Annotated in this window: 46 protein-coding genes and 1 pseudogene (2 of these 47 only partly in view); 30 read left to right on the plus strand and 17 right to left on the minus strand. The window is 32.8% G+C overall.

The genetic code is table 11. The features are described from left to right. Positions 1-924 carry the 5' portion of an acetoin utilization protein AcuC gene (locus JG554_RS05535; protein WP_064208830.1) on the minus strand. Its footprint begins 231 nt before the window's first position, so the window shows 924 of its 1155 coding nt (coding positions 1-924); it begins with the start codon at positions 922-924; the stop codon falls past the left edge of the window. A 17-nt stretch (positions 925-941) separates the two neighbouring features. Continuing rightward, positions 942-1574: an N-acetyltransferase gene (locus tag JG554_RS05540; RefSeq protein ID WP_070039729.1), complete on the minus strand. Its 633-nt coding sequence runs from the start codon at positions 1572-1574 to the stop codon at positions 942-944. Positions 1575-1755: 181 nt separating this feature from the next. Here JG554_RS05540 and acsA point away from each other — a divergent pair, with 181 nt between their 5' ends. Both acsA and JG554_RS05550 read left to right on the plus strand, forming a co-directional pair. Then, entirely contained in the window at positions 1756-3465 is a 1710-nt protein-coding gene (gene acsA / locus JG554_RS05545) for an acetate--CoA ligase (RefSeq protein WP_046206834.1), read from the plus strand. Between the two features lie 303 nt (positions 3466-3768). Beyond that, positions 3769-5436, plus strand: a complete 1668-nt coding sequence (locus tag JG554_RS05550; protein ID WP_046206835.1) for a formate--tetrahydrofolate ligase — start codon at positions 3769-3771, stop codon at positions 5434-5436. A gap of 259 nt (positions 5437-5695) precedes the next feature. Here JG554_RS05550 and JG554_RS13345 read toward each other — a convergent pair. Then, positions 5696-7237 (minus strand): annotated as a pseudogene (locus JG554_RS13345) (IS3 family transposase). A 105-nt stretch (positions 7238-7342) separates the two neighbouring features. Beyond that, positions 7343-8254, minus strand: coding sequence for a biosynthetic peptidoglycan transglycosylase (locus tag JG554_RS05565; protein ID WP_064208831.1), 912 nt, complete (start codon positions 8252-8254; stop codon positions 7343-7345). Positions 8255-8651: 397 nt separating this feature from the next. Here JG554_RS05565 and tyrS point away from each other — a divergent pair, with 397 nt between their 5' ends. Further along, positions 8652-9914 carry a tyrosine--tRNA ligase gene (gene tyrS / locus JG554_RS05570; protein ID WP_064208832.1) on the plus strand — a complete coding sequence of 421 codons (1263 nt, stop codon included), beginning with the start codon at positions 8652-8654 and terminating at the stop codon, positions 9912-9914. Positions 9915-10192: 278 nt separating this feature from the next. Here the strand turns inward: tyrS and JG554_RS05575 are convergent, their stop codons facing one another. Beyond that, positions 10193-11479, minus strand: a complete 1287-nt coding sequence (locus JG554_RS05575) for a S1C family serine protease (protein WP_070039309.1) — start codon at positions 11477-11479, stop codon at positions 10193-10195. A gap of 166 nt (positions 11480-11645) precedes the next feature. Between JG554_RS05575 and JG554_RS05580 the strand changes: the two genes are divergently transcribed. The 3 genes from JG554_RS05580 (at position 11646) to JG554_RS05590 (ending at position 15288) form a co-directional block, all read left to right on the plus strand. Next, positions 11646-12266, plus strand: a complete 621-nt coding sequence (locus JG554_RS05580) for a lysophospholipid acyltransferase family protein (protein ID WP_046206839.1) — start codon at positions 11646-11648, stop codon at positions 12264-12266. A 164-nt stretch (positions 12267-12430) separates the two neighbouring features. Then, positions 12431-13927 carry an N-acetylglucosamine-specific PTS transporter subunit IIBC gene (nagE, locus tag JG554_RS05585; RefSeq protein WP_070039311.1) on the plus strand — a complete coding sequence of 499 codons (1497 nt, stop codon included), beginning with the start codon at positions 12431-12433 and terminating at the stop codon, positions 13925-13927. 239 nt (positions 13928-14166) lie between these two features. Further along, positions 14167-15288, plus strand: a complete 1122-nt coding sequence (locus JG554_RS05590; protein WP_070039313.1) for an HAD family hydrolase — start codon at positions 14167-14169, stop codon at positions 15286-15288. 536 nt (positions 15289-15824) lie between these two features. On the opposite strand, the gene serA is transcribed toward JG554_RS05590, so the two are convergent. The 3 genes from serA to JG554_RS05605 all read right to left on the minus strand — a co-directional run bounded on the left by serA (position 15825) and on the right by JG554_RS05605 (position 19199). Beyond that, the gene (gene serA / locus JG554_RS05595; RefSeq protein ID WP_046206842.1) at positions 15825-17441 is read right to left on the minus strand and encodes a phosphoglycerate dehydrogenase; all 1617 of its coding nucleotides are present in this window, start codon (positions 17439-17441) and stop codon (positions 15825-15827) included. Next, positions 17434-18594 carry a pyridoxal-phosphate-dependent aminotransferase family protein gene (locus JG554_RS05600; protein WP_064208837.1) on the minus strand — a complete coding sequence of 387 codons (1161 nt, stop codon included), beginning with the start codon at positions 18592-18594 and terminating at the stop codon, positions 17434-17436. Before JG554_RS05600 ends, serA begins: the two co-directional genes overlap by 8 nt. 164 nt (positions 18595-18758) lie before the next feature. Continuing rightward, on the minus strand, positions 18759-19199 hold the full coding sequence (locus JG554_RS05605) for an SACOL1771 family peroxiredoxin (protein WP_046206844.1): 441 nt from the start codon (positions 19197-19199) through the stop codon (positions 18759-18761). A 78-nt stretch (positions 19200-19277) separates the two neighbouring features. Between JG554_RS05605 and JG554_RS05610 the strand changes: the two genes are divergently transcribed. Beyond that, positions 19278-20021, plus strand: coding sequence for a glycerophosphodiester phosphodiesterase (locus JG554_RS05610; RefSeq protein ID WP_046206845.1), 744 nt, complete (start codon positions 19278-19280; stop codon positions 20019-20021). A gap of 203 nt (positions 20022-20224) precedes the next feature. Here JG554_RS05610 and JG554_RS05615 read toward each other — a convergent pair whose 3' ends face one another. The 3 genes from JG554_RS05615 to JG554_RS05625 form a co-directional block, all read right to left on the minus strand. Then, positions 20225-20731: a GNAT family N-acetyltransferase gene (locus JG554_RS05615; RefSeq protein WP_046206846.1), complete on the minus strand. Its 507-nt coding sequence runs from the start codon at positions 20729-20731 to the stop codon at positions 20225-20227. 248 nt (positions 20732-20979) lie between these two features. Continuing rightward, positions 20980-21582 (minus strand): 30S ribosomal protein S4, encoded by a 603-nt coding sequence (gene rpsD / locus JG554_RS05620; protein ID WP_019468598.1) that lies wholly within the window; start codon positions 21580-21582, stop codon positions 20980-20982. Positions 21583-21836: 254 nt separating this feature from the next. Further along, positions 21837-22301 carry a GAF domain-containing protein gene (locus tag JG554_RS05625; protein WP_070039318.1) on the minus strand — a complete coding sequence of 155 codons (465 nt, stop codon included), beginning with the start codon at positions 22299-22301 and terminating at the stop codon, positions 21837-21839. Between the two features lie 224 nt (positions 22302-22525). Here JG554_RS05625 and ezrA point away from each other — a divergent pair, with 224 nt between their 5' ends. The 9 genes from ezrA to JG554_RS05670 all read left to right on the plus strand — a co-directional run bounded on the left by ezrA (position 22526) and on the right by JG554_RS05670 (position 32471). Beyond that, the gene (gene ezrA / locus JG554_RS05630) at positions 22526-24217 is read left to right on the plus strand and encodes a septation ring formation regulator EzrA (RefSeq protein WP_070039320.1); all 1692 of its coding nucleotides are present in this window, start codon (positions 22526-22528) and stop codon (positions 24215-24217) included. Positions 24218-24514: 297 nt separating this feature from the next. Further along, on the plus strand, positions 24515-25651 hold the full coding sequence (locus tag JG554_RS05635; RefSeq protein WP_107360055.1) for a cysteine desulfurase family protein: 1137 nt from the start codon (positions 24515-24517) through the stop codon (positions 25649-25651). Beyond that, positions 25648-26871 (plus strand): tRNA uracil 4-sulfurtransferase ThiI, encoded by a 1224-nt coding sequence (thiI, locus tag JG554_RS05640; protein WP_070039324.1) that lies wholly within the window; start codon positions 25648-25650, stop codon positions 26869-26871. Before JG554_RS05635 ends, thiI begins: the two co-directional genes overlap by 4 nt. An 80-nt stretch (positions 26872-26951) precedes the next feature. Next, a complete protein-coding gene (locus JG554_RS05645; RefSeq protein WP_046206852.1) occupies positions 26952-27728 on the plus strand; it encodes a sulfite exporter TauE/SafE family protein in 777 nt (258 codons plus the stop codon). Positions 27729-27952: 224 nt separating this feature from the next. Beyond that, positions 27953-28945: a signal peptide peptidase SppA gene (gene sppA, locus JG554_RS05650; protein ID WP_046206853.1), complete on the plus strand. Its 993-nt coding sequence runs from the start codon at positions 27953-27955 to the stop codon at positions 28943-28945. A 9-nt stretch (positions 28946-28954) separates the two neighbouring features. Further along, the gene (locus JG554_RS05655) at positions 28955-29494 is read left to right on the plus strand and encodes an RDD family protein (protein ID WP_046206854.1); all 540 of its coding nucleotides are present in this window, start codon (positions 28955-28957) and stop codon (positions 29492-29494) included. A gap of 89 nt (positions 29495-29583) precedes the next feature. Next, positions 29584-30078, plus strand: coding sequence for a thiol peroxidase (gene tpx, locus JG554_RS05660; RefSeq protein ID WP_046206855.1), 495 nt, complete (start codon positions 29584-29586; stop codon positions 30076-30078). Between the two features lie 158 nt (positions 30079-30236). After that, positions 30237-31184 carry a class I SAM-dependent methyltransferase gene (locus JG554_RS05665; RefSeq protein WP_046206856.1) on the plus strand — a complete coding sequence of 316 codons (948 nt, stop codon included), beginning with the start codon at positions 30237-30239 and terminating at the stop codon, positions 31182-31184. Between the two features lie 87 nt (positions 31185-31271). Then, a complete protein-coding gene (locus JG554_RS05670) occupies positions 31272-32471 on the plus strand; it encodes an acetate kinase (protein WP_046206857.1) in 1200 nt (399 codons plus the stop codon). Between the two features lie 244 nt (positions 32472-32715). Here the strand turns inward: JG554_RS05670 and JG554_RS05675 are convergent, their stop codons facing one another. Beyond that, a complete protein-coding gene (locus JG554_RS05675) occupies positions 32716-33885 on the minus strand; it encodes an esterase-like activity of phytase family protein (protein WP_046206858.1) in 1170 nt (389 codons plus the stop codon). A gap of 208 nt (positions 33886-34093) precedes the next feature. Next, positions 34094-34597, minus strand: a complete 504-nt coding sequence (locus tag JG554_RS05680) for a universal stress protein (RefSeq protein WP_046206859.1) — start codon at positions 34595-34597, stop codon at positions 34094-34096. Positions 34598-34747: 150 nt separating this feature from the next. Here JG554_RS05680 and ald point away from each other — a divergent pair, with 150 nt between their 5' ends. Further along, complete coding sequence (ald, locus tag JG554_RS05685; protein ID WP_046206860.1) at positions 34748-35863, plus strand: alanine dehydrogenase; 1116 nt, start codon at positions 34748-34750, stop codon at positions 35861-35863. 219 nt (positions 35864-36082) lie between these two features. Here ald and JG554_RS05690 read toward each other — a convergent pair whose 3' ends face one another. Both JG554_RS05690 and JG554_RS05695 read right to left on the minus strand, forming a co-directional pair. Further along, positions 36083-36712 carry a copper homeostasis protein CutC gene (locus tag JG554_RS05690; RefSeq protein WP_070039326.1) on the minus strand — a complete coding sequence of 210 codons (630 nt, stop codon included), beginning with the start codon at positions 36710-36712 and terminating at the stop codon, positions 36083-36085. Next, positions 36709-37761 (minus strand): M24 family metallopeptidase, encoded by a 1053-nt coding sequence (locus tag JG554_RS05695; RefSeq protein WP_203265386.1) that lies wholly within the window; start codon positions 37759-37761, stop codon positions 36709-36711. The genes JG554_RS05690 and JG554_RS05695 overlap by 4 nt, the downstream gene beginning before the upstream one ends. Positions 37762-37965: 204 nt before the next feature. Between JG554_RS05695 and JG554_RS05700 the strand changes: the two genes are divergently transcribed. Further along, positions 37966-38655, plus strand: coding sequence for a metal-dependent hydrolase (locus JG554_RS05700; protein ID WP_046206863.1), 690 nt, complete (start codon positions 37966-37968; stop codon positions 38653-38655). Positions 38656-38800: 145 nt separating this feature from the next. Here the strand turns inward: JG554_RS05700 and JG554_RS05705 are convergent, their stop codons facing one another. Beyond that, entirely contained in the window at positions 38801-39214 is a 414-nt protein-coding gene (locus JG554_RS05705) for a universal stress protein (RefSeq protein WP_046206864.1), read from the minus strand. A gap of 223 nt (positions 39215-39437) precedes the next feature. Between JG554_RS05705 and JG554_RS05710 the strand changes: the two genes are divergently transcribed. The 8 genes from JG554_RS05710 to pyk all read left to right on the plus strand — a co-directional run bounded on the left by JG554_RS05710 (position 39438) and on the right by pyk (position 51418). Beyond that, positions 39438-40730, plus strand: a complete 1293-nt coding sequence (locus JG554_RS05710; protein ID WP_046206865.1) for a DRTGG domain-containing protein — start codon at positions 39438-39440, stop codon at positions 40728-40730. 35 nt (positions 40731-40765) lie between these two features. Then, positions 40766-41701 (plus strand): DHH family phosphoesterase, encoded by a 936-nt coding sequence (locus JG554_RS05715; protein ID WP_046206866.1) that lies wholly within the window; start codon positions 40766-40768, stop codon positions 41699-41701. A gap of 20 nt (positions 41702-41721) precedes the next feature. Continuing rightward, entirely contained in the window at positions 41722-44925 is a 3204-nt protein-coding gene (locus tag JG554_RS05720; RefSeq protein WP_070039328.1) for a DNA polymerase III subunit alpha, read from the plus strand. Positions 44926-45163: 238 nt separating this feature from the next. Continuing rightward, complete coding sequence (locus JG554_RS05725; RefSeq protein ID WP_064208848.1) at positions 45164-46396, plus strand: NADP-dependent malic enzyme; 1233 nt, start codon at positions 45164-45166, stop codon at positions 46394-46396. A 75-nt stretch (positions 46397-46471) separates the two neighbouring features. Then, the gene (accD, locus tag JG554_RS05730) at positions 46472-47338 is read left to right on the plus strand and encodes an acetyl-CoA carboxylase, carboxyltransferase subunit beta (RefSeq protein ID WP_046206869.1); all 867 of its coding nucleotides are present in this window, start codon (positions 46472-46474) and stop codon (positions 47336-47338) included. Next, positions 47331-48275: an acetyl-CoA carboxylase carboxyltransferase subunit alpha gene (locus JG554_RS05735; protein WP_070039330.1), complete on the plus strand. Its 945-nt coding sequence runs from the start codon at positions 47331-47333 to the stop codon at positions 48273-48275. Before accD ends, JG554_RS05735 begins: the two co-directional genes overlap by 8 nt. Before the next feature lie 393 nt (positions 48276-48668). Continuing rightward, complete coding sequence (gene pfkA / locus JG554_RS05740; protein WP_046206871.1) at positions 48669-49637, plus strand: 6-phosphofructokinase; 969 nt, start codon at positions 48669-48671, stop codon at positions 49635-49637. A 20-nt stretch (positions 49638-49657) separates the two neighbouring features. Continuing rightward, positions 49658-51418 (plus strand): pyruvate kinase, encoded by a 1761-nt coding sequence (pyk, locus tag JG554_RS05745; protein WP_046206872.1) that lies wholly within the window; start codon positions 49658-49660, stop codon positions 51416-51418. A gap of 428 nt (positions 51419-51846) precedes the next feature. Here pyk and JG554_RS05750 read toward each other — a convergent pair whose 3' ends face one another. After that, entirely contained in the window at positions 51847-53211 is a 1365-nt protein-coding gene (locus tag JG554_RS05750; RefSeq protein ID WP_070039334.1) for an amino acid permease, read from the minus strand. 352 nt (positions 53212-53563) lie between these two features. Here JG554_RS05750 and JG554_RS05755 point away from each other — a divergent pair, with 352 nt between their 5' ends. The 4 genes from JG554_RS05755 to pnpS form a co-directional block, all read left to right on the plus strand. Continuing rightward, positions 53564-54682 carry a citrate synthase gene (locus JG554_RS05755; protein WP_064208851.1) on the plus strand — a complete coding sequence of 373 codons (1119 nt, stop codon included), beginning with the start codon at positions 53564-53566 and terminating at the stop codon, positions 54680-54682. A 49-nt stretch (positions 54683-54731) separates the two neighbouring features. Next, positions 54732-56000 carry an NADP-dependent isocitrate dehydrogenase gene (gene icd, locus JG554_RS05760; RefSeq protein ID WP_064208852.1) on the plus strand — a complete coding sequence of 423 codons (1269 nt, stop codon included), beginning with the start codon at positions 54732-54734 and terminating at the stop codon, positions 55998-56000. 419 nt (positions 56001-56419) lie between these two features. Beyond that, positions 56420-57130: a response regulator transcription factor gene (locus JG554_RS05765; RefSeq protein WP_046206876.1), complete on the plus strand. Its 711-nt coding sequence runs from the start codon at positions 56420-56422 to the stop codon at positions 57128-57130. Beyond that, positions 57130-57671, plus strand: partial view of a two-component system histidine kinase PnpS gene (pnpS, locus tag JG554_RS05770; RefSeq protein ID WP_046206877.1) — the start only. 1147 nt of this gene lie beyond the right edge of the window; only the first 542 of its 1689 coding nucleotides appear in the window; the start codon lies at positions 57130-57132; the stop codon falls past the right edge of the window. The genes JG554_RS05765 and pnpS overlap by 1 nt, the downstream gene beginning before the upstream one ends.

Below are 57671 nucleotides of genomic sequence, written 5' to 3' on the forward strand. Positions count from 1 at the left end.
CCAAATATTGTAACCACCGCCACCAAACATAATTACTTTTCCATCAGTATATTTATCTGCTAATGCTTTAATTTTATAGGGGATTTCATATAGTGCATTTAATGTACAACTCATATGTGTGAGTGGGTCTAAATAATGAATATCTACACCGTGCACACTCACAATGATATCAGGTTTGAAAGAGGCAACCACAGGTTCTAATGTTTCATTTAAGACTTCTAGATAAGAATCATCTTCTGTGTAGGGTTCAAGTGGTATATTGACGGTATAACCGAAGCCTTGTTCATTGCCGCGTTCTGTATAGTTTCCCGAACCAGGGAATAAAAATTTGCCTGTTTCATGTATAGAATAAATTAATGCATCGTTGTTAGTGTAAAAACTCCATTGTGTTCCATCCCCATGATGTGCATCTGTATCTATACACATTACTCGTAAATCATAATGCTTGATGAGATAAGCAATCGTAATTGCCACATCATTGTATATGCAGAAACCATTGGCACGACCTGGCAAACTATGATGTAATCCACCACCTAAATGGCAACCATTGGTGAATGTACCGTCCATAATTTTATCAGCTAAATTAAGGGCACCACCCACAATGCGTGCACTGTGTTTATGCATCATTCTAAACTGTAGTGTATCGCTTCCATCTAAGCCATATTTCTTGGCTTCATTGTCATTTAAAATGCCATGTGATGCACGTCTAATAGATTGTATATAATCATAGCTATGAATCAAATTTAATTCGTCATCTGTAGCGATTCGCGGTTTAACAATGTGTTCAGGTTTTAAATAACCTAAATCACTTAATAGTTCAGTTGTCAGTTTCAATCTCATTTGATTGAAAGGATGTTGATTACTAAAACGGTATTGTAAGATTTCGTTTGAATAAACAAAACCAGTTTTTTGGGTATTGCTCATATTGATTTAACTCCCCTTTAAAAGAAAAAGCGATTCTTGTATCTTAAATCATCGAATGCTTGTAATTGATCAATGGAAATGCGTGCACCTATTCTTGCCATTAAACAATTTGCTGGATGACTAGTGATTTCAGGATCATCTGTAGCAAAAATTTCTAAGCCCCCATAACCCATTAATTTTTGCATTAATTTTTTATAAGCAAAAACATCTAGACCAGAATTTTTTAAATCCCAATGCCAATAATACTCAGTAGTTAAAACGATATAATCTTCATATTCATCAGCCGTCAAACTTAAACGAATGAGTTTACTGCCTAAATGTAAATGTCGATAAGGTAAACTGATTTCTATCGCACCCAGTTCAATTAAATACTCAAGGTTACCATCAGACCAACGTTCTAATGGATCAGGATAGTGATAAGTGACATAACCTACAATATGGTCATGCTTTCTAATCACAAAAATTCTACCTTCTTTTAATTCACTAATTTCTTTTATAGCTATAAATTGATCGTTAGGTTGTCGAAAAGCAGAAAGTCCATCATCAAAAGTCATAAGTTCAAGATTTTCTCTAGAGACAGGGCCTTCTATTATAAATGTACCTTCGTCCAAATGAAATGTTTGAAATTGATACGTTTTTATATGTTCCATTTTTTCACTCCAAACGACTGTAGATGAATGTCATATTCACCCTTTAATACTTTTAGTATAAGTGATTTCGGAGGAAATTAACACGAAAATGTATCCGTTTACACCAATTATTTTGAAAATTGTGAATTTGTTAGTTATAATATGCATTAAGCATTCGATTTCATTAAGAGGGGGATTTAGAATGAAAGTAGAAGTATATAAAGGGGAAGAAGGAAATTTTAACCTTCAAAACTATGAGAAACAATACAACAACTTTGATTGGAAAGAGGTCGAAAAAGCATTTTCATGGTATGACACAGGTAAAGTGAATATGGCGCATGAATGTATCGATCGCCATGTGGATGAAGGTAAAGGAGAAAAAGTTGCACTTCATTATAAAGATGATCAGCGACAAGAAAGTTATACTTTCAGTGAAATGAAATCAAAATCAAATAAAGCTGCAAATGTTTTAAAAGATAAAGCCAACGTTGAAAAAGGTGATCGTGTATTTATTTTTATGCCAAGAACACCTGAACTTTATTTTGCGTTATTTGGTATTTTGAAAATAGGTGCAATTGTAGGCCCATTATTTGAAGCATTTATGGAAAAAGCTGTTGGGGATAGACTAGAAAATAGTGAGGCAAAAGTAATAGTTACTACTAACAGTTTATTGCCAAGAATACCTGTAGATAAGTTACCAAATTTAGAAACAATCATTGTAGTTGATAATGATGTAGATGGTGCATATGTAGATTTCAATAGTGAATTTGAACAAGCGAGTGATCAATTTGAAACGGAATGGTTAGATTTAGATGATGGTTTGATTTTACATTATACATCAGGCTCAACTGGTCAACCTAAGGGCGTATTACATGCGCAAAAAGCGATGTTAGTACATTATATTTCAGGTAAATATGTACTTGATTTTAAAGATGATGATGTGTATTGGTGTACAGCAGATCCAGGATGGGTCACTGGAACATCTTATGGTATATTTAGCCCTTGGTTAAACGGTGTTACGAATTGTATTGCGGGAGGTAGATTTTCTCCTGAAGCATGGTATGGTATGATAGAAGAATTTAAAGTGACTATATGGTATACGGCTCCAACAGCATTAAGAATGTTAATGAGTGCTGGTGATGATATTGTTGAAAAATATGACTTGTCATCATTAAAGAGTATTTTATCTGTCGGAGAACCATTAAACCCTGAAGTCATTAAATGGGCAAAAGATGTATTTGGACTGCGTGTGCTAGATACTTGGTGGATGACTGAAACAGGTGGCCATATGATTGTAAACTATCCTTCGATGGATGTGAAATTAGGTTCAATGGGTAAACCATTACCAGGTATTGAGGCATCAATTGTAGATGATCAAGGTAATGAATTACCTCCTAATCGCATGGGTAATTTGGCAATTAAAAAAGGTTGGCCATCCATGATGATTTCTATTTGGAATAATCCTGAAAAATATGAATCGTATTTCATTGGTGACTGGTATGTATCTGGAGACTCAGCTTATAAAGACGAAGATGGATATTTCTGGTTCCAAGGTCGTGTAGATGATGTAATCATGACTGCTGGTGAACGCGTAGGTCCATTTGAAGTAGAATCGAAATTAGTGGAGCACGAAGCAGTTGCAGAAGCAGGCGTCATTGGTAAACCAGATCCTGTACGCGGTGAAATTATTAAAGCATTTGTTGCGCTACGCCCTGAATTTGAGGAAAGTGATGAGTTAAAAGAAGAAATTCGTAAGTTTGTTAAAGAAGGTTTAGCTGCACATGCTGCACCACGTGAAATAGAATTTAAAGAAAAATTACCGAAAACACGTTCAGGTAAAATTATGCGTCGCGTACTAAAAGCATGGGAGCTTGACTTGCCAGAAGGCGACTTAAGTACGATGGAAGATTAATTAAATACAAAGTGTTAAAGTTTTATTTCACATGCAAAAATTGCTAAAAACACTCCTTTATTGATAGGTTTTAACTTTGCTTAAAATTTTGAAATAAAGGAGTTTTTAGTGTAATAAAACAATATGAGTATAAATGTATATCATAATTTTACAAAAGTAGCTTATTATTTTGAAAGCGTTATCTCTATTAATCGACAACACAACATTATTTGGTTATTATGAATATGTAAGGAATTTTGACTCACTGATTGAAATTTGATTTTTAATAGTGATTAAAATTTATAAAAGAAGGGGCGAATGAATTTGGCACATTTATCAGACTTAGATATTGCTAATCAATCAACATTACAACCTATAGGGGACATAGCTGAAAAAGTAGGTATTCCAGCAGATGCTTTAGAACCATATGGACACTATAAGGCTAAGATAGATATTAACCAAGTTAAACAAAAAGATAACAAAGGGAAAGTCGTATTAGTAACAGCTATGAGCCCAACACCAGCTGGTGAGGGGAAATCAACAGTTACTGTTGGTTTGTCTGATGCATTTAACCAATTAAAGAAAAATGTAATGGTTGCATTACGTGAACCAGCTTTAGGACCAACGTTTGGTATTAAAGGTGGAGCGACAGGTGGCGGATACGCTCAAGTGTTACCGATGGAAGATATTAACTTGCATTTTAATGGTGATTTCCATGCGATTACTACAGCGAACAATGCTTTATCAGCATTTATTGATAACCATATTCATCAAGGCAATGACTTAGGCATTGACCAAAGAAGAATTGAGTGGAAACGCGTTTTAGACATGAATGATCGTGCGCTAAGAAATGTAATCGTAGGATTAGGTGGGCCAACGCAAGGTGTACCACGTGAAGATGGTTTCAATATTACAGTGGCTTCAGAAATTATGGCAATTTTATGTTTAGCTAATGATATTCAAGATTTAAAATCTAAAATCAGCAAAATTACAGTAGGTTATACAAGAGATCGTAAACCTGTCACTGTTGCGGATTTAAAAGTTGAAGGTGCATTAGCAATGATACTTAAAGACGCAATCAAACCAAATTTAGTCCAAACGATTGAAGGTACACCTGCATTAGTACACGGTGGCCCATTTGCAAATATTGCACATGGTTGTAACTCAATTCTTGCTACTCAAACAGCAAGAGAATTAGCTGATATTGTCGTAACAGAAGCAGGCTTTGGCTCAGATTTAGGTGCTGAGAAATTTATTAATATCAAGGCACGTGAAGCAGGATTTGAACCATCAGCAGTCGTAGTAGTAGCTACGATTCGCGCGATTAAAATGCATGGCGGCGTTGCAAAAGACAACCTTAAAGAAGAAAACGTTGATGCATTAAAAGCAGGAATTGTAAACTTAGAACGCCATGTAAATAACGTGAAAAAATATGGGTTAGAACCAGTGATTGCATTAAATGCATTTATTCACGATACAGATGCAGAAACTAAATTTGTTCAAGAATGGGCAAAAGAAAATGGTGTACGACTAGCTTTAACAGAAGTTTGGGAAAAAGGTGGTAAAGGTGGTATCGATTTAGCTAACGAAGTGTTAGAAGTGATCGAACAACCACAAGATTTCAAACATTTATATGAACTAGAGCAACCATTAGAAGATAAAATTGAAACAATCGTAAAAGAAATTTACGGCGGTAGCAAAGTAACATTTAGTAGTAAAGCTCAAAAACAATTAAAACAATTTAAAGAAAATGGTTGGGATCATTATCCTGTATGTATGGCCAAAACACAATATTCATTTTCAGATGATGCAACGTTATTAGGTGCACCTGAAGGTTTTGAAATTACAATCCGTGAATTAGAAGCGAAAACAGGTGCAGGGTTTATTGTCGCACTGACTGGTGCAATAATGACAATGCCTGGTTTACCTAAACAACCTGCCGCATTAAAAATGGATGTTACAGATGATGGACATGCAGTTGGTTTATTCTAAATATTTGTTTAAAAAGTTTAGAAAAAGGCCTAACGATTTCTGACTTTAAAATAGGGGTCAATTTATAACGAAACTGACCTCAATCAGTGAGACTAAATAAAAACACTTTCGTTGGATTCGTTTTAAATGAATCATTCGAAAGTGTTTTTCTATGTGCAATGTTGTTTATCTTAGAGATATAAAAACTAACTCATTTACGTGAACTGCACCCTGTCAAGTAGACAGTGAAAAAAACAAAATGTTTATGGCTACCTTATATTTACGATATAAGGGTAGCCATTTTTAATGTTATTCTTTCTTGATTAAAAAATTCTATATATGAATTAATTGCTTTTATTGCTGTAGCCTTGTCTTTAAAAATCACTTTTTTTCTTCCTCTAAACAATTCACTTTTAATAGTTCCCCATACACCTTCCATAGGTCCATTATCTATGCAACATCCTGGTCGTGACATACTTTGTTTTATACCAAGTTGCTCTAACGTAACTTTAAATAATCTGCTTGTATATTGATATCCTCTGTCGCTATGCAAGAGTATACCTTCGGTATTCGGCACAAGTTTGACTGCTTTTTTGAGCGTATCTAATACAAATTTATTGTTATTTGAGGTACTTAATTTATGACTGATAATCTGTTTGCTGCCTAAGTCATAAATAGCACTTAAGTAAAGTTTTTTACCATTGCTGAGTTTGAATTCTGTAACGTCAGTTAACCATTTTTTATTTGGGATTTGTTCTTCAAATTTTCTATTTAATATATTATGTGCTGTAATTTCAGGTGTTGTTTTAATATATCGTTTTCTTTTAGGGCGGATAGTAGATTTTAGATTAAGTTGATTCATCAATCTATAGACACGTTTATGATTTACTTTTTGATGTAGTTTAAGTCTTAAATATATGTATATACGACGATATCCATATATGCCTTTGTATTTATTGTAGATATCAACGATATCTTTGATTAATTTTTGATTTTCAATTTCTTTATTTGATGGTTTGCGATGTAACCATTTATAGTAACTTGAACGTGATATCTTTAATACTGAACATAACCAAGCTATCGGATAAAGGTTTTTAAATGCTTTTACCGTTTGGTATGATGCTTTTTGTCTGATGCCTGTTTCATCAACTTCCTTTCTATTTCTTCTTCCTTTTTAAAACGTCATTTTCCATTTGAAGAAATTTATTTTTCTCTTTAAGTATCTTAATTTCAGCTTTTAATGCCTCTTCAGGTGTTAATACAGACTGGGGTTTCCCTTTTCCACGTCCATCTTTAAGCCCATCATACCCATGCAAGTTGTACTTTTTACCCAGTTATATACTTGGCTATAATTGATGTTAAAATGATTTGCTGTTGTCTTATACGATTGGCCATGATTCATATAATAATCAACGATTTCTACACGATCTTCAAATGTTAATGATTTATATTTCAATTGATACACCTCGGGTTTTGGAGAATATGTTTTTAATATTTTACCCGATAAATACTTTGAAATCCATTTGTTTACAGTTGAAGTAGTGGGGATATTATATTTAACTACTAAATCAGTTAAAGATAGGCCATCATTTATATATTCGTTCACAACTTTAAGCTTAAATTCATTTGAGTAGGTATTATTTCTTTGAATTGGTAAAAGCACCTTTATTCCATGCTTCTTAAATTTATAATAGTTAATCAATAATGTTCTAGGAGAACAATTTAAATTTAATTTTTGAATTACATTTTTCATACTATATCCTTCTTCATATAAGCTGAAAGCTTTTTGATAAGTTTCAGGTGATAATTTTCTATGAGTCATAAAAAGCTCCCTTCAAAGTTTACATTTTTAAGTGTCTACTTTGAAGGGAGCATATCATACGTATGGATTAGTCTTTACTTTGGTAAAATATATTAATGAATTATTTTATTTAGTCATTAAATGAGATTTAATATCATAATTTTCTGCACGTCTATAATCATAAAGGGTAATTTCATCTTCTACTAACATACGTTTTAATACATAATGCTGTCTATTTAAACTGACTTGGATTTGATCACTAGGTTTAAGTGAGCCATCTTCATTATAGGGTGTGTAATAGTAGGGACTTTGTAATAACCCAACTAAATAAGCAGATTCAGCAATATTCAAATCCTCAGCAGGTTTGCCAAAAATACTATAAGCAGCTGAACCTATCCCAGAAATATTTGTGCCATTATAATCACGACCAAAAGGAACAATATTTAAATATGTATATAAAATTTCATCTTTAGTCAGTATTTTTTCAGCACGCATTGAGAGTACTAGTTCATTTGCTTTTCGGTTATATGTTTTTTTATTGGTTAAAACTTGATTTTTAACAAGTTGTTGTGTAATTGTACTACCGCCCGTAGCATCCATCGAATTAAATATATCTTGACCAATCGCCCTTAAAACGGCTTTAGGTAAAATACCATTATGTTGAAAGAACAAGCTGTCTTCTGAAGCGGTTAATGCTTTGATCACATTACTATTAACATGTTTTGGACCAACGATAAGTGTATTAATAGAATTGTTATATTCTGATAAAATGTTATCACTTTTATAATCAATATCTTCATTACCAGACACATTTAATAATTTATGTTTTAATTCATTATCTGACATATGCGTTGCTTCTTTTGTTAAATTTTGAAAATAAAGTACAGATATTGCGAGTAAGATAACCAAAGAACAGCTAAATATGAAAAACAAACCTACGAAAAAGTGTTTGATTTTTTTATAAATAAATTCAAACTGTTCCAGTCTAGTAAGTTGTTTATTTTTATGATTGTCTATATCAAACGTCTGTTTTTCCATAGTGGTCCTCCTTAGCTAAACAGTATTATAACATAATACAGAGTGTTGACTTTTAAAATAGAATTAAATATAATTAATATCAATTCGATATCGTTTTTGGATAGAGGAGAAGTAATATATTGTATCATCTTCAGAGAGTTAGTGATTGCTGCGAACTAACGTTGGTCTTTATATGAATACACCTTTATAGCGTAATTATCCAAACGTTTTAGTTAATGAACGTATCATTAATAAAGTTGTTTGACTTAAAGTATGGTGGTACCGTGCATATGCGCCCTTACATAATTATGTAAGGGCGCTTTTTTGCATTTTCTGAGATTATTTTCTTGAATCATAGAAGTGATGCAAATAAAGCCTATTCAAAACTTTATCAATATTTAATTAGGAGGTTGATATCATGACAAATGCATTAATTGAAGAATTAAAATGGAGAGGCTTAATTTATCAACAAACGGATGAAACAGGTATTGAAAATTTATTAAATAAAGAACAAGTTACGTTATACTGTGGTGCCGATCCAACTGCAGATAGTTTACACATTGGTCATTTATTGCCGTTCTTAACTTTACGTCGTTTTCAAGAGCATGGTCATCGACCACTTGTGTTAATTGGTGGCGGTACTGGAATGATAGGTGACCCATCTGGTAAATCAGAAGAAAGAAAGTTACAAACTGAGGAACAAGTTGAAACCAATGTACAAGGTATTAGTAAACAAATGCATAAAATTTTTGAATTTGACACAAATAAAGGTGCAAAACTAGTTAATAATAAAGATTGGCTTGGACAAATATCATTAATTGAATTTTTACGTGATTATGGTAAACATGTCGGTGTAAATTACATGCTAGGCAAAGATTCTATTCAAACGCGTTTAGAACACGGTATTTCATTTACAGAATTTACTTACACAATTTTACAAGCAATTGATTTCGGACATCTTAATCAAACATACAATTGTAAAATTCAAGTGGGCGGTTCAGACCAATGGGGCAATATCACTAGTGGTATTGAACTCATGCGTCGTATGTATGGAGAAAATGAAGCATTTGGTCTAACGATTCCTCTAGTAGTTAAATCTGATGGTAAAAAATTTGGTAAAACAGAAGGTGGAGCAGTATGGTTAGATGCTGACAAAACAAGTCCTTATGAATTCTACCAATTTTGGATTAATTCAACAGATGAAGATGTTATTAAATTTTTAAAATACTTCACATTTTTAAGTAAAGCAGAAATAAATGATTTAGAAAAATCATTGCAAGAAGCACCGCATTTACGAGAAGCACAAAAAGCATTAGCTGAAAATGTAACTAGATTTATTCATGGCCAAGATGCATTAGATGATGCAATTAGAATTTCACAAGCGTTATTTTCAGGTGATTTGAAATCACTTTCAGCTAAAGAATTAAAAGAAGGATTTAAAGATGTACCACAAGTTGACTTAAACCACACGACTTCGAACATTGTTGAAGCCATTGTTGAAACGGGCATATCTTCATCTAAAAGACAAGCACGTGAAGACATAAATAATGGTGCGATTTATATAAACGGTGAAAGACAACAAGATGTAAATTATGAATTGTCAGATGAAGATAAGATCGATAATGCATTTACAATTGTGCGTAGAGGTAAGAAAAAATACTTTATGATTAATTATAAATAAGGACATTTTTAATCGTAAGAGTTGAAAGATAAAAGGTGAGTGAAACTGAAATCTAATTTTATTAAAATGATTTTGTCGTCCCACCACTAGTAGTGAAGACTACATTTGAAAAAATTAGAACTTAAGCTCATGCATAAGTCCCACTACTCAATTTATTGAGTAGTGGGACTTTATCATCTACTGACAATGTAAAGGAGTCTGGACATCATTGATGTCCAAACTCCTTTTTTAAAGATTAAGTTTTGTGTCTTGTTTTCTTAACATATTAATACATTTTATTAATTAAAAGGGACGGCTTCTTCTTTAGATGAGTCTGTGCTATTGGACTTTTGTTCTGTTAATTTTACATCAACACTTTGTGTTTTACCTTTTCTTTCAATTGTTAAATTAACATTATCTCCCGGTTTTTTATGTTCATATAAATAAGAGCGAAGTTCTGTATCTTCTTTGACTTTTTCATCATCAATTTTTGTAATAATATCGCCTTCTTTTAATCCACTATCAGCATATACTTTGGCTACATATATACCATGTTTTTTATCTGTGTTTAATTGTTTTTTATATTCATCTGGAATTTCGCTTAAATTTAGTAAACCAATACCAATAGAAGGGCGATCGATTTTCCCATTTTTAACGAGTTCTTTAATTGTAACTTTCACTTCGTTACTAGGTATTGCGAAACCAATACCTTCAACTTGTTCATTTGCTATTTTCATAGAATTTATACCTACTAAATTCCCATTTAAATCTACTAATGCACCACCAGAATTACCAGGGTTAATGGCTGCATCCGTTTGTAGTACATTTACTTTGTTCGCACCTGCTGATGTTTGCGTATCAATTGTACGTTCGCTAGCTGAAATGATACCTGATGTTACAGAATTTGCGAATTCTAAACCTAGTGGGTTACCCATTGCAAATACGCTGTCACCAGTTTTTACTTTAGAAGAATTTGCAAAGTCTATCGCTTTTGTACCTTTGGTATCATCAATTTTTAATACAGCAATATCAGTAAGTGCATCTTTACCTATTAATTTGGCATCTACTTGTTTAGAGTTATGTAATTGTACTTTAATTTCACTAGCACCATCGATTACGTGATTATTTGTAACAATATATGCGAATCCATTATTTTTTTGATAAATCACACCAGAACCCACGCCAGCTTCTTCTGATTTAGCAGATTTTCCTTTAAGTAAGTCATCTAAATTTTGAGCTTTTTGCATATTAATGACACCAACAATTGCAGGTGACACATCTGTAATCATTTGATTCACAGAATCATACTTATCACTTTTGCCATCTAATGAATTACCAGCATTATTGTTATTATTCGCTTCTTTAACAGTTGAACCGTTATCTTCCAAAACTGTATTTTCCATTACTTTACCAATACCTAAGACGATGAGTGCACCTATGATACCAGCTATGAGTGCAACAAGTACAGTTTTGAACCATGGAAATTTTGGTTTTGTTCGTTTACTAAATGTTGGTCGGCTGTAATTTGATGTTTGCGCATCAGGTTGTTTATTGTTTGTATTTTGATCATTGTTCAAATCTGACATATTATACCTCCGATTTATTCTTTAACTCCTATTATGAAAGCTTTGTCCAACTTTTTCTAGTATATCACTATACAACTTTAGACTGAAATATAAATTATCTTGTTCATTAATGCACTAAATGATAGAATCAATAAGGTAATATAAGGTGAAAAAAGTAGGTGGAAAAATGTATAGATTTATTAGCAGTATATTAAATTTAATTATACGTAAAATATGTAAATCATTAGAAGTGCAAGGGGAAGAAAATATTCCTCAATTACATAGGTATGTCGTCACTTGTACTCACGAAAGTTACAATGAAGTCATTATGTTAGGTATGGCTATTTATCCAAATCAAATTCATTATATGGCCAAAAAAGAGTTGTTTAATAATAAGTGGTTCGGTGGATTTTTAAGTTCACTTAATGCTTTTCCAGTCGACAGAGAAAATCCTGGTCCAAGCACGTTGAAAAAGCCAATTAAATTATTAAAAGAAAATAAAACAGTTGGTATTTTTCCAACTGGCCATCGTATGAAATATGACGAAGGTTCACCGATGAAACGAGGTGCAGTTACAATTGCTATGATGGCGCAAGCACCCATCTTACCAGCGGCATATATTGGTCCTAAAAAAATTCAGGGCTTAATCACAGGCAAATCAATTATTAAATTTGGTGAACCTATCGACACTAAAAATTTACCAAAAGATATGAAACGAAATGAAAAATTAGAATATTTAACAAAAGAATTGGAAAAAAGAACAATTCAATTACAAAATGAATTAAATGCATCTGTAGCACATAAATAATTCATTTTACTCATTTTGAATCTTATTTTATATACGAATTTTATAAAACTTGTGTTATTATGGAACTGTACAATGACAACAAGTATAACGCTTTCATTCACCACGTGGACATTTTGTACATGTGGTGATTTTTTGGGTAATTTATTGGGAAATGGGGAATGATTATGTATAGTTTCTTTCAACGTTTGGGAAGATCGCTCATGTTGCCAGTTGCAGTATTACCAGCAGCTGCTATTATCGTTGGTATTGGTAATGCATTAACAGCACTTGGTATATTGCCAACCATAGCTGCGTTCTTTTCTACAGCAGGCTCAACGATTCTAGAACAACTAGGAATATTATTTGCAATTGGGGTCGCTTTAGGTATGGCGAAAAAAAATGACGGTGCAGTGGCGCTTGCTGCAGCTGTTGGTTTCTTCTTAACAACCGTCGTGCTTAGTCCTGAAAAATTAGCACCATTATTGGGTATAAAAGAAACAGGAGTAAATGAAGCGTTCGAACAAATGAATAATCAAAACGTCTTAATCGGTTTGATTATCGGTTTAGTTGCTGCATATACGTATAACAGATTTAGTAAAACTGAGTTGCCAACAGCGTTATCGTTCTTTAGTGGTAAACGTTTGGTACCTATTTTAACTGCATTCTTTAGTATATTTATAGCAGTTATTATGTTATTTGTTTGGCCGGTTGTGTACTCAGCAATTGTTGCATTTGGAACATGGATATTAGATTTAGGTCCTGGTGGTGCATTTTTATATGGCTTTTTCAACCGTTTGTTAATACCGACAGGATTACACCATGCATTGAATGCAGTATTTTGGTTTGATTTAGCAGGTATTAATGATATCGCTAAATTCCAAACAGGTGATGGTGCCGTTAAAGGTATTACAGGACGCTATATGGCTGGTTTCTTCCCAGTAATGATGTTTGGGATTCCAGCAGCAGCATTAGCGATGTATCATACTGCTGAGACAAAACAGAAAAAAAGAGTTTATGGCTTAATGTTTGGTGGAGCGATTTCAGCATTTTTCGTTGGCGTGACTGAGCCAATCGAATTTTCATTTATGTTTGTAGCACCAATACTATTTGTTATTCATGCACTATTAACTGGTTTATCTCTGTTTATTGCAGCGCTATTCCACTGGACGGCAGGGTTCTCATTTAGTGCGGGGTTAATTGACTTTTTACTATCTCTGATTAATCCAGTAGCAAATCATCCACTGATGTTAATGGTTCAAGGTGTAGTGTTCTTTGTGATTTATTATGTTGTATTTAGATTAGCGATAAAATGGTTGAAACTTAATACACCTGGTCGTGGTGATAACTTACTACCTGACCCGACATCAGAAGAAGCTACAACAGGTGACACTGCAGATTCAGCTGAGTCTGAAGGGGAGTTACAGAAAAATAAGTATTCAAAAACGGCTAGTCAAATCGTAGAGGGTCTTGGTGGCAAAGAAAACATTACTTCTTTAACAAATTGTGCTACTCGTTTACGTATGGAACTCAATGATAATAGTATTATTGATGAAACTAAGATAAAAAGTGCTGGTGCAGTAGGTGTTACAACAAGCGGTAAGCACAACACCCAAGTTATCATTGGGACGCAAGTACAACAAGTAGCAGACGAAATGGAAGCGCAACTAGAAGATCATAGTTAGATAGACGTCGTTTGAAAGTTTTATTATAAAGTTGTAGCAATTCATACAATCACGTTTGGAAATTAGCGATAAGTACATGTTATCGTTTCATTTTCAAGCGTGATTTTATTTTCAAATTAATTTTATGAAATTAATAATATATTTCTATATATATCTTTTGGAAATACATTGCTCTTTTCACATGTAAATAGTACGATATACTAGTATCAGAATTTTCTGATTAAAGGAGAGGAACTAAGATGAAGTCGGTATTATTTGATGTTGATGGTGTGTTTTTAAGTGAAGAAAGGTGCTTTGATGTATCTGCATTAACGGTTTATGAAATGTTAATGAGTAAAGATTATATTGCTATTGACCCATCTATAGATTTTCATGAACTGGATGACGAGCAAATTTCTGAAATAAGAGAGATTGTCTTCTACCATGATGAGATCTTAACAAAGTTAAAATCTTTAGGGTTGAATTCAAACTGGGATATGTTATTTATTGTTATTGCATTACATTACATTGACTTATGCAAATCACTTACTCAAGAGGAATTGTCTATTGCATTGAATTCAAAAAGCTTTAGTGAACAAACGCTACAATTTCTCGGTGATCATATTTCTGATATTGAGCTTAATTTTGAATTACCACTTTCATTTTTAGATGGTTTAAGTTCTGGTAAAGAAAATATATATCAAGCATTAATTGAACATGCAAAAGTACAGTTAAATACAAAAGATGCTGAATTATTTGAGTTGAAAAGTCCTTTCTGGATGCTAGCACAAGAAATATATCAGGAATGGTATTTAGGTTGCGAATTATATCATGAAGTAGAACAGAAACAACAGCGCACTGACTTTAAAAAAGGCTATATATATCAAGAGGTAGTGCTTAGACCTGTTAGTGAAATCAAGCAATTGTTAGAAGATTTAAAAGAGGCTGGTTACCAAATTGCCATTGCTACAGGCCGACCACGTACTGAGACAATCGTACCATTTGAAACATTAGGGATTAAATCATTGTTTGGCGATTTACATATTGTGACTGCTAGTGATGTATTGATTGCAGAAGAACATTTTCCTGATTTAAAGCCGCTAGGGAAACCCAATCCATTTAGCTATTTAGCAACGCTAGATGGTAATGATTTGCAACATTATAAAAAATATGCAACAAATCAAGAAAATCGTGTAAACCCAGATGAAGTATTTATTGTGGGTGATTCATTAGCTGATTTATTAAGTGCGAAAAAGATAGGTGCAACTTTTATCGGTCCTTTAACAGGTTTGAAAGGCCAAAATGCACGTGAGGAATTAGAAAGTTATGATGCTGAATATATCGTTAATCATGTAGGTGAAATTCGAGATATTTTATTATAATACAAATATTGAAGATTGAAGAATATAAGGGATATTAATATATATTTACACCTTGTTAAAGCTGATTACGATTAATGACTTACAGGGTTTACTTAAACTAAAACGCATATATAAACATTTCGAATGATATGAGTAGCTCCACGATGATGTTGAATGCATCGCATACTTTTTAGGAATTGTTTCAACGATTTTATTTACATGTCGTGATACATTACTTATAGAGATTTTGTAATGTGTTGACGCCAGGGGGAATGATATGAGTGAGAGACTACAGGCTCGAGCCATATCCTCAGGCAAGCATGTACGATTAAAATCGTAGTATTTTAAATATAAAGAGGGGCAATCCATATTAAGGATTGCCCCTCTTATTTTGAGAATGGGGATTTAAGTCCTAGCCTTTATTTTTCTGCTATTTATGTCCAGACGCTTAAATAGTATTTCATATGAATAAGACAGTTAATAATAGTTCAAATTAAATGTATCTTGATAAAAAGTTGACAGGACAATCATTTTGTTGTCCTGTCAGTTTATTATTGTTAAATATTGTAATTTTCATTAGCTGCAACATCTAATTCTACACTTCTTATTAGATTAAATCCTTCAATTTCATATAAAGCATCGATTACATCTTGTGTTACAGGATGATCAATCGATAAAATCATCAACGCATTACCACCTTGGTTTGTGCGCCCTAAATGCATAGAAGCGATATTGATATTGTATTCACCTAATATTTGACCTGTACGTCCTACAATACCTGGTCTATCGTTATGATTGATAACCAATTGATGTTTTTCAGGTTTGAAATCAACAGGGTATTCATTAATACGTACGATTCTTGGGCCATAGCCATTTAGTACAGTTGCACCAATTTTAATTTGTGTGTCTTTATTAATTAAAGTTAATTCAATATAATTGCTAAATCCACGATGTTTGGTATCTTTTTCTATATTATATGATACACCTTGCTCATTTAGTAATACTAAGGCATTTATTAAGTTGACACGTTCTGCTAAATCTTGGCGTAATACACCTGATACAAGGGTTCTAGTAAGTAAACTTGTATCATCCAGTGCGATATCCCCTTTATATTTAATTTGTAACTCACGAGGGGCTTTTTCCAATAATTGAATACCTACTTCACCAGTTAATTTACTTAATTCAATATATGGCTTTAATTCATCATTAATTTCATTGAAGGACATTTTTGGTGCGTTAATCGCATTAACGACATTACCGTGTTCAAATATGTCTATGATTTCATTGGCAACGGAGACTGCAACTTTTTCTTGTGCTTCAACAGTAGATGCACCCAGGTGTGGTGTGACGATGATTTTATCATGTGCAACAAGAGGTGATTCTGTTGCTGGTTCACTTTCAAATACATCAATTGCAGCGCCCTGAATTTGATTAGTATCTAATGCTTCGACAAGCGCATCTTCATCAATGATACCTCCGCGCGCAACATTGATAATTTGAAGGGTCGGTTTTGCTTTTTCAAAAAATGCTTTATCTACAATACCTTTTGTTTTTGGAGTCAGCGGTGTATGCACTGTTACAAAATCTGCTTGTTCAGCAATTTCATCAACTGTAGCACGTGTCACATTAAGTTCTTTAGCTTTGTCTTCTGACAGATAAGGATCAAAAGCAAGTATGTTCATACCAAAGCTTTGTGCACGTTTTGCTACACCAATTCCAATTCTCCCAGCACCAATAACACCTAATGTTTTATTATAAAGTTCAGTGCCTCTATAAGCTTTACGATCCCATTTACCATTTTTTAATGATTGGTGGGCTTGAGGGACGTTACGTGCCATGGATAAAATCATTGCCATCGAATGTTCAGTAGCTGAAATTGTATTCCCATCAGGTGCATTAATAACGATAACACCATGTTTAGTAGCAGCTTCTACATCAATATTATCCACACCAACACCTGCACGTGCGATGACTTTTAAGTTTGGTGCAGCAGCAATGATATTAGATGTGACTTGTGTTTGGCTACGTACAATCAGTCCCTCATAGTTAGGAATGATTTCAGCTAATTCTGTTTCATTCAAATCAGTTTGAATGTCGACATTAAAATCGCTATGATCTGTTAAATTTTTTAAACCATCTGGTGAAATTGGATCTGAAACTAAAATTTTATACATATGCTTTTACGACCTCCATATATTGTGTGATAGCTTTACCAACATAAGATTCATTTCTAAATTCTGACAATAGTATTTCTAACGCTGATACAACTTGTAAAATATCAAAAGGCGATATTTGCCCCATATGGCCAATACGTAATATTTGGCCTTTTAAATGACCCTGGCCACCAGCAATTGTAATGGCAAATCTATTTTTTAATTCACTCTTAATATAGTTGAGTTCATCTTTAGATTTTGGAGTGAACGCAGTGACAGTAGGAGACGCATAAACATCTTGAACCAATAATTCCAAATCTAATGCTTTCAATGCTTGTCTTAATCCATCCCTTATCGCATAATGCCTAGCAACAACTTGATCTAAACCTTCTGCATTGATTAGTTCGGCGTATGCGTTTACACCTCTAAATAAAGATACATTGGGTGTGAAAGGTGTTGAATGTTCAGCCAATGATTTTAAATATTTATTTAAATCTAAATAAAATCTAGGCGTTTCTACTGCGTTAAATCGTTCTTTTGCACGATTATTATAAGCTACAAATCCGAGACCGGGTGGAAGCATAATTGCTTTTTGACTACCTGAAACAAGTACATCGATATAATCCCGGTCTAAATCTACATCAACAGCTCCAATACAACTAACACCATCAACCACAAAATATATCGATGAATCAAAGTCGTTTAATGCTTTGCCAAGTTCATGAACAGGATGTAATACAGCCGTAGAAGTCTCGCAATATTGACTAAAGACTGCTGTGATTTCAGTGTTTAAAGATTTTAAAAAGTCGATAAAGTCAGGAACACTGACCGCTTGTCCCCATTCAACTTCAAATATATGTACATTATCGTAATAAGTTTCTGCAATTTGTTTAAATCTATTGCCAAATGCACCAGAAACAATTACAACGATGTCATCATCTGGATTTGCTATATTTAGCATACTCGCTTCAAGTACGCTGGTTCCACTTGAAGTAAGTATCATAACCTCATTTTTAGAACCAAAGATAGGTTTAAGTGATTTAAAAGCTTGTTCTGCGATTGCTTCAAAATCACTTGATCGATGTCCGACCATTGGTAATTGTGTAGCGTGTAATATATGTTCTGGTACAGGTGTTGGTCCTGGTGTAAGTAACAAAGGATGATAATATTTCATGTGTAATTCCCCCAATGCTTATGATTGTCAAGTTTAGCAAATTTTCAGAAAATATAAAAGTGTAAAAATTTAAAATAATTAAATATATTCAAATTTCTAATAATATGTAAGGGCATACATTGTTATTATAATCATATTCCGTCATACATAAAATGATTGCAAAATTATTTTAATATAGGTTCTATTTTGACGTCGACATTGCCTCTTATAGAATTTGAAATCATGCAATTATTGTCTGCAATCTTTAGTAACTTTGGTAGTTTCTTTTTTAATTGTTCTTTCTGTGTTGTATCTACATTTATTTCAGGATAATGTGTAATGGTATCCATTTTAAATTTGGCATTTTCAAATATAGCTAATCCAATAGTTGATTGTTGTATATCAATATTGGTAAAACCTGAGCGTTCTAATACAGCAGCAAGGGAAATGATATAACAAGATGATGCTGCGGATACTAATAACTCATCAGGATTCGTACCAGTTCCATTTCCGCCTAGACCTGCTGGGATAGATATTTGTTCATTCAAAATATCACCAGAAAGTTTACCGACTGATTCTCGTCCATCTTCCCATTTTGTAGTTACTTTAAATTGATGTTGGACCATTGCTTTGACCTCCATTGTTTTTATGATAACTTAAGTTTAGTGGATTCTAGTTTATAATGAAAGGGGAGGGCACTTTTTATGTCATTTGAATACGAAAAACATCATATAATGTTAGTTGCGCATCGTGGCTTGGCAATGGATTATCCAGAAAACACCAGTATTGCTATTCAAGCTGCCCTTCAAAGCAATGCAGATATTTTAGAGATAGATCTACATAAAACGCGGGATGGTCAGTTAGTTGTGATACATGATGACACTATTGACAGAACATCAAATGGTAGGGGGAAGGTTGGAGAACAAACACTTAATGATTTAAGACAATATGATTATGGTATAAATAGTAATCCAAGATATACCAAACAAACATTGCTGACATTTGATGAAGTATTAACATTAATCAAAGCATCGTCTCAGGCATTATTAATAGAAATGAAACAACCTAAAAATTATCCCGGCATTGAAAATGATTTAATAGATAAACTAAAGCAATACGAGCTAGATAAAAATCAAGTGATCATTCAATCTTTTGATCAAAATTTTATAAAACAACTATATCTGAAGCATTATGGCTATCGATTAGGTGTTTTAATTAGCAAAAAACGATATTGGTATAAAATGCCATCTTTTAAAAAAATAGCTGAATATGCTGACTATGTTAATCCGCACTACTCATTAGTAACGAAAACCTTTATGAAAAAAGCACATTATCATGGATTAAAAGTAATGCCTTATACTGTTAATGAAAAAAGCCAAGCGATAAAACTGATCCGTATTGGTGTCGATGGTCTTATTTCTGACAAACCACATCGCTTATTTTGTTAATTCAATAACTACCTGAGCTAAAGCTCATGCATAAGTCCCACTCACCCAACAAGTTGAGAAGTGGTACTAGTGATTACCTGAGCAAAAGCTCATGCATAAGTCCCAATAACCCAATAAGTTGAGAAGTGGTACTAGGGATTACCTGAGCAAAAGCTCATGCATAACCCCCACTAACTCAACAAGTTGAGAAGTGGGGGTTACATTTATTTTTGTTGATTAATCCAATCATCTCTTAAAAGACCCATTACATGGCAATCATTATATTTACCTCGTGTATAGAAATGTTCTTGTAAGGTACCTTCAATTTTAAAGTTTTGTTTTTGGTAGATATGTACAGCTTTCTCGTTTGTAACATCTACAAATAAATATATTTTATGAAGGTTTAACACTAAAAAGGCATAATCTATGGCCATTTTAAAGGCTTGTGAGGCATATCCTTTACCACCATATTGTTCATCTACGATAATTTGAATTTCGCAATTACTATGTATAAAATCGATTTCTACTAATTCAACCACGCCGATACGCTCAGAATCATTTTCGATAATAAATCTTCTTTCAGATTCATCTAATAGATGCTTTTTATAGAGTGATTGTAACTCACTTAAAGATTGATATGGTTCTTCAAACCAATAAGACATAATGGAATATTCATTATTTAAATGATGTACAAAGTCCAAATCTGTTTCTTCTAAAGCTCTAATTTTCAATGTTAACACTCCTTTTTACTAAATATAAACAAAGTGAAGAAAAATGTAAAATTGAAAAGAAATACAGCGGAAGGTCTTTTAATTTCCTTTAACATTAAGTGAATACAATGGGGGATATCTTGAAGCCTTTCAATATGTTACGTTTATTATTTTAGCTTAGAAATGATTGCGTAATGAGTCACTGTCTACAAATTTGGATACAAAAAAACACCGACAAAAAATTTGTCGGTGTTTTAATATAAAACTTATTATCTTGAGTAGTACTCAACGATAAGTTGTTCATTGATTTCAGCTGGTAATTCACTACGTTCAGGAATGCGAATGAATTTACCTTTTAAGTTGTCTGCATCAAACTCTAAGTAATCAGGTACAAAGTTGTTGATTTCAACAGATTCAGCAATGATATCTAATTTAGCAGATTTTTCACGTACTGAAACTTCTTGTCCTGGTTTAAGTGTGTATGATGGGATATCAACACGTTTACCGTCAACTTCGATATGACCATGGTTAACGATTTGACGTGCTTGACGACGTGTACGAGCTAAACCTAATGAGTATACAACTGCATCTAAACGTGCAGCAAGTAATTGCATGAAGTTTTCACCGTGTACACCATGTTGGTTACCAGCGATTTCGAATGTGTTACGGAATTGTCTTTCAGTCATGCCATATAAATAACGTAATTTTTGTTTCTCACGTAATTGTAAACCATACTCTGACATTTTTTTACGTTGGTTAGGACCATGTTGTCCTGGTGCGTAAGGACGTTTTTCTAATTCTTTACCTGTGCCACTTAAAGAAATACCTAAGCGACGAGATTTTTTCCAGTTTGAACCTCTGAATCGAGCCATAAATAGACTCCTCCTTTTTCTTTTTTGTTGTTATGAAAAAACAAAAAAGAGTGTTGCATGCTTAATTGGATATATTGTTTTATGTGTCCTCGCCTCATAGCTACGGTTACACGGCACGCCCACTTTGGGAACAACATAGCGCCAATTAATATACAACTGCTAATTTCGTTTATTCACACAAAGAACATTGTACCATGATATATTAATCTGTCAATAGTTGACCTTGCGTTTGTTTGTAATAGAACAGGATTGGTTTATGATAATTGATTTTCAATGATAGCTACAATGTTTTCTAAGCCTTGCTTATCTTCATTATTGAAACGGTTTGTGATAGGTGCATCTATATCTAAAACACCTATGACATTGCTATCTTTATGAATAGGTATTACAATTTCAGATTTACTGTTAGCATCGCAAGCAATATGTCCAGGAAATGCATTTACGTCTGCTACTAATTGTGATTCATCTTTGGCAACAGCAGTCCCACACACGCCTTTACCAATAGCGATATGTACACAAGCAGGGTGTCCTTGAAATGGACCAAGAATTAATTCGTTATCTTCTACTAAATAAAACCCTACCCAGTTAATTTGATCTAATGAATCATTTAACAGTGCAGATACGTTACTAAGGATGGCAATCATATTGGACTCATCTTCAATTAAACTTGAAACTTGCTTTTGTAATAAATCATAATTTGTTTCACTAACCTCTAGCATAAAAAAACCTCACTTTTTACTTTTCATTTAGTATAAAGACTGTTTTAATAGTAATCAATCAATTGATTTTAGAAGATATTATAAAATTATCGTTATACATATGATTAGGAAAGAAAGAACTTAATGACTAATTTTAAATAATTGAGATGATTCACTCATTTTCTCTTTAATGGGTAGGTATCTTACGTTATAATGAATAGTGATAAAATAGGAGGAGAAAACATATGGTATTGTATGTCATTTTAGCAATTATTGTCATTATACTGATTATTGTCGGTATATTATTCTATATGCGTTCCAACAAAAGCCAAATAATTGAAAAGGCTGAAACGCGTAAAGTAAAAGTAGAACAATTACCCTATGATGAAAGTCTATCTCAATTGTCTGAGCTAACTTTAACAGGGGAGACAAAAACAACTTATAACAGTTTAAAACAAAATGCACTAGATAGTAAAAATCAATATTTATTACCAGTAGAAGAAAAAATTCATCATGCAGAAGGATTGCTTGATAAATTTAAATTTTCACAAGCTCAAACTGAAATTGATGAAGCACATGAATTGATGGATAAATATGAAGAAAACTACAATGAACTTACTTCAAAAGTTGAAAATATTTTAAATCTACATAAAGAAAGTGACCACCTGTATGAATCGTGTAAGGTGGATTATCGTGAAATGAAACGTGATGTGTTAGCTAATAGACATCAATTCGGTGAAGCGGCTGCTCCATTGGAACAAGAAATTGAATCATTTGTTCCAGAAATGGAAACATATGAAACATTAAAAGAGGATGGTAATTATAACCAAGCGTACAATCATATCAAAACGCTTAATGAAGATATGAATTATCTTAAAAAAGATATGGATGAAATTCCTGAGTTGATTAGAGAAGCACAAAAAGAATTACCAGGACAATTCCAAGATTTAAAATATGGATGTCGCGACTTGAAAGTCGAGGGTTATGATTTAGATCATGTCAAAATTGATAGTTCATTACAGACGCTTAAAACAGAATTGAGTTTCGTTGAACCAATGATCAGTAGATTAGAATTAGACGAAGCAAATGATAAATTAAATAGTATTAATGATCGTCTTGATGAAATGTATGAATTAATCGAACATGAAGTAAAAGCAAAAAATGAAGTAGAAGAAACAAAAGAAGTTATCACTGATAATCTATTTAGAGCTAAAGAAATGAATTATACGTTACAAACTGAAATTGAATATGTGCGCGAAAATTATTATATAAACGAAAGTGATGTTCAAAATGTAAGACAGTTTGAAAATGAAATTCAGAGCATGATTTCAGTATATGATGAAATATTACAAGAAATGGCGAAATCAGCAGTAAGATATAGCGAAGTCCAAGATAACTTGAAATATATCGAAGAACATGTTGATGTCATCAATGAAAAACAAGAAAAACTACAAAATCATTTAATTCAACTTCGAGAAGATGAAGCAGAAGCAGAAGAAAATATCTTGCGTGTTCAAAGTAAAAAAGAGGAAGTTTATAGAAAACTCTTGGCCTCAAATTTACCGAGTGTACCTGAAAGATTCATCATTATGAAAAATGAAATAGATTATGAAGTGCGTGAAGTAAACAAAAAATTTAGTGTGAGACCCATCCATGTAAAACAACTTAAAGATAAAGTCTCTAAAGTAGTTCTACAAATGAATAAATTTGAAGATGAAGCAACAGATGTTCTCGTCAATGCAGTCTATGCTGAAAAATTGATTGAATATGGGAACCGCTATCGTAAAGAAAGTTCAAATATTGATAAAAGTCTTAATGAAGCAGAGCGTTTATTTAAAAATAATCGTTACAAACGCTCAATTGAAATATCTGAACAAGCGCTAGAGAGTGTAGAACCAGGTGTTACAAAACAAATTGAATCACAAGTTATTAACTAAATAATAGTAATGTTTTTGAGGCTGGAACATAAAATTGTTCCAGCCTCAAATAATTTTTGGCGCTAGATGTTTGTATGAACAAATTATTAATATTTAATGATTATTTAAAAATTCATATAGACAGTGATGAAGAATTTATATTTAAAAAACTATTTTCTGTCTTACTCTCTTTTCTTTTTAATAAAACCGAGTATAATGCTAAAAGGGAAACTTTAAAATACGAAATGATATGTTGATATAAAAAATAAATATGAAAAATCCTTAAATATAAAATGATATAGAATTGGAGTGAAAACATTGATTTATCTTGATAATGCAGCGACAACGAAACCGCGACAAGACGTATTAGATACCTTTTTAAAAGTAAATGAATCGCTATATTTTAATCCAAACAGCCCACATAAAGCAGGTATACAAGCAGAGCAGTTATTACAACAATCAAAAGATCAAATTAAAGAACTATTTAAATTAGAAAAAGATTTTGATATTGTTTTTACAAGTGGCGCAACTGAATCCAATAATATTGCTATCAAAGGGATTGCTTACAAGAAAAGAGCATTTGCAAATGTCATAATTACTTCAGTTTTAGAACATCCCTCTGTTTTAGAGGTTGTTCGTTCATTAGAAAATGAAGGTTTCGATATAAAATACGTAAACGTGACTAAAGATGGACAAATTGATTTAGAACATTTGAAATCGTTGATGTCAGATAAGGTAGCTCTTGTAACGTGTATGCAAGTCAATAATATCATGGGACAAATTCAACCTATCGAAGCGGTGGCAAAAATTGTTCACCAATACCCTAAAGCACACTTACATGTTGATGCAGTACAAGCAATAGGTAAAATTGCGTTAGATTTTAAATCTGCTGACACAATGAGTTTAAGTGGTCATAAATTTCATGGCTTAAAAGGCCAAGGCCTTTTATTTGTTCGTAATTTACATCAAATTGAGCCAATTGTTCATGGCGGTGGTCAAGAATACGGACTTAGAAGTGGCACAGTCAATCTTCCTATTGATATAGCCATCGTGAAAGCTTTAAAAGTCGCTGTAAAAGAAAGTGCGCAACTATATGAAAAATTAAGTGAGTTCAATCAGGAAATCATACAATTTTTAAATGAATATAGTGGTGTAAAGGTTAATTCTCCTAGCGGCGCATCACCACATATTTTGAATGTTGGTTTTCCCGGCGTGAAAGGTGAAGTATTAGTAAATGCATTTTCAAAATATGATATTATGCTATCTACTACAAGTGCTTGTTCATCCAAAAAGGCATCCTTGAACGAAGTACTTTTAGCAATGGATATCCCTAAAACGCAAATAGAAGGCAGTATCAGAATATCAATGGGTGCCAATACTACTACTGATGATATACGTGATTTTAAGGAGAAATTTAATCTTGTATATGAAGAAGTGAAGGAGTTGTTAAAATGATTTATGATCACATTTTAGTGAGATATGGAGAGTTAACCTTAAAAGGTGCTAACCGTAAGATGTTTGTTAATAAATTACGTTCAAATGTTAAACGCGCATTAATGCCACTGCAAGGATATAAAGTCAAAGCCAATAGAGATAGAATGTACATTGAATTAGATGAAGGTGCAGATATTGAAGAAATGTGTCGCCGCTTAGAAAAAGTATTTGGTATTTATTCTATCAGTCCCGTATTGAAAATTGATAAAACAATAGAAGCAGTACGTGATATAGCTGTAAAATTTGCTCAAGGTTATGCACATGGAGATACATTTAAGATTGATGTCAAACGCTCAGATAAAAACTTTTCGTTTGATACATATCAATTGCAAAAAGAACTCGGTGGAACCGTATTAAACGCAACTGATGATCTAACAGTAGATGTACACAACCCGAACCATACGATTAAAGTTGAGGTTCGATTAGACGCTATTTATGTTTATGATCAAGTCATTGCAGGATCTGGTGGATTACCAGTTGGTACGGGTGGTAAGACATTACTTATGTTATCCGGAGGTATAGATTCTCCAGTAGCTGGTATTGAAGTTATGAGAAGAGGTGTCACTGTAGAAGCCATTCATTTTCATAGTCCACCATTCACGAGTGAAAAGGCTAAAGATAAAGTAATTGAACTGACAAGAATTATGTCTGCGCATGTTGGTCCTATTAAATTGCATATTGTACCCTTCACTGCTTTACAAAAACAAATTAATAAAGTCGTACATGAGCGCTATACGATGACTTCAACACGTAGAATGATGATGAGGGTAGCGGATAAGCTTGTGCATGATATTGATGGACATGCCATCGTAAATGGTGAAAATTTAGGACAGGTTGCTAGTCAAACCCTTAAAAGTATGTATGCTATCAATCATGTGACATCTACACCAATCTTACGACCACTTTTAACATTAGATAAGGAAGACATCGTGAAGAGAGCCAAAGAAATTGGTACATTTGAGACATCTATTCAGCCATATGAAGATTGTTGTACCATCTTTACACCTAAAAATCCTGCGACGGAGCCAGACATTGAAAAAGTCGAAAAATTTGAAGCGGTATATGATTTTGAACCTCTTGTACAAGAAGCATTTGAACAAATAGAAACTTTAACAATTACGCCAGACTATCAAAGTGAAAAAGATACTGAAACGCAAGCATTGGCAGATCATTTATTTTAATATTTACTTTGAGTATTCAATTCCATACGAACAACATGAGTTAATTAGACATAAGGATAAAACAGATAGGGGATGGAATCATGCTAGATTGGGATATTTCAATCGTACTTATAATTATACTTCTAGGATTTTTAGCGGCGTTTATTGATGCAGTTGTAGGTGGGGGCGGCTTAATTTCTATCCCGGCATTATTAGCTGTTGGTATGCCCCCCGCTATTGCATTGGGTACTAATAAATTAGCAAGTTCATTTGGCTCACTTACAAGTGCATTTCGTTTCTTGAGGTCGGGTAATGTCGATTTGAAGATAGTAGGAAAGTTATTTCCATTTGTATTTATTTTAGCAATATGTGGTGCTAGCGTTGCTACATTTCTACCCGCTGAACTGTTAAAACCATTAGTTATCATTATTTTGACGTTAGTGATGATTTATACGTTAGTTAAAAAAGATTGGGGAAATGTGCGTACATTTACAAAATTGTCGCTTGGTAAAGCAATCTTATTTATGAGTCTTATGTCACTCATAGGATTTTATGATGGTTTTTTAGGTGGTGGCACTGGCTCATTTATGCTTTTTATTTTACTTATGTTCGGTTTTGATTTTTTAAGTGCTGCCGGAAATGCGAAAGTATTAAATTTTGCTTCCAATTTAGGCGCTTTAATTTTGTTTATGATATTAGATCAGGTTGACTATTTTTATGGTTTAATTATGGCAGCAAGTATGATTTGTGGATCATATGTTGGGGCAGCTTTTGCAATTAAAAAAGGTGTCAGTTATGTAAAAACTTTATTTATTGTTGTAACTGCCATATTGATTATTAAAAATGCTTACGATTACATAATGCAATTAATAAATTGATCATTTGGAAAAAGAATTTGCTATATTTCAAAGGTATTCAGATACGTGAACATGGCTGAGACAATTAATTGTCTCAGCTTCTTTTCATTTTAAATAGACACTCATACTAGCCTATTGCTATCTTAATCCTTTTTTATTTTCGTATAATGGTATACATTATTGAATTGATTATGTTTAAATTGTATTTGAAACGATTGAAAAAATATTCTGGGAGTGAATACGTTATGTCGAAAAAGAGAATAATAGCAATAGTACTTGCCGTAATTATCGTGCTTGGTGGTATTGTTATGAGTTCGATATCTACTGTGATTTCTTCGCTTTTTAGTGAAGATAGTATGTCAGAAATAGATCCATTTACTGAAACGGTAGAATCAGAAGGTGATACTTCAAAACGCATTGTACACTTAACTTTAAATGGTGAAATTAGTGAGGGTACTGGTGAAGGAATGTTTGGAAGTTCTGGTTATAATCATGAAGCATTTCTTAAACAGTTGGATAAAGTTAAAAAAGATAGCTCGATTAAAGGTGTTTTATTAACCGTTAACACACCAGGCGGAGGTACATATCCAAGTGATGAAATTTATAAAAAAATTAAAGAAATAAAGAAAAAAGATAAAAAGGTTTATGTACATATGGATGCGATGGCTGCATCTGGTGGATATTATATATCTGCCCCTGCTGATAAAATATATGCTGGTCCACAAACGACTACTGGATCTATTGGCGTTATTATGTCAAACGTTGATTATTCTGGTTTACAAGAAAAATTAGGCGTTAAGGAAAATGTCATTAAATCTGGTGAACATAAAGATATTATGAGTAGTTCTCGAAAAATGACTAATGAAGAGAAAGATATCATGCAATCAGTATTAAATGATAGTTATGAAAGATTTGTTGGTATTGTTGCTAAAGGTAGAGATATGCCAGAGAAAAAGGTTAAAAAGTTAGCTGATGGACGTATATATAGTGCGCAACAAGCCGAAAAGAATGGTTTGATTGATGAAATTGGTTATAACGATAATGCGTTAAAAGCACTTAAGAAAGACATAAAAGCAAAGGATGCTGAAGTGTTTAAATATAGTGAAGACGAAGGTTGGTTTAGTTCTATTTATTCAACTAAAACAACATTACATCAATTCAAAAATGAATTAAGTGAATTGAAATCAATTATAAGCAATGATACAGAAGCTGAACCTATGTATCTATATAAAGGTTAGGTGTATATAATGGAGCAGTATACAAATCAACAAACATTACAGTCAACCCCAGAAAATGATAAATCTGATATAGAAGCAATGTATCATGAACAATTAACAAAGTCTGTATATGCTAGTTTTGGTATAAGGTTTTGGAGTTTTATTATTGATTTACTCATTATATTTGGCATTCAAGGACTATTATTAAAACCGATATACCATTTTACGCAAATTGATGAACTTAAGTTATGGATTGATTATTTTAGCTTAGGTCACGTTTTAGATGCGCTTGTATTTTATTTATATTTTGTATTATTAACTAAATTTTTCAAACAAACGATAGGTAAAATGATTTGTAACATTCGAGTAGAACGGATAGATCGTCAATCTCTTACATGGGCAGATGTGTTGTTTAGAGAATGGATTGGTCGTATTATAAGTGGCGTTTTATTTAACTTACCTTACTTGGTTGTTTTGTTTACAAATAAACACAAGGGTATCCATGATATCTTCGCTGATACAGTCGTAATCAGAAATAAATTTGAAAAGTTGTTTTATTTAAAAAAATAAATGTGAATTTTACTGAGCTATGAGTTTATTTTGATACGATAGATAGGTATACTATGGTTGTAAGAACTATTTAATAGGAGGCGTGCAATATGGCACAAATTACATTTAAACAAGAACCAGTAACACTATATGGTTCACAAGTAAAAAAAGGAGAATATGCTCCAAATTTTACTGTCTTAGACAATGATTTAAATGAAGTAACTTTAGAAAGTTATGACGGACATAAGAAATTAATTAGTGTTATTCCGTCTATAGATACAGGTGTTTGTGATCAACAAACACGTAAATTTAATGAAGAAGCTGCTAAGGAAGATGGTGTGGTTTTAACTATTTCTGTAGACTTGCCATTTGCACAAAAAAGATGGTGTGCTTCAAATGGTTTAGATAATGTAATCACTTTAAGTGATCATAGAAACTTATCTTTCGGTAAAACGTACGGCGTTGTTATGGAAGAATTGCGTTTATTAGCACGTTCTGTTTTTGTCTTAGATAAAAACAATAAAGTAGTTTATACTGAAATTGTTTCTGAAGGTACAAATTTCCCAGACTTTGATGCTGCTTTAGAAGCTTATCGTAATCTATAAATAATATAATATTGTCATATGATTAAACTAGTAAAACTCACAAAACAGTATCGTTGACATTATAAATTAAACTGTCCATAATTATTTGGTAATATAAGTTAGGGTACTGACTTAATTTCAATTAAATTATGGACAGTTTTTTTAGAAAGGACTTTTAAATGGCACAAGAAGAGACAGTAATGGAACAATTATTTAAGGCACTTGATGAAAAAACCAAATCTTTAAATGAAGAGAATGGTCAAAGTTTCATAGAAAATTTAGGACTTGCAATGGAAAATATTTATACTAATCAAAGGTCATTGTTGGAACAAGCCACGTTACAAGATAGACGTAAAGCATTTCAATTTGCTTATTTAAATTTAATGCAAAAAGAGGATGTTCAAGCAAATCATCAAATTACACCTGATTCAATTGGAATGATTCTAGGATTCCTTGCCGAACGTTTTTTAAAAAACAAAGATGAATTCCATGTAGCGGATATTGCGAGTGGTGCTGGACATTTGAGCGCTTCTGTACATGAAGTACTCACTGAACATACGATTATGCATCACCTGGTTGAAGTGGATCCTGTATTATCACGCGTTAGTGTACATTTGGCAAACTTTTTAGAAATTCCATTTGATGTTTATCCTCAAGACGCTATCATGCCACTACCTTTTGAAGATGCAGATGTTGTTATTGGTGATCTACCGATAGGGTATTATCCAGTAGATGAAAGAAGTAAAGAAATGCAACTAGGGTTTGAAGAAGGGCATAGCTTCTCTCACTATTTATTAATTGAACAAGCAGTAACAGCCTTAAAAACATCAGGATATGCATTTTTAGTAGTACCTAGTAATTTATTTGAAAGTACAAATGTGAAACAGTTACAAAATTTCATTGCAACAGAAACAGAAATGCAAGCTTTTTTAAACTTGCCATCTACACTATTTAAAAATGAAAAAGCGCGTAAATCCATACTTATACTGCAGAAGAAAGAAACGAATGTAACAAAGCCAGTAGAGGTTCTGTTAGCGAATATACCTGATTTCAAAAGCCCTCAACAATTTCAAGCCTTTTTACAAGATTTAAACGCTTGGATGATGGAAAATCATCCTGAAAATTAAACTGTAATATTCTTGAATTCTTACTGTATTAATGATTAAATAGATATGGATATAAAATAATTTAATTTAAATTGGAGGCATTATGCTATGTCAAAATTAATTTTGGCTATTAACGCTGGTAGTTCATCATTGAAATTTCAACTTATTGAAATGCCGGAAGAAAAAATTGTTACTAAAGGACTAATTGAACGTATTGGATTAAAAGATTCTGTATTTACCATTGAAGTGGGTGGAGAAAAACACAAGGAAACTTTAGATATTGCAGACCATGAACAAGCGGTTAATATCATGTTAGAAAGTTTCAAAAAACATGGTGTGATTGATAGCATTTATGACATTGACGGAACAGGTCATCGTGTCGTTCATGGTGGTGAATTATTCCCAAATTCAGTATATGTTACGGATGAAGTTGAAGAACAAATTGAGTCATTAAGTGAATTAGCACCTTTACACAACCCTGCAAACTTAATGGGTATTCGTGCTTTCCGTAAATTGTTACCAGAAATTCCACATGTAGCTATTTTTGATACTTCGTTCCATCAAACTATGCCAGAAAAATCTTATTTATACAGCTTACCATACCAATATTACGAAGATTATGGTATTCGTAAATATGGATTCCACGGAACAAGTCATAAATATGTATCTCAACGCGCAGCTGAGATTTTGGGCAAACCGATTGAAGAATTACGCATGATTTCATGTCACATCGGTAATGGTGCATCAATTGCTGCAATAGATGGCGGAGAATCTGTTGATACTTCAATGGGATTCACACCACTTGCTGGTGTTACTATGGGTACGCGTTCAGGAAATATTGACCCTGCATTAATTCCATTTATTATGGAAAAAACAGGAAAAAATGCAGAAGAAGTTTTGAATACATTAAATAAAGAATCAGGTTTATTAGGTATTTCTGGTACTTCAAGTGATTTAAGAGACATTATTGATGAAGCTAAAGCAGGTAAAGAACGTGCTCAATTAGCATTAGATGTCTTTGCATCAAGAATTCACAAATATATTGGTTCTTATGCGACACGTATGCACGGCGTAGATGTAATCATCTTTACTGCAGGTGTAGGCGAGAACTCTGATCCTGTTAGAGCAAAAGTTTTAGAAGGTTTAGAATTTATGGGAGTTTATTGGGATGCTAAAAAAAATGAAGCGATTCATGGAGAAGAAGGTTTCATTAACTATCCTCACTCACCAGTAAAAGTCATTGTTATTCCTACAAACGAAGAAGTCATGATTGCACGCGATGTAGTTAAATTTGGTAATCTAGAATAAGTTTGAAACAAAACTAGAGATTGTTTAATTTCAAAGTATAGAGACTTGATTCAGTTCAAAATCTTAAAAAGTTTCAAAACAAAATCTTGAATATAAGCATTTTGATTTATAAATAAACGTCAATTTCTATTGCAAGCTTATAGAAATTGACGTTTTCTTTTGTTTTATTATTAATGTTTTAACTACTTATTAAGTTTTAAAAAAATATACTTGAATTGAAAAACATAAGCTGATTGTTGTATTTTTAAGGTTTTATTTCGAATGCAGTTAGGTTCGTTTGTTGTTTTTGATTGAAGTTATTATCTGAAATAAAGACCAAGCTATCGTTACCATTAGGTAATTTCGGGCCAAATGACATTCCTTCTATATTGTCGATATGCCCAATGTCTTGCTCATTAAGATTTGCGATCAGTTGTTTTTTTACCGGTGCGACGTGAGATTTTTGGAGAGATTTAATATTTTTAATATCTGTTCCACTGGCTATATCGACTTTATAGACGCGAATATAATTTTTGAAATTACTATTTTTATCTTGAACAGTGGCACGCTCAAGTACAAGTAATTGTTTTTGATTCAAGGTTAAAATTTCAGCAATTCCATTTTCAGCATCTTTATTTTTTCCAGGTTTTTTAGGAATTGGATCTAGAGAATAAGCTTTTTCTGTTATAACATCTCCTTGACGATTATATTTTGTTAAGCGTGTTAGGGCGCCTGATTCTGTGGTTGGTAATTGATCATCTTGAAGTAAAGGTGCTTCCATAGAAGTCCAGATATACTTACCATTTTCAGAAAACGTACTCCCTTCTAGCGCCTGATTATTTCTAAATCCATATTTATTTTGATCATCCTTTTTGATAGGGTTATTGATTTGCAAATCATTGATCAATGTTCCAGTTCTACTAGTTATTCTTATGAAGGGATTGAAACCGAGATTTCGATCACCTTCACTTGTATAAAGTATATGGTTACGATTGAGAGGGTCAATTCTAATTGATTCTGGGTCAACTACAACATCTTGTGAATGGGGATTATACGATGCTTTATTTGGGTATTTTGTTCCATTAGCTTGTGTTAAATAGTGCATTCGAGTGAATTTTACTTTATTAAATTTGTGTTTATTATAATGAATTTGAGCTTCATAAAATCTGGCTGGATTTTCTTCTGAACGGTCATCGCTAATCATAAGCCATTTTTTGGATTTGGCATCATAGGAAATGCCAGAAAGACCGCCTACTTTTGTATCATTAAATGATTTATTATAAGGAATTGTTTCCGTATCTATATAATTTAATCGAGTAGCTGTTTTTTCACTTTTTATATCATCAGTTGAAGATGCGTATGTATGTGTTGGTGCAGAAATCAAAAAAGCATTAATGGCAAAACTAAGTATCATCAGTCTCTTAAATTGTTTCATATCATTGACTCCTTTAGGGGTATGTCTTAATTTTATTTTACTTACCTGATATGAAGCGCATTTGAATTTAATATAACAATTGGATAACAAGTAAATTATAGATGTTAAGAAAATTAATAAAAAGAGATAGTTTAACACTATATATCGTGCAAACTATCTCTCTTCTTTTAAATCTGTATGCTTTTATTAAATAGGTCGAATATTAAAGTTAGTGTGCTTGATACTTAGATCTAAATTCATCTGTAGCTACTTGTGGTTGGAAGTCTTCTGGAAGTTCTTCTGTGCGTACCACCAACACGTCACACGGAGAGTGTCGTACAATTGCCTCAGACACAGAACCTACGATAAATCTTTCAACTGCATTTAATCCTGACGTACCACACATAATTAAATCTGCTTCTACATCAGCTGCTAACTTTTTAGGTATGATTGCTTTAGGTGAACCAAATTCTAGTCTTGTTTCAACCGCGGTTACACCAGCATTTGTTGCTACTTCTTTATAACCTTTTAACAAATCTTCTGAGAAATTTTTTGATTTTTCAGTAAATTGAGCATCATAAACTTCATAAGAAGAGTAAGTTCTTGAATCAATAACATTGACGATTGTTAGTTTAGAGTCATTACGTTTTGCTACTTCTACAGCTTTATTAAATGCCCATTCAGCTTCATGTGATCCATCGACAGCGATTAAAATATTTTTATACGTTAGCATCACAATTACCTCCTTCATCTTCTTGCTTATATTATACCACTATTTACAGAATATTAACATAATTCCCCTTAATACATGTTGTAAAAATACCCTAAACTATGATTGCGCTTTCATATAATACGCGTTACTATAAATTTGGAGGTGGATAAAATGAGAATAGGTATTCCGAAGGAGATTAAAAACAATGAAAATAGGGTGAGTTTATCACCAAGTGGTGTACATGCATTAGTAGAACAAGGTCACTCAGTCATTGTTGAAAAATCTGCTGGTTTAGGTTCATATTTTGAAGATGATGATTATGTTACGGCTGGGGCGAAAATTGGTGATGGACCAGCTGAAGTATGGAACGTGGATATGGTTATGAAAGTCAAAGAGCCATTAGAAGAAGAGTTCCAATACTTTAAGGAAGGACTCATACTATTTACTTATTTACATTTAGCAAATGAAAAGAAACTCACACAAGCTTTATTAGATAATAAAGTAATAGGTATTGCTTATGAAACGGTTCAATTGCCAGATAAATCATTACCACTATTAACACCAATGAGTGAAGTAGCAGGGCGTATGTCTGCTCAAATTGGGGCAGAATTTTTACAAAAATATAAAGGTGGCATGGGCATTTTACTTGGCGGTGTGCCTGGCGTCTCTAAAGGCCGCGTAACGATTATCGGTGGAGGTCAAGCTGGCACAAATGCTGCTAAAATAGCATTAGGATTAGGTGCCGATGTAACAATTTTGGATGTTAATCCTAAGCGTTTACAAGAGCTTGAAGATTTATTTGATGGTCGTGTGCACACAATTATGTCTAACCCATTAAATATTGAACAATGTGTTAAAAACAGCGACTTAGTTATCGGTGCGGTATTAATTCCAGGTGCCAAAGCGCCAAATCTAGTTACTGAAGACATGGTAAAATCCATGAAAGACGGTTCGGTAATCGTGGATATTGCTATAGACCAAGGTGGTATTTTCGAGACAACTGATCGTATTTCAACGCATGATGATCCAACGTATAAAAAACATGGTGTTGTACATTATGCTGTGGCTAATATGCCTGGTGCAGTACCACGTACTTCTACCATTGCATTGAATAATGCAACGTTACCATATGCATTACAAATTGCGGGAAAAGGTTACTTAAAAGCATTACAAGATAACGAACCTCTATCATTTGGTTTAAATACAATTAATGGTGTATTAACAAATAAAGGTGTAGGTGAAGCTTTGAATTTACCTTATTCTAATGTTGAAAGTTCTCTTAAATAATAAAAAATAACAAACAAAAACTGGTAATCTCTTCTATAAAGTAGAGGTTACCAGTTTTTAATTTGGATTTTAAAATAATTTATGAAATTTAATGTGTTTAAATAATGATAATTGTAAAATATAATCTAAATATTGAGACACGAACACAACAATCGTTAATATGATGAAATTTGTGTTGCAGTTAAGCATTTGAATGTCATATAAGATTATTTGATACTGCTATACAATTTTTGTACCGTGTACTTCTTGAAAAGGAAATGCAGCAACGAGCGCTTGAACATTAGATTTTGTTAAACCACCACCAGGCATGATTTCAATATTTCCACCAGAATTCACGACCAATTTACCAAGTTGATTTAAATTATCAAAAATATCAGTTTCTGCTGGACCACCATGTGTCAGTAACCTGGTAAAACCTAGTTCAATTAATTTGTGTAATGCTTTTACTTGTCCTTCTAAATGAATTTCGTCGAAAGCCATATGACAAACAACAGGTATTGGTGATGCGAGTTGTTTTAAAGTTTTCATTTGCCATTCGTTCAGTGTATTATCTTCTGTTAAACAACCGAAAACAAAGTAGTCAATATCATATGATTTAATAGCTTTAATATCTCGTTGCATAATTTCAAAGTCGTATAAGCTATATACAAAGTTGCCTCCGCGAGGGCGTATCATGATAGCAATTTCTACGTGATTTGCTTTACAAATTTCAGTAGCAATTTCAATCATTCCAATACTAGGTGTGGTACCTCCGACATGTAAGTTATCACATAATTCAATACGATCTGTACCATTTTCAATTGCGTATTCAACTTGTTGGATTGTTTCGACTACGGCCTCTTTGATCATTTTTCGTAACCTGTTAAGCTTTCGTTTCCATTTTCAGTAACAAGAATATCATCTTCTATACGCACACCAGCTACTCCTGGAAAATAGATGCCAGGTTCGACTGTTACAACCATACCCGGTACGAATTCATTTGTATTTGTACTAGAAACATCTTGGTATTCATGCTCTTCTAATCCTAGGCCATGTCCTAATCGATGAGGGAAGTAGTCTCCATAACCAGCATCTGTGATAATATCTCGAGCAATAGCGTCTACATCTTTGATTTGTACACCAGGTTTAATTGCAGCAATCGCCGCTTGTTCAGCTTTTAATACGGTATCGTAAATGTTTTGAGCTTCTGAACTAGGCTTTCCAAATTTAATTGTTCTGGTCATATCACTACAATAATTTTCGTAAATGACGCCTAAATCAAATAACACAAATTCATTATTTTGTAATTGACGGTCGCCAGGTATACCGTGTGGTGATGCTGCGTGATCACCGAAAAGGACCATTGTATCAAAGCTCATTTCATTAACGCCATAAGCTTTGATTTCATATTCAATGTGATTAACAACTTGTCGTTCTGTCACACCTTCTTTTAAGAAATCTGCTCCAATTTCTATACATTTATCTGCTAGTTCACAAGCTTTCCGAATTTTAGCGATTTCAGATTCACTTTTAACATTACGTAGTGACTTTATCGTTTGATCTATGTCACCGAACGATTGTACTTTGAAAGCTTCGATTAATTCACGTTGACGCTGTACAGTTAAATGAGCCGCTTCTACTAACATTTTATTGAAAGTATGTGGATATTTATCTAATGCATTTTCTGTATCAAGGTAACCAATGACCTCTCCCTCAAAAGGTGAAGCTTTAACTTCTTCAACTTCAAGTTGTGGGCAAAATAAAACTTGATCACCATTCGCTTTGATTAAAAGAGCTAGTAACCGTTCGTGAGGATCACTTAAATAGCCGGTGAAATAAAAGATGTTTAATGGGGTAGTAATCCATGCTGCATCAGCTTGTTGTGACTTTAATGATTCTATAACTTGTTGTAACTTCATTTTACTGCCTCCTATATATATGATTATATTAATTTTATGTTAGTTGTGTAAGGAATTCAAAAATAATATGTTGAAATAGAGTATATTGCTAAAATTATTAAAAAATTTATCGTTCATAAACACGTATTTTGGTAAAAGTGTGTTATAACTATTAATCATTGTGGTATATATAAAATAAATAGTTTTATGGGAGGAATTATCGATATGAAATTATCTTTTCATGGACAATCAACGATTTATTTTGAAGCAAATGGTAAAAAAGTAATTGTTGATCCATTTATTACGGGAAACGATTTATCTGATTTAGATGCTGAAACTTTAGAAGTAGATTATATAATTTTAACACATGGTCATGGCGATCATTTTGGTGATACAGTTGAATTAGCAAATAGAAACCATGCAACAGTTATTGGTTCAGCTGAATTAGGTGATTATTTAACGACTACTAAAAATGTTGAAAATGTTAGACCTATGAATATTGGTGGTAAAGCAGAATTTGATTTTGGAACGGTTAAGTTTGTACAAGCGTTTCACAGTTCTAGCTTGACTGATGACAATGGTATTCCCGTATATTTAGGTATGCCGATGGGGCTAATTTTAGAAATAGAAGGCAAGACGATTTATCATACTGGTGATACAGGATTATTTGGTGACATGAAATTAATTGCTGAACGTCATCCAGTTGACATTTGTTTTATTCCAATTGGTGATAATTTCACAATGGGCATTGATGATGCTAGTTTTGCAATTAATCAGTTCATTAAACCTAAAATTACAGTACCAATTCACTACAATACGTTTGACTTGATTAAACAAAATCCAGAAGATTTCAAGTCAGCTGTTTCAGAAGGTGAAGTACAGATATTAAATCCAGGTGATGCAGTCCAACTTTAAAGTGATTGTGACATAAAAAATCTTGGATAAAACAAAAACGCCAATTTCTACTAGGATTTTAGAGGAATTGGCGTTTTCTTTGGTTTTATAGAATTGGATCGTTTGATGCAATGAGGTGACTATTAGAGTCATATTAAGTGTTATGCTATTTTACAATAAGCACAGGGATGCTTGCTCTTTTAGCAACTTTATGACTCACACTACCTAGCACGAATTTTTTCTTGGCTTCAGCACGACGGTTACTAAGTACAACAATTTCATATTTACCACTATTTGCCTCTTTTACCAATTGTTCTTTAGCATTACCGCGAACAATGATTTCATCATATTTAATGCCATATTCATCGAGCGTATTTCGTGTATTTTCTAAACCTTTACTACGTTTTTCAACAAGTTTATCTAAATGAACACCAGATTTAATCGATGCTTGTGCATCTTGTTCACTGATTGCGTTAAGAATTGTTACAACAGTACCTTCACCAGCTAATTTTGAAACTTCTTCTAGCGCTTTTTCATTTTTAAGTGTGGTATCAACACCGAGTAAAATATTTTTAAACATTATTCCATCCCTCCTTAATTCTATTCTAATTAGAGTTTATCACAAATCAAATTAAAAATTATATATTTTCATAGTAACTGAGTAAAAAGTTTTATAAATATTAATATATTACTGAATATATGTCATAATTATAGTTAAAATATATTTTTTAAGTGATTAAATCGCAATTTTAGCTATAAAAAGTTATAATATCATAGAAAATGTCAAAAATGAGGTTATTAAAATGACAAAGCATGAGCAAATTTTATCTTATATCGAATCTTTAGCAGTAGGACAAAAGATTTCTGTTAGAAAAATAGCGAAAGATTTAAATGTCTCTGAGGGGACAGCGTATCGTGCGATTAAAGATGCCGGTAGAATTGGTTTAGTAGCAACAATAGATAGAGTTGGTACTGTCCGAATAGAAAAGAAATCACGTGAACAAATTGAACAACTTACATTTGGAGAAATTGTAAAAATAATTGATGGACAAGTATTAGGAGGAAGAAATGGCCTTATTAAGACATTATCAAAATTTGCGATTGGCGCAATGGAAATTGAAGATGTGGTAAAGTATTTAAGTCCTCACACATTATTGATTGTAGGAAATCGTAAAGATGTCCAATTGGCCGCATTGAAAAGAGGAAGCGCAGTATTGATTACTGGTGGTTTCAGAACGTCTAATGAGATAATCAAATATGCCGATGAACATGATTTACCGATACTGTCATCTAATTATGATACATATTTAGTTGCAAATATTATTAATAGAGCGATGTATAATCAAATGATTCGGAAAGAAATATTGGTCGTTGAAGACATAGTTAAATCAGTGAATGAAGATACTGTGGTTTTTGATAATATGACCTTGCACGATTACAAAGAAAAAGCAAAACGCACAGGACATTCCAGATTCCCGGTTATTGATGAACATTGGCGTTTAGTTGGTATTATCACAAGTAAAGAAATAATTAAAATGGATGACAATGATACTTTAGCACATTTTATGACGAAGTCTCCACTCAATGTACAACTTTCAACTACTGTTGCAAATTGTGCACACATGATGATTTGGGAAGGTATTGAATTATTACCAGTGATTTCACCAAGCAAAAAATTAATAGGTGTAATTACCAGAAAAGATGTATTAACAGCAATGCAATTGCTGAGTCGTCAGCCACAAGTAGGTGAAACCATTAATGATCAAGTAGCTAAACATATTACAATTGCAAACGATGATATTCAAGTACAAACTTCGCCTTTACTTACAAATCAATTTGGCACATTGAGTAAAGCAGTTTTTGTAGCAATTATTGAAGAAACCGTTCGTTATGAAATGCGGAAATTAAAGAAACTTGAAGTAATGATTGAAAGTTTAAATATCATTTACATTAAGACTGTGCAAATTGAATCTGAAATCAATGTACATTATGATATGTTAGATGTAGGTAGAAATTTTGCTAAATTAGAGGTAACGATGACAAGTGATGGTAAACATGTTGCAAAAGCAATGATCATTTGTCAGATGATAGATTAAAGGGTATATATAAATTATAAAAAGGAAGATATAAAATGACGATGGAATTTAATCAAATTATGGATGAAATAAAAGCGGTTCAAACAGTAATTATACATAGACATGTGAGACCAGACCCGGATGCTTATGGATCGCAACTCGGCTTGAAAAATTACTTAAAACTTAAATTTCCAGAAAAGAATATTTTTGCAGTTGGAGAAGGAGAACCGTCGCTTGATTTTATCGGTACTTTTGATGATATTAGTGATGACCAATATAACGAAGCATTGGTTATCGTATGCGACACTGCTAATGCACCGAGAATCAGTGACCATAGATTCAATACTGGCAAACGTCTTGTTAAAATTGATCATCACCCAGCAGTTGACCAATATGGAGATATAAATTATGTCAATGATGAAGCATCATCAACGAGTGAGATTATTTTTGATTTCATAAGTCATTTTAACGATCAATCTCTGATTGATGATTCTGTAGCAAGAGTATTGTATCTAGGTATTGTTGGAGATACTGGGCGTTTTTTATTTAATAATACAACACCACATACGATGGAAGTCGCAAGCCAATTATTAAAATATTCATTTAATCATCAACAAGAATTGAATAAATTGGGTGAAAAAGATCCTAAATTATTGCCATTTCAAGGCTATGTTTTACAAAATTTTGATTTAAATGATAAAGGTTTTTGTAAGGTGAAAATCACAAAAGATGTACTAGAAAAATTTGATATTGTAGCGAATGAAGCTTCGCTATTTGTCAATGCGATTGCTGACATTCAAGGATTGAAAATATGGGTTTTTGCGGTAGATGAAGGAACTGAAATTAGATGTCGCATTCGTTCTAAAGGTATCGTCATTAATGATATTGCTAATGCATTTGGTGGTGGAGGCCATCCGAATGCATCTGGTGTTTCCGTTGCAGATTGGCAACAATTTGAAGAATTAGCACAAGCATTAAATAATAAATTGTAAGATTTGGGAGGTATTTGCTGATGGTTGCGCATTTAAACGTTCATACATCGTATGACTTATTGAATTCAAGTATTAAAATTAAAGATGTCATTGCGAAAGCAACGAAAGAAGGTTACACATCATTAGCAATTACAGATACAAATGTTTTATATGGTTATCCCCAATTCTACGACGCGTGCATAGCAGCAAATATTCATCCAATATTTGGTATGACGATTTATCTCACAGATGGTTTAGCTTCAGTTGAAACCATTGTCCTTGCTAAAAATAATCAAGGTCTAAAAGATTTATTTAAATTATCATCTGCAATTAAAATGAAAGAAAAGTCTGAAACGCCCTTAGAGTGGCTTAATAAATATATTGATCATTTGATTGTCATATTTAAAGATGTAAATGATTCACACCAAAGCATATTACAAAATTTTATTGGTAATGAAGATATATTTGTAAATCACAATAGCCAACAAGGATTAGATTTTCCGGTCGTGTGGGCACAAAGTACAAACTATTTAAATGAAGAAGATGCGGATACTTTAACGGCATTAGCTGCTATAAAAAATAATGAGAAATTAGATTTAGTTAAAGAAGTGCATGATTACAACGCACATATGTTTAGTAGAGCTGATTTAGATACATTCCATGTTAGTGAGCGTATTTGGCAAAATACAAATTACATCGCAACCATTTGTAATGCCGAACTACAATATCATCAATCATTATTACCTAAATTTAAAACACCAAATAATCAGCCGTCTAAAGATTATCTTTATGAGATGCTTCAACAAAATTTGAAACAGTTAAATCTATCCCAAGCATCACTACAAAGATATGCTAAAAGGCTTAATCATGAATATGAAATTATTACACGCATGGGTTTTGAAGACTATTTTTTAATTGTAAGTGATTTAATACATTTTGCTAAAACGCATGATGTATTAGTTGGTCCAGGTCGTGGTTCATCTGCTGGTTCTTTAGTTAGTTACCTATTAGATATTACGACGATTGATCCCATTAAATATAACTTGTTATTTGAGCGTTTTTTAAATCCTGAGCGTGTTACTATGCCAGATATTGATATTGATTTTGAAGATACACATAGAGAAAAAGTGATTAAATATGTACAGGAAAAATATGGCAATAATCATGTTTCTGGTATAGTGACATTTGGTCATTTATTAGCAAGGGCAGTTTCAAGAGACGTCGGTCGGATTATGGGTTTTGATGAAATAACATTAAATGAAATTTCATCTTTAATCCCTCATAAATTAGGCATTACATTAGATGAGGCATATGAGAAAAAGGAATTTAAACAATTTGTGCATAGAAATCATCGGCATGAACGCTGGTTTGAAATTTGTAAAAAATTAGAAGGTCTACCACGACATACGTCAACACATGCAGCAGGGATCATTATAAACGACCACCCTTTATATGAGTATACACCATTAACTTTAGGTGATACTGGCATACTGACACAGTGGACTATGACCGAAGCGGAACGTATTGGTCTGTTGAAAATTGATTTTCTAGGTTTACGAAATTTATCTATTATTCATCAAATCGTTAAGCAAGTGAAAAGAGATATGAACATTGATATAGATATTGAAGCCATTCCTTTTAATGATTCAAAAGTATTTCAGTTACTCTCACATGGTGATACAACAGGTGTATTCCAATTAGAATCTGATGGTATAAGAAATGTATTGAAAAAATTACAACCAGAACAATTTGAAGATATTGTAGCTGTAACTTCTTTGTATAGACCTGGACCTATGGAAGAAATACCAACGTATATTACTAGGAGACACTTCCCTGAAAAAGTACAATATTTGCATAAAGACTTAGAGCCTATATTAAAAACAACGTATGGTGTTATTATCTATCAGGAACAAATTATGCAAATTGCGAGTAAGTTTGCTAATTTTAGTTATGGTGAAGCAGATATATTAAGACGTGCAATGAGTAAAAAGAATCGTGCAGTATTAGAGAGTGAGCGACAACACTTTGTGGAAGGTGCTTTAAGTAACGGGTATGATGAACGATTAAGCAAACAAATTTTTGATCTGATTTTAAAATTTGCAGATTATGGCTTCGCACGTGCACATGCGGTGAGTTACTCCAAAATAGCTTATATTATGAGTTATTTAAAAGTACATTATGCTAATTATTTTTATGCCAATATCCTAAGTAATTCAATTGGTAGTGAAAAGAAGACAGCACAAATGATCGATGAAGCGAAACATCAGCAATTAAATATATTGGCACCCAATATTAATGAAAGTCATTGGTTTTATAAAGCAAGCAACAAAGGTATCTATCTATCTTTAGGCGCAATTAAAGGCATCGGCTATCAGAGTGTTAAACTTATTGTTGATGAAAGAAAAAGTAATGGTATATATAAAGATTTCTTTGATTTTACACGTCGTATACCTAAAAGAATAAAGAGTAGAAAATTACTTGAAGCATTAATATTAGTCGGTGCTTTTGATACATTTGGTAAAAATAGAGCGACGTTATTGCATGCGATTGATCAAGTGTTAGATGACGTCTCCAATGTGGAACAAGATGATTTTATTTTTGATGTATTGACCCCAAAAACATCTTATGAAGACAAAGAAGAATTACCAGATCAAGTACTAAGTGATTATGAAAAAGAATATTTAGGGTTTTATGTCTCGACACATCCTGTAGAGAAGGCATTTGAAGAAAAACAATATCTTGGTATTTATAAGCTTAATAATGCTAGAGATAATCAACCTATCTTTATTCAAATCGACCAGTTAAAACGTATTCGTACTAAAAACGGACAAAATATGGCATTTATTACGTTAAATGATGGACTTAATAATTTAGATGGGGTAGTGTTCCCAGACGCATATAAAAAATTCGAAATATACTTAAACAAGACAGATACACTTATTGTGAAAGGTAAATTTGAATATAGAAATAATAAAAAACAACTTATTATTAACCAAATAGAAAGTGTTGCGTCGTTTGAAAGTAATAAACTAGCAAATGCAAAACAAATCATCATTAGAAATATAGAAGATTTATCAGAAATAAAAAAGCAGTTAAATTTACAAGCAGCGGCAGATGACATCCCAGTGAAATATTTTCAAGAAAACCAAAATCAATTTAAAATTATAGGTTTTATAACACGTAAAAAAGAAAAAATTGAAACGCTGATAGCCAAGTTTTCACCATGGGATATAAGGATAATTTAACTTTATCAAGTCTATAAACTATGATATAGTAAACTGATGGTTAAGTTGATACTTACCATCAGTTTATATTAAATGATAGTTTAAATACTACATATAAAATATATGTTTTTATTACAAAAGTTATCATACAACATGTGCTTATGATTTAATGCTAACGATAACATTTGTAATTTTTGTTAGATTGTAATAAAAATATATATGACTGATTAAAATTATTGAATGTAAGGGGTAGGTTTACATGACATTAAGAGACGACGCACTAGAAATGCACAGAATTAATCAAGGTAAATTAGAAGTTACACCAAAAGTTCAAGTGACCAATAAAGAAGAGCTAAGTTTGGCATATTCACCCGGTGTAGCTGAACCATGTAAAGAAATACATGAAGACCCTAGAAAAGTATTTGAATATACAATGAAAGCAAATACAGTCGCTGTTGTTACAGATGGTACAGCTGTACTTGGATTGGGCAACATTGGTGCAGAAGCTAGTATTCCAGTAATGGAAGGGAAAGCAGTTTTGTTTAAAAGTTTTTCAGGCATTGATGGTGTGCCGATTGCACTTAATACAACGGATACAGATGAAATTGTAAATACAGTAAAATTATTAGAACCAAACTATGGTGGCATTAATCTTGAAGATATTTCTGCACCACGTTGTTTTGAAATTGAAGCGCGTTTAAAAAAAGAAACAAAAATACCTGTTTTTCATGATGACCAACATGGTACTGCAATTGTTACAGTTGCAGGTATGATCAATGCACTGCGCATTATAGATAAAGAATTATCTGATATAAAAGTGGTACTTAACGGAGCAGGTGCAGCAGGTATGGCAATTGTTCAATTGCTTTATTCATATGGTGTTAGAGATATGATTATGTGTGATTCCAAAGGTGCTATTTACGAAGGTCGTTCTTATGGTATGAATGATACAAAAGCATTTGTAGCTAAATGGACAAACAGAGATAAAGTAGAAGGCTCGTTAAGTGATGTCATAAAAGATGCTGACGTATTTATTGGCGTTTCTGTAGCCGATTTGTTAACAAAAGAAATGGTTGAATCAATGGCTAAAGATCCAATTATATTTGCTATGGCAAATCCGAATCCTGAAATCAATCCTGATGTAGCAAAAGAAGCAGGTGCTAAAGTAATTGGAACTGGTCGTTCGGATTATCCAAATCAAATCAATAATGTCCTTGCATTTCCTGGTATTTTTAGAGGTGCATTAGATGTAGAAGCTACGCATATAAATGAAGAGATGAAACAAGCTGCAGTAGAAGCAATTGCAAATTTAATTAAACCAGAAGAATTAAATCCAGATTACTGTATTCCTGGTCCATTTGATAAACGTGTGGCACCTTCTGTTGCTAGAGAAGTTGCAAAAGCAGCAATGGAAACAGGGGTAGCAAGAACAGATATGGACCCAGAAGAAATTTATAATAAAACAATGAAATTAACAGATTTAGATAAATAATATTCATGAATACTGATCTCAAAATATTGTGTTTATAATATTGGGAAGACAGTAATGGTTAAGTGGAGGTTTAAAATGTTTAAAGATTTTTTCAATAGAAGTAGTAAAAAGAAAAAGTATGTGACTGTTTCCGATTCAAAACAAAGTGATGTTCCAGCAGGAATTATGACAAAATGCCCGAAATGTAAGAAGATCATGTATACTAAAGAATTAGCTGAAAATTTAAATGTATGTTTCAATTGTGATCATCACATCGCTTTAACAGCGTATAAAAGAATTGAAGCCATTTCTGATGAAGGTACATTCACAGAATTTGATAAAGGAATGACCTCTGCGAATCCATTGGATTTTCCAAGTTATGAAGAAAAAATTCAAAAAGATCAACAAAAAACAGAGTTAAATGAAGCTGTTGTTACTGGTACAGCACATTTAGAAGGTATTGAATTTGGCGTAGCTGTGATGGATGCTAGATTTAGAATGGGTAGCATGGGTTCAGTGGTTGGTGAAAAGATATGTAGAATTATAGAATATTGTACTGAGCATCGTTTACCGTTCATCCTATTTTCTGCTAGTGGTGGCGCTAGAATGCAAGAAGGTATCATATCTTTAATGCAAATGGGTAAAACCAGTGTCACTTTAAAAAGACATATGGATCATGGATTGCTATATATTTCGTATATTACAAACCCAACAACAGGTGGTGTATCGGCAAGCTTTGCTTCAGTTGGTGATATTAATTTAAGTGAACCTAAAGCACTTATTGGTTTTGCTGGTAGACGAGTGATTGAACAAACGATTAATGAAAAGCTACCTGACGACTTCCAAACTGCTGAATTTTTATTAGAGCATGGACAATTAGATAAAGTTGTACATAGAAAAGAAATGAAAGTAACACTATCTAATATTTTAAAAATGCACCAAGAGGTGAAAACGAATGCTTGACTTTGAAAAGCCACTTTTTGAAATAAAAAACAAAATTGAATCGTTAAAAGAATCACAAGAAAAAAATGACGTGGACTTACAGGAAGAAATTGATATGCTTGAGGCTTCATTAGAGCGTGAAACACAAAAGGTATATACTCATTTAAAACCTTGGGATCGAGTACAGTTAGCGCGTTTACAAGAAAGACCTACATCTCTAGATTATATACCACATATTTTTGATTCCTTTATTGAGTTACATGGAGATCGTAATTTCAGAGATGATCCAGCTATGATTGGTGGTATTGGCTATTTAAATGGCCAAGCAGTTACAGTTGTTGGTCAACAACGTGGGAAAGATACCAAAGATAATATTTATCGTAACTTTGGTATGGCGCATCCTGAAGGATATAGAAAAGCCTTACGCTTAATGAAGCAAGCTGAAAAATTTAATAGACCTATTTTTACATTTATTGATACAAAAGGTGCTTATCCAGGGAAAGCAGCAGAAGAACGCGGTCAAAGTGAATCTATTGCTAAAAACCTTATTGAAATGGCAGCACTTAAAGTGCCAGTCATTGCGATTGTAATTGGTGAAGGTGGAAGCGGTGGTGCTTTAGGTCTTGGCATTTCGAATCGTTTATTAATGCTGGAAAACAGCACATATTCTGTAATTTCACCAGAGGGTGCATCAGCATTATTATGGAAAGATAGTAATTTAGCACAAATAGCTGCGGAAACAATGAAGATTACTGCAGAAGATTTATATGAATTGAAAATTGCCGATGAAGTTTTAAAAGAACCACTTGGTGGCGCTCATCATGATATTGAAAAGCAAGCTCAAAATATAAAAAGTGCATTTTTAAAACATTTGAATGAATTAAGTGCGTTTAATGAACAACAAATCATAGATGATCGCTATGACAAATTTAGAAATATCGGTTCTTTTAATGAATAATTAAAAAGACACGAAATAATATACTTCTGCAAAGCCATTTTTTATAGTATTCATACTAACCATGTGGATTTTAAAGTCTAAGGTTTTAAAAGAGCATTAAATTGCAATCAGGTATACAAACCCCTGATTTCATATTAGTGCTCTTTTTTATTGAGTAAAGTAAGTCAAAAGTGGGAATTTGAGATATCTGTTTAATAAAGTAAAGTTAAAGGTATGATAAAGTATCATTGTTTTGAAAATATAAAATATAAGGAAACGCTTTCGTATTGTAAAATGTTTTTTTACAATAATTAAAAACGTTTACATGAGTTACAATGCCCTATTTTAATGGCACCTTCTATAATTTTATGGTATTTTTAGAATAAGAAATACATGTTAGAAAGGTATGTCGTCATGAAAAAAATTGCAGTGTTGACTAGCGGTGGAGATTCACCAGGCATGAACGCGGCTATTAGAGCTGTTGTTAGAAAAGCGATTTATAATAATATTGAAGTTTACGGTGTTTACCAAGGCTATCAAGGATTATTAAACGATGATATCGAGAAGTTGGAGCTCGGTTCTGTTGGAGATACAATCCAACGTGGCGGAACTTTTCTGTATTCAGCAAGGTGTCCTGAATTTAAAGAAGCAGAAGTTCGACAAAAAGCAATAGAGAACTTGCGCAAAAGAGGTATTGAAGGCCTAGTAGTAATAGGCGGAGATGGTAGCTATAGAGGTGCGCAACGCATTAGTGAAGAATGTAAAGAAATTCAAACGATAGGTGTACCAGGTACGATAGATAATGATATCAACGGTTCAGACTTTACAATTGGATTTGATACTGCATTAAATACCATTATAGATTGTGTTGATAAAATTCGCGATACGGCTTCAAGTCATGCAAGAACATTCATCATAGAAGTTATGGGTCGTGATTGTGGAGATTTAGCACTATGGGCTGGACTTTCAGTAGGAGCTGAAACAATCATTGTCCCAGAAGTGGAAACAGATATTAAAGATGTAGCTGAAAAAATTGACAACGGAATAAGACGTGGGAAAAAACATTCCATTGTTATGGTTGCAGAAGGTTGTATGTCTGGAGAAGATTGTGCAAAAGAACTGACAAAGTATATTAATGTTGATGCGCGTGTATCTGTGCTTGGTCATATCCAACGTGGCGGCAGTCCAAGTGGCGCAGATAGAATGCTTGCTTCACGATTAGGTGGACATGCTGTAGACTTATTACTAGAAGGAAAAACAGCAATCGGCGTTGGTATTCGCAACAATGAATTAACAGACACTTCATTTGAAGAAATATTTAGGTCAAATGAACACAAGTTTGATTTTGAAACATTTGCTTTAGCAAATGAATTATCGATATAAAATACTGGGAGGCATTAATAATGAGAAAAACTAAAATTGTTTGTACAATTGGACCTGCATCTGAGTCTGAAGAAATGCTTGAGAAATTAATTAAAGCTGGAATGAATGTTGCGAGATTAAATTTCTCACATGGTGATCATGCAGAACATAAAGCTAGAATTGATAGAATTCGTGAAGTATCTCAAAGATTAGGTAAAACAGTTGCAATATTATTGGATACTAAAGGTCCTGAAATCCGTACTCACAACATGAAAGATGGTGCTATTGAACTTGAAAAAGGTACGGAAGTCATCGTAAGTATGACTGAAGTTGAAGGTACACCTGAAAAATTCTCAGTAACGTACGATAATCTAATAAATGATGTTCAAGAAGGCTCATATATTTTATTAGATGATGGCCTTATTGAATTACAAGTAAAACAAATAGATAAAGCAAACGGTGAAGTTGTATGTGATGTTTTAAACACTGGAGAATTAAAAAATAAAAAAGGCGTAAACTTACCAGGTGTTAAAGTAAGTTTACCAGGTATCACTGATAAAGATGCTGAAGATATTAAATTCGGTATAAGTGAAAATATTGACTTTATCGCTGCAAGTTTTGTGCGTCGTCCGAGTGATGTACTAGACATTCGTAAATTACTTGAAGATGGTAAAAACACAAACATTAGCATTATACCTAAAATCGAAAACCAAGAAGGTATTGACAATATTAAAGAAATACTTGAGGTTTCAGACGGTTTAATGGTTGCTCGTGGTGATATGGGTGTTGAAATACCACCTGAATCCGTACCAATGGTGCAAAAAGACTTGATCAGACAATGTAATAAATTAGGTAAGCCTGTTATCACAGCGACGCAAATGTTAGACTCAATGCAACGTAATCCTCGTGCGACACGTGCTGAAGCAAGTGACGTTGCGAATGCCATTTATGATGGTACAGATGCAGTTATGCTTTCAGGCGAAACAGCTGCTGGATTATACCCAGAAGAAGCAGTCAAAACAATGCGTAATATTGCAATTTCAGCTGAAGCTGCACAAGATTATAAACGATTATTATCCGATCGAACTAAATTAGTGCAAACTTCTTTAGTTAATGCAATTGGTGTTTCAGTAGCGCATACAGCATTAAATTTAAATGTAAAAGCGATTGTAGCAGCAACTGAAAGTGGTTCTACTGCTAGAACGATTTCTAAATATCGTCCTAAATCAGATATTATTGCGGTTACACCACATGCTGAAACTGCGCGTCAATGTGCATTGGTTTGGGGTATTCACCCTGTCGTTAAAGAAGGACGTAAAACAACAGATGCTATGTTGAACACAGCAGTTGCTACAGCGGTCGAAACTGAAAAAGTTCAAAATGGTGATTTAATCATTATTACAGCAGGTGTACCTACAGGAGAAAAAGGGACAACAAATATGATGAAATTACATCTAGTAGGTGACGAATTAGCTAAAGGTCAAGGTATCGGTAGAAATTCAGTTGTTGGAAATACTTTAGTAGTGAATGATGCGAGTGAACTTGAAGGCAAAGATTTAAGTGAAACGGTCATTGTCACAACTTCTGTAGATGAAACGCTTGTCCCTTACATTGAAAAAGCCAGTGGCTTAATTGCTGAAGAGAGCGGCATCACTTCTCCGAGCGCAATTATAGGTCTAGAAAAAGGCATTCCAACAATTGTAGGTGTTGAAAATGCGACTAAAGAGATACAAAATGATATCTTGATTACGGTAGATGCAAATCAAGGAAAAGTATTTGAAGGATATGCGAACGTACTTTAATCATAGTTATCATATGCTAAATCCTTACTCATAATATAAGCAACATAAGTGATAATACAAATTAAAAATGCACTTCCATTTATAAATGGAAGTGCATTTTTTCTAGATATAAAACTTTAACATCGTTACTCGATTTATAATCGTCACTTAAAGTAATACATCATACCATAAAAACATTAACAGATTGCGCTTATTTGATTGATATATAACACATGTTAAGCATGTCAAAAGTTATCTGTTTAAATGATTTCGATATGATATATACACCGTGTATTAAGATACTCAAATACTATTGTTAAATACTACACATAACGATGTAGCATCAATTCTCTTTTTTATACAGAAATAGCCCAAGACCATTTTATGTCTTAGGCTATTGTATTAGATTATTGATGTGTTGAAGCATTCAACAATAGTTGTTGATAGGATTACTTCATATCTGAAGTAGCGAATTTTTTATATCTTAGATACATAAGACTCAAGATGATAAACCAAATAGGTGTTAAATAGACTGCTCTTCTTGTTTCTACATTTACGAAAAGTAAGCAAAATACTAAAAAGAAGAAAATCAAAATGATATACCCAATATATTTACCACCAAATAATTTATATGTAGCATTTTTGTGCATTTCTGGGTTTTGGCGATGATAATTAATGTAAGCAACAATAATTAAAGCCCAAACGACTAAAAATAGTACTGTTGAAACAGTTGTAATATATGTGAATACTAAAGTTGCGTTTGGAATAATATAGTTCAATAAGGCTGAAATTAACAATAGAGCACATGAGACTAAGATTGCTATGTGAGGCACACCATTTTTGTTTGTTTTTTCAAAAATAGGGGGTGCTTGTTTTTGATTTGAAAGCCCAAATAACATACGGCTGTTTGAAAATATACCACTATTACAAGAAGAAGCAGCAGCTGTTAATACTACAAAGTTGATGATGCCTGCTGCAAATGGAATACCAATTAAAGCAAATAATCTCACAAAGGGACTTTCTTCTGGATTAATATTGTTCCAAGGGATGATTGACATAATTACAGTCAATGCACCAACATAAAATACTAAAATTCTAATCGGAACGCTGTTGATTGCTTTTGGAATTGTTTTAGTTGGATCTTTTGTTTCACCAGCCGTCACGCCAATCAATTCAATCCCTACAAAGGAAAAGAGTGCCATTTGAAATGACATTAAAAATCCACTAATCCCTTTTGGGAAAATACCATGTTGATATAAATTAGTTAACGAGGTGTGTCCAAATTGTGTATCGTATGCCATGACAATCATTACAATGCCAACGACAATAAGTGCTAAGATTGTAACTACTTTGATGATGGAAAACCAAAACTCTAGTTCTCCAAAAAGTTTAGCGCTTAATAAATTGAGTGACATTAAAATTAATACACAAAATAGAGCACTTATCCAATTGGGTATATGTGGGAACCAGAAACTAACGTATTTAGCAACAGCTGTAACCTCTGCCATACCTGTAATAATCCAACACAACCAATATGTCCATCCGGTAACAAATCCAGCAAATGAACCTATGTATTGATTTGTTACATCAGCAAAAGATTTAAAATTCGTATTTGTTACAAGAATTTCACCTAAGCCTCGCATAAACATAAATAACATAAATCCTATAATGATATATGTAAGTAAAATCGAAGGACCAGTTAATGCTATGGTTTGACCTGCTCCTAAGAAAAGCCCTGTGCCGATTGCACCTCCAATTGCAATTAACTGTATATGCCTATTGCTGAGTTCTCTTTGTAACTGTTGTTTTGCCATAAGTTTTAACTCCTTTATTAAGTTATTTATTATTATGATACGCAATTTAAAATAAAACAACACTTTTTTATAGTTGTATCTTAAAAAAGTCAGTGTAATATTATATTAATAATTTGTTATTAATCATGATAACCAATTAAAAACTTTGATAAATTGAAGAAAGGGTAATTACATATTAGAATGATGATATAACAACGTTCATTAATTATGGCGTGTTTATGGGCATATAAACAAATCATCATTTCTTAATGATTAACTAGGAATTTAAACTGAAATATTCACAAAAACGTAAATATTGGCTATAATAGTTTATGAAAGCCGTTTCATTATGAAATAGAAAAGGGGAATATATATGGCAGAGTTACAAAAAGGTTTAGAAGGGGTAATTGCAGCAGAAACTAAAGTGAGCTCTATCATTGATAGTCAACTTACATATGCTGGCTATGAAATTGATGATTTAGCCGAAAATGCTGAATTTGAAGAAGTAGTCTTTTTATTATGGCATTACCGATTACCTAATAAAGAAGAATTACAATCATTTAAAGAAAAACTCTTTAACTATATGACATTAAATCCTAGAGTATATAATCATTTTAAAGAGTACGCTACTAGTAATGTACATCCAATGACAGCATTAAGAACATCAGTGTCTTACGTTGCGCACTTTGATGAACATGCTGAGGATGAAAGTGAAGATCAAACGATGGAACGTGCAGTACGCATTCAAGCTAAAATCGCTTCACTTGTTACAGCATATGCTAGAGTTAGAGAAGGCAAAGAACCTGTTAAACCTAGTAGTGATTTAAATTATGCTGGTAATTTCTTATATATGTTACGTGGTGAATTACCAACAGATATCGAAGTTGAAGCATTTAATAAAGCATTGGTATTACATGCAGATCATGAGTTGAATGCTTCTACCTTTACTGCAAGATGTGCAGTGTCTTCATTATCAGACATGTATTCAGGTATTGTAGCAGCCGTCGGTTCTTTAAAAGGTCCATTACACGGTGGGGCAAATGAGCGTGTAATGAGTATGTTATCAGAAGTTAAGTCTATTGATGATGTAGATGAATACATTGATAATAAAATTAAAAATAAAGAGAAAATAATGGGATTCGGTCACCGTGTATATAAAAATGGTGATCCAAGAGCGAAATTCTTAAAAGAGATGAGTAGAAAGATTACATCCGAAACAGGCCAAAGCCAGTTATTTGATATATCTGTAAAAATAGCTGATAAAATGAAAGAAGAAAAAGGCCTTATTGCTAATGTGGATTTCTATAGTGCAACTGTATATCACAGTATGAATATTGAACATGATTTATTCACACCTATTTTTGCAGTTAGTAGAACTTCAGGTTGGATTGCACATATTCTTGAACAATATAGAGATAATAGAATTATGCGTCCAAGAGCACAATATATTGGTGAAACTAATAGAACTTATGAACCAATTGAAGAAAGATAATCACGAATTAACATAAATAAAACAATTCAAATGATGGAGGTATTTTTACATGGCAGGAGAAAAAGTAGTAAAAACAGCAGAAGGGTTAACTGTACCAAATAATCCTATCATTCCTTATATTATCGGTGACGGTATTGGACCAGATATTTGGTCAGCTGCTAGTAGAGTCATTGACGCAGCCGTAGAACAGGCTTATAACGGTGAAAAGAAAATTGAATGGAAAGAAGTACTTGCAGGTCAAAAAGCTTATGATGAAACAGGCGAATGGTTACCACAAGAAACTTTAGATACAATCAATGAATATTTAATTGCAATTAAAGGACCACTTACTACACCAATCGGCGGAGGTATTCGTTCATTAAACGTTGCACTACGTCAAGAACTTGATCTATTTACTTGCTTAAGACCAGTACGTTGGTTCCAAGGCGTACCTTCACCAGTTAAACGTCCGGAAGATACTGATATGGTTATTTTCCGTGAAAACACAGAAGATATCTATGCTGGTATTGAATTTAAAGAAGGAACACCAGAAGTTAAAAAATTAATCGATTTCTTACAAGATGAAATGGGTGCTAAAAATATAAGATTCCCAGAAACATCAGGCATTGGTGTGAAACCAGTTTCAAAAGAAGGTACAGAGCGTTTAGTTCGTGCAGCGATTCAATATGCTCTAGATAATGATCGTAAATCTGTAACTCTAGTTCATAAAGGTAATATTATGAAATTTACTGAGGGTGCTTTCAAACAATGGGGCTATGATTTAGCACATAATGAATTTGGTGATAAAGTCTTTACATGGCAACAATATGATGAAATTGTTGAAAAAGATGGTAAAGAAAAAGCTAATGAAGTTCAAGAACAAGCTGAAAAAGACGGTAAAATTATCATCAAAGATTCCATTGCAGATATTTTCTTACAACAAATATTGACACGTCCTGCAGATCACGATGTAGTAGCTACGATGAATCTTAACGGTGACTATGTGTCAGATGCGTTAGCAGCACAAGTTGGCGGTATTGGTATTGCACCAGGCGCAAATATTAACTATGAAACTGGCCATGCGATATTTGAAGCTACACACGGTACTGCACCAAAATATGCTGGTTTAAATAAAGTAAACCCATCATCTGAAATTTTAAGTGCTTCATTAATGCTTGAGCACCTAGGTTGGCAAGAAGCAGCTGACAAGATTACTGAGTCTATCGAAAAAACAATTGCTTCAAAAGTCGTTACTTATGACTTCGCACGTTTAATGGATGGTGCAAAAGAAGTATCTACATCTGAATTCGCTGATGAATTAATCAAAAATATTAAATAAAATGACAATAAATAACAATAAAGAAGTATTTTTCTAAGGAAAATAAATACTTTAGCTTAAGAGCGAGAATATGAAATCATGATTATTATGATTTCTATCTCGCTCTTTTATTTTGATTAAAATATATTTTACGAGCAAGCAAATCTTAGCAAAATATAATTTAAACGAAAGATTTAATAGTTAGAATATAAAATTAATGTTAAGGTATTATTAAAATCAGGAATAATAAGTATATTCAATACCAGTTATTGATTCATTGAAGAATTGTTTATGTAGACGATACAAATTCTTTGTGCTTTCTTTACAAATAACTAATTATTTTCTATTTATTAAGTTTATGTAAAAATACTTTTAAGTATGTTATTTTTATTAAAATTTACGTTATAATTAATTTGTAATCATAAATTTGGAGGTATACTATGTCACAAAAAGTACTTGTAGTAGATGATGAGCAATCAATTGTAACCTTGTTAAAATATAATTTAGAGCAAGCTGGATATATCGTGGATGTTGCCTATGATGGTGAAGAAGCATTAGAAAAAGTGAATGCTGTAAATCCAGAATTGGTTGTATTAGATGTTATGCTTCCTAAAAAAGATGGAATCGAAGTTTGTAAAACGATCCGATCTGATAAAAATTTAGTGCCAATTTTAATGTTAACTGCTAAAGATGATGAATTTGATCGTGTGTTAGGTCTAGAACTTGGTGCAGACGATTATATGACTAAGCCATTTTCACCGAGAGAAGTGGTAGCTAGAGTTAAAGCCATTTTAAGACGATCTGCCATGATCAATGAAGCAGTACCAGTTGAAAATGATGAAGATGATATTTTAATTGGTTCTATCAGAATTAGACCAGAATATTTTGAGGTTTACCGTGGTGATGAATTATTAGAACTCACACCTAAGGAATTTGAACTGTTACTATATCTTATTGAAAGACAAGGCAGAGTAATTACACGTGAGCATATGCTAAACTCTGTTTGGAATTACGAATTTGCAGGTGACTCAAGAATTGTGGATGTACATATAAGTCATTTAAGAGATAAATTGGAAGAGAACCCTAAGCAGCCTAAATTGATCAAAACAGTTAGAGGTTTAGGCTATAAATTGGAAAGACCTAAAGTCTAATGTTGAAGTTTCACCAAAGACTCTTATTTTTATTATGTACCATCGTTATCATTAGTTTTGTTGCATTAGGTGCAATAATTACACATGTCATTTACAATACAGTCATATCAAGCCAACAAGGTGACTTAGAACACCAAGCACAACATTTAGTCAGTTTATACAATCATGATAAAACAGATGAAATCAAAGATATTGCAAAAAACGAAAATTTTACTTTGATACTTACTGAAGGTAACGATGAAGTATTTTCCACAAAATCAGGGACCCCATTTAATAATGATATTAATAATGAAGCGAATCCTTCCAAAATAATTTACGATAAAATAGGGGATGACCGTAGATATACTTTTAAAACTTCGATTAGAGATAAAGATGTGATTATCAGTGGTGTTAATAATCAAATACTAGAACTACAAATAGGTATATGGAAATATGTAGGTTTAATTGGATTATTTGTATTGGTTATTATTTTCTTTGTCGTGAGAAGCATTAATAGAACTTACATTAGACCGATAAATGAAGTTACATATGCAACAAACCT

Origin of the sequence: Staphylococcus sp. 11-B-312 (assembly GCF_016743055.1) — a bacterium.
In the GTDB taxonomy this organism is placed as follows: domain Bacteria; phylum Bacillota; class Bacilli; order Staphylococcales; family Staphylococcaceae; genus Staphylococcus; species Staphylococcus ureilyticus.

Excerpts from the sequence above, each read along its gene's own strand:
- JG554_RS05600 (WP_064208837.1), bottom strand. The coding sequence starts at position 18,594 with ATGAAATATTATCATCCTTTGTTACTTACACCAGGACCAACACCTGTA.
- JG554_RS05605 (WP_046206844.1), bottom strand. The coding sequence starts at position 19,199 with ATGGTCCAACATCAATTTAAAGTAACTACAAAATGGGAAGATGGACGA.
- JG554_RS05705 (WP_046206864.1), bottom strand. The coding sequence starts at position 39,214 with ATGTTTAAAAATATTTTACTCGGTGTTGATACCACACTTAAAAATGAA.
- JG554_RS05750 (WP_070039334.1), bottom strand. The coding sequence starts at position 53,211 with ATGGCAAAACAACAGTTACAAAGAGAACTCAGCAATAGGCATATACAG.
- JG554_RS05715 (WP_046206866.1), top strand. The coding sequence starts at position 40,766 with ATGACGATGGAATTTAATCAAATTATGGATGAAATAAAAGCGGTTCAA.
- JG554_RS05565 (WP_064208831.1), bottom strand. The coding sequence starts at position 8,254 with ATGGAAAAACAGACGTTTGATATAGACAATCATAAAAATAAACAACTT.
- JG554_RS05655 (WP_046206854.1), top strand. The coding sequence starts at position 28,955 with ATGGAGCAGTATACAAATCAACAAACATTACAGTCAACCCCAGAAAAT.
- tyrS (WP_064208832.1), top strand. The coding sequence starts at position 8,652 with ATGACAAATGCATTAATTGAAGAATTAAAATGGAGAGGCTTAATTTAT.
- icd (WP_064208852.1), top strand. The coding sequence starts at position 54,732 with ATGGCAGGAGAAAAAGTAGTAAAAACAGCAGAAGGGTTAACTGTACCA.
- tpx (WP_046206855.1), top strand. The coding sequence starts at position 29,584 with ATGGCACAAATTACATTTAAACAAGAACCAGTAACACTATATGGTTCA.
- pyk (WP_046206872.1), top strand. The coding sequence starts at position 49,658 with ATGAGAAAAACTAAAATTGTTTGTACAATTGGACCTGCATCTGAGTCT.
- JG554_RS05590 (WP_070039313.1), top strand. The coding sequence starts at position 14,167 with ATGAAGTCGGTATTATTTGATGTTGATGGTGTGTTTTTAAGTGAAGAA.
- JG554_RS05700 (WP_046206863.1), top strand. The coding sequence starts at position 37,966 with ATGAAATTATCTTTTCATGGACAATCAACGATTTATTTTGAAGCAAAT.
- JG554_RS05710 (WP_046206865.1), top strand. The coding sequence starts at position 39,438 with ATGACAAAGCATGAGCAAATTTTATCTTATATCGAATCTTTAGCAGTA.
- JG554_RS05720 (WP_070039328.1), top strand. The coding sequence starts at position 41,722 with ATGGTTGCGCATTTAAACGTTCATACATCGTATGACTTATTGAATTCA.
- JG554_RS05670 (WP_046206857.1), top strand. The coding sequence starts at position 31,272 with ATGTCAAAATTAATTTTGGCTATTAACGCTGGTAGTTCATCATTGAAA.
- JG554_RS05665 (WP_046206856.1), top strand. The coding sequence starts at position 30,237 with ATGGCACAAGAAGAGACAGTAATGGAACAATTATTTAAGGCACTTGAT.
- JG554_RS05540 (WP_070039729.1), bottom strand. The coding sequence starts at position 1,574 with ATGGAACATATAAAAACGTATCAATTTCAAACATTTCATTTGGACGAA.
- JG554_RS05755 (WP_064208851.1), top strand. The coding sequence starts at position 53,564 with ATGGCAGAGTTACAAAAAGGTTTAGAAGGGGTAATTGCAGCAGAAACT.
- JG554_RS05575 (WP_070039309.1), bottom strand. The coding sequence starts at position 11,479 with ATGTCAGATTTGAACAATGATCAAAATACAAACAATAAACAACCTGAT.
- JG554_RS05725 (WP_064208848.1), top strand. The coding sequence starts at position 45,164 with ATGACATTAAGAGACGACGCACTAGAAATGCACAGAATTAATCAAGGT.
- JG554_RS05645 (WP_046206852.1), top strand. The coding sequence starts at position 26,952 with ATGCTAGATTGGGATATTTCAATCGTACTTATAATTATACTTCTAGGA.
- rpsD (WP_019468598.1), bottom strand. The coding sequence starts at position 21,582 with ATGGCTCGATTCAGAGGTTCAAACTGGAAAAAATCTCGTCGCTTAGGT.
- JG554_RS05690 (WP_070039326.1), bottom strand. The coding sequence starts at position 36,712 with ATGATCAAAGAGGCCGTAGTCGAAACAATCCAACAAGTTGAATACGCA.
- nagE (WP_070039311.1), top strand. The coding sequence starts at position 12,431 with ATGTATAGTTTCTTTCAACGTTTGGGAAGATCGCTCATGTTGCCAGTT.
- JG554_RS05580 (WP_046206839.1), top strand. The coding sequence starts at position 11,646 with ATGTATAGATTTATTAGCAGTATATTAAATTTAATTATACGTAAAATA.
- sppA (WP_046206853.1), top strand. The coding sequence starts at position 27,953 with ATGTCGAAAAAGAGAATAATAGCAATAGTACTTGCCGTAATTATCGTG.
- accD (WP_046206869.1), top strand. The coding sequence starts at position 46,472 with ATGTTTAAAGATTTTTTCAATAGAAGTAGTAAAAAGAAAAAGTATGTG.
- serA (WP_046206842.1), bottom strand. The coding sequence starts at position 17,441 with ATGTATAAAATTTTAGTTTCAGATCCAATTTCACCAGATGGTTTAAAA.
- JG554_RS05625 (WP_070039318.1), bottom strand. The coding sequence starts at position 22,301 with ATGCTAGAGGTTAGTGAAACAAATTATGATTTATTACAAAAGCAAGTT.
- JG554_RS05765 (WP_046206876.1), top strand. The coding sequence starts at position 56,420 with ATGTCACAAAAAGTACTTGTAGTAGATGATGAGCAATCAATTGTAACC.
- JG554_RS05680 (WP_046206859.1), bottom strand. The coding sequence starts at position 34,597 with ATGCTAACGTATAAAAATATTTTAATCGCTGTCGATGGATCACATGAA.
- thiI (WP_070039324.1), top strand. The coding sequence starts at position 25,648 with ATGATTTATGATCACATTTTAGTGAGATATGGAGAGTTAACCTTAAAA.
- acsA (WP_046206834.1), top strand. The coding sequence starts at position 1,756 with ATGAAAGTAGAAGTATATAAAGGGGAAGAAGGAAATTTTAACCTTCAA.
- JG554_RS05695 (WP_203265386.1), bottom strand. The coding sequence starts at position 37,761 with ATGAAGTTACAACAAGTTATAGAATCATTAAAGTCACAACAAGCTGAT.
- pfkA (WP_046206871.1), top strand. The coding sequence starts at position 48,669 with ATGAAAAAAATTGCAGTGTTGACTAGCGGTGGAGATTCACCAGGCATG.
- JG554_RS05610 (WP_046206845.1), top strand. The coding sequence starts at position 19,278 with ATGTCATTTGAATACGAAAAACATCATATAATGTTAGTTGCGCATCGT.
- JG554_RS05735 (WP_070039330.1), top strand. The coding sequence starts at position 47,331 with ATGCTTGACTTTGAAAAGCCACTTTTTGAAATAAAAAACAAAATTGAA.
- ezrA (WP_070039320.1), top strand. The coding sequence starts at position 22,526 with ATGGTATTGTATGTCATTTTAGCAATTATTGTCATTATACTGATTATT.
- ald (WP_046206860.1), top strand. The coding sequence starts at position 34,748 with ATGAGAATAGGTATTCCGAAGGAGATTAAAAACAATGAAAATAGGGTG.
- JG554_RS05675 (WP_046206858.1), bottom strand. The coding sequence starts at position 33,885 with ATGAAACAATTTAAGAGACTGATGATACTTAGTTTTGCCATTAATGCT.